This is a genomic window from Streptodolium elevatio (genome assembly GCF_040649515.1).
Lineage (GTDB): Bacteria > Actinomycetota > Actinomycetes > Streptomycetales > Streptomycetaceae > Yinghuangia > Yinghuangia elevatio.
On the sequence record NZ_JBEZFP010000002.1, the window covers coordinates 1 to 57671 of the forward strand.

General features: G+C 71.9%; 50 protein-coding genes and 2 pseudogenes (1 of these 52 running past the window's edge). 28 read left to right on the plus strand and 24 right to left on the minus strand.

Annotated elements, in window-relative coordinates:
• The first annotated feature begins 105 nt into the window (after positions 1-105).
• The 9 genes from AB0C36_RS01075 to AB0C36_RS01115 all read left to right on the plus strand — a co-directional run bounded on the left by AB0C36_RS01075 (position 106) and on the right by AB0C36_RS01115 (position 11548).
• Entirely contained in the window at positions 106-1068 is a 963-nt protein-coding gene (locus AB0C36_RS01075; protein WP_358347323.1) for a zinc-binding dehydrogenase, read from the plus strand.
• Between the two features lie 100 nt (positions 1069-1168).
• On the plus strand, positions 1169-2713 hold the full coding sequence (locus AB0C36_RS01080) for an ABC transporter substrate-binding protein (RefSeq protein ID WP_358347326.1): 1545 nt from the start codon (positions 1169-1171) through the stop codon (positions 2711-2713).
• A gap of 144 nt (positions 2714-2857) precedes the next feature.
• Positions 2858-4396, plus strand: coding sequence for a N,N-dimethylformamidase beta subunit family domain-containing protein (locus tag AB0C36_RS01085; RefSeq protein WP_358347329.1), 1539 nt, complete (start codon positions 2858-2860; stop codon positions 4394-4396).
• Positions 4397-4624: 228 nt separating this feature from the next.
• Entirely contained in the window at positions 4625-6016 is a 1392-nt protein-coding gene (locus tag AB0C36_RS01090; protein ID WP_358347332.1) for a PucR family transcriptional regulator, read from the plus strand.
• 242 nt (positions 6017-6258) lie between these two features.
• Complete coding sequence (locus AB0C36_RS01095) at positions 6259-7251, plus strand: ABC transporter ATP-binding protein (RefSeq protein ID WP_358347335.1); 993 nt, start codon at positions 6259-6261, stop codon at positions 7249-7251.
• Entirely contained in the window at positions 7248-8171 is a 924-nt protein-coding gene (locus AB0C36_RS01100; RefSeq protein ID WP_358347338.1) for an ABC transporter ATP-binding protein, read from the plus strand. Before AB0C36_RS01095 ends, AB0C36_RS01100 begins: the two co-directional genes overlap by 4 nt.
• A complete protein-coding gene (locus AB0C36_RS01105; RefSeq protein ID WP_358347341.1) occupies positions 8168-9058 on the plus strand; it encodes a branched-chain amino acid ABC transporter permease in 891 nt (296 codons plus the stop codon). The genes AB0C36_RS01100 and AB0C36_RS01105 overlap by 4 nt, the downstream gene beginning before the upstream one ends.
• Positions 9051-10262 carry a branched-chain amino acid ABC transporter permease gene (locus AB0C36_RS01110; protein WP_435838956.1) on the plus strand — a complete coding sequence of 404 codons (1212 nt, stop codon included), beginning with the start codon at positions 9051-9053 and terminating at the stop codon, positions 10260-10262. The genes AB0C36_RS01105 and AB0C36_RS01110 overlap by 8 nt, the downstream gene beginning before the upstream one ends.
• Complete coding sequence (locus tag AB0C36_RS01115; RefSeq protein ID WP_358347344.1) at positions 10259-11548, plus strand: ABC transporter substrate-binding protein; 1290 nt, start codon at positions 10259-10261, stop codon at positions 11546-11548. Before AB0C36_RS01110 ends, AB0C36_RS01115 begins: the two co-directional genes overlap by 4 nt.
• A gap of 157 nt (positions 11549-11705) precedes the next feature.
• Here the strand turns inward: AB0C36_RS01115 and AB0C36_RS01120 are convergent, their stop codons facing one another.
• On the minus strand, positions 11706-12467 hold the full coding sequence (locus AB0C36_RS01120; RefSeq protein WP_358347347.1) for a hypothetical protein: 762 nt from the start codon (positions 12465-12467) through the stop codon (positions 11706-11708).
• Positions 12468-12651: 184 nt separating this feature from the next.
• Complete coding sequence (locus AB0C36_RS01125) at positions 12652-14007, minus strand: pyridoxal phosphate-dependent decarboxylase family protein (protein WP_358347349.1); 1356 nt, start codon at positions 14005-14007, stop codon at positions 12652-12654.
• Between the two features lie 330 nt (positions 14008-14337).
• Between AB0C36_RS01125 and AB0C36_RS01130 the strand changes: the two genes are divergently transcribed.
• Positions 14338-15867, plus strand: coding sequence for a purine-cytosine permease family protein (locus AB0C36_RS01130; RefSeq protein ID WP_358347352.1), 1530 nt, complete (start codon positions 14338-14340; stop codon positions 15865-15867).
• Here AB0C36_RS01130 and AB0C36_RS01135 read toward each other — a convergent pair.
• Positions 15833-16474, minus strand: a complete 642-nt coding sequence (locus AB0C36_RS01135; RefSeq protein ID WP_358347355.1) for a TetR/AcrR family transcriptional regulator — start codon at positions 16472-16474, stop codon at positions 15833-15835. The genes AB0C36_RS01130 and AB0C36_RS01135 overlap by 35 nt on opposite strands.
• A gap of 148 nt (positions 16475-16622) precedes the next feature.
• On the opposite strand from AB0C36_RS01135, the gene AB0C36_RS01140 reads away from it, so the two are divergent.
• The 3 genes from AB0C36_RS01140 to AB0C36_RS01150 all read left to right on the plus strand — a co-directional run bounded on the left by AB0C36_RS01140 (position 16623) and on the right by AB0C36_RS01150 (position 19537).
• The gene (locus tag AB0C36_RS01140; RefSeq protein WP_358347358.1) at positions 16623-17102 is read left to right on the plus strand and encodes a MarR family winged helix-turn-helix transcriptional regulator; all 480 of its coding nucleotides are present in this window, start codon (positions 16623-16625) and stop codon (positions 17100-17102) included.
• A 66-nt stretch (positions 17103-17168) separates the two neighbouring features.
• Complete coding sequence (locus AB0C36_RS01145) at positions 17169-18494, plus strand: acyl-CoA dehydrogenase family protein (protein ID WP_358347360.1); 1326 nt, start codon at positions 17169-17171, stop codon at positions 18492-18494.
• Positions 18491-19537, plus strand: a complete 1047-nt coding sequence (locus tag AB0C36_RS01150; protein WP_358347363.1) for a phosphotransferase family protein — start codon at positions 18491-18493, stop codon at positions 19535-19537. Before AB0C36_RS01145 ends, AB0C36_RS01150 begins: the two co-directional genes overlap by 4 nt.
• Positions 19538-19845: 308 nt before the next feature.
• Here the strand turns inward: AB0C36_RS01150 and AB0C36_RS01155 are convergent, their stop codons facing one another.
• Entirely contained in the window at positions 19846-20685 is an 840-nt protein-coding gene (locus AB0C36_RS01155; protein WP_358347365.1) for an SDR family NAD(P)-dependent oxidoreductase, read from the minus strand.
• Positions 20682-21365 (minus strand): SDR family oxidoreductase, encoded by a 684-nt coding sequence (locus AB0C36_RS01160; protein ID WP_358347367.1) that lies wholly within the window; start codon positions 21363-21365, stop codon positions 20682-20684. The genes AB0C36_RS01155 and AB0C36_RS01160 overlap by 4 nt, the downstream gene beginning before the upstream one ends.
• A 458-nt stretch (positions 21366-21823) precedes the next feature.
• On the opposite strand from AB0C36_RS01160, the gene AB0C36_RS01165 reads away from it, so the two are divergent.
• The 5 genes from AB0C36_RS01165 to AB0C36_RS01185 all read left to right on the plus strand — a co-directional run bounded on the left by AB0C36_RS01165 (position 21824) and on the right by AB0C36_RS01185 (position 28908).
• On the plus strand, positions 21824-23620 hold the full coding sequence (locus AB0C36_RS01165) for a hypothetical protein (RefSeq protein WP_358347370.1): 1797 nt from the start codon (positions 21824-21826) through the stop codon (positions 23618-23620).
• A gap of 52 nt (positions 23621-23672) precedes the next feature.
• Entirely contained in the window at positions 23673-24044 is a 372-nt protein-coding gene (locus AB0C36_RS01170) for a nuclear transport factor 2 family protein (RefSeq protein ID WP_358347372.1), read from the plus strand.
• Positions 24045-24192: 148 nt separating this feature from the next.
• Positions 24193-25257: a sirohydrochlorin chelatase gene (locus AB0C36_RS01175; RefSeq protein WP_358347375.1), complete on the plus strand. Its 1065-nt coding sequence runs from the start codon at positions 24193-24195 to the stop codon at positions 25255-25257.
• A gap of 447 nt (positions 25258-25704) precedes the next feature.
• Positions 25705-26970 carry a CapA family protein gene (locus AB0C36_RS01180; protein ID WP_358347378.1) on the plus strand — a complete coding sequence of 422 codons (1266 nt, stop codon included), beginning with the start codon at positions 25705-25707 and terminating at the stop codon, positions 26968-26970.
• 156 nt (positions 26971-27126) lie between these two features.
• Positions 27127-28908, plus strand: a complete 1782-nt coding sequence (locus AB0C36_RS01185) for a bifunctional metallophosphatase/5'-nucleotidase (protein WP_358347381.1) — start codon at positions 27127-27129, stop codon at positions 28906-28908.
• 211 nt (positions 28909-29119) lie between these two features.
• Here the strand turns inward: AB0C36_RS01185 and AB0C36_RS01190 are convergent, their stop codons facing one another.
• The gene (locus tag AB0C36_RS01190; protein ID WP_358347383.1) at positions 29120-29281 is read right to left on the minus strand and encodes a hypothetical protein; all 162 of its coding nucleotides are present in this window, start codon (positions 29279-29281) and stop codon (positions 29120-29122) included.
• 273 nt (positions 29282-29554) lie between these two features.
• Between AB0C36_RS01190 and AB0C36_RS01195 the strand changes: the two genes are divergently transcribed.
• Positions 29555-31027, plus strand: coding sequence for a hypothetical protein (locus tag AB0C36_RS01195; RefSeq protein WP_358347386.1), 1473 nt, complete (start codon positions 29555-29557; stop codon positions 31025-31027).
• A 16-nt stretch (positions 31028-31043) separates the two neighbouring features.
• Here AB0C36_RS01195 and AB0C36_RS01200 read toward each other — a convergent pair whose 3' ends face one another.
• The 3 genes from AB0C36_RS01200 to AB0C36_RS01210 form a co-directional block, all read right to left on the minus strand.
• Positions 31044-31382, minus strand: a complete 339-nt coding sequence (locus AB0C36_RS01200) for a hypothetical protein (RefSeq protein WP_358347389.1) — start codon at positions 31380-31382, stop codon at positions 31044-31046.
• Positions 31379-31918 (minus strand): UGSC family (seleno)protein, encoded by a 540-nt coding sequence (locus AB0C36_RS01205; RefSeq protein WP_358347392.1) that lies wholly within the window; start codon positions 31916-31918, stop codon positions 31379-31381. Before AB0C36_RS01205 ends, AB0C36_RS01200 begins: the two co-directional genes overlap by 4 nt.
• 132 nt (positions 31919-32050) lie before the next feature.
• Positions 32051-33106, minus strand: a complete 1056-nt coding sequence (locus AB0C36_RS01210) for a hypothetical protein (RefSeq protein ID WP_358347395.1) — start codon at positions 33104-33106, stop codon at positions 32051-32053.
• A 110-nt stretch (positions 33107-33216) separates the two neighbouring features.
• On the opposite strand from AB0C36_RS01210, the gene AB0C36_RS01215 reads away from it, so the two are divergent.
• Positions 33217-34014, plus strand: coding sequence for an SDR family NAD(P)-dependent oxidoreductase (locus AB0C36_RS01215; protein WP_358347398.1), 798 nt, complete (start codon positions 33217-33219; stop codon positions 34012-34014).
• Positions 34015-34016: 2 nt separating this feature from the next.
• On the opposite strand, the gene AB0C36_RS01220 is transcribed toward AB0C36_RS01215, so the two are convergent.
• The 9 genes and pseudogenes from AB0C36_RS01220 to AB0C36_RS01260 form a co-directional block, all read right to left on the minus strand.
• Complete coding sequence (locus AB0C36_RS01220; protein WP_358347401.1) at positions 34017-36500, minus strand: FUSC family protein; 2484 nt, start codon at positions 36498-36500, stop codon at positions 34017-34019.
• Positions 36501-36881: 381 nt separating this feature from the next.
• Positions 36882-37241 carry an antibiotic biosynthesis monooxygenase family protein gene (locus AB0C36_RS01225; RefSeq protein WP_358347404.1) on the minus strand — a complete coding sequence of 120 codons (360 nt, stop codon included), beginning with the start codon at positions 37239-37241 and terminating at the stop codon, positions 36882-36884.
• Between the two features lie 103 nt (positions 37242-37344).
• Positions 37345-38283, minus strand: a complete 939-nt coding sequence (locus tag AB0C36_RS01230; protein WP_358347407.1) for an NADP-dependent oxidoreductase — start codon at positions 38281-38283, stop codon at positions 37345-37347.
• A gap of 137 nt (positions 38284-38420) precedes the next feature.
• Positions 38421-38663, minus strand: a complete 243-nt coding sequence (locus tag AB0C36_RS01235) for an acyl carrier protein (protein WP_358347409.1) — start codon at positions 38661-38663, stop codon at positions 38421-38423.
• A gap of 188 nt (positions 38664-38851) precedes the next feature.
• Positions 38852-40075: a beta-ketoacyl-[acyl-carrier-protein] synthase family protein gene (locus AB0C36_RS01240; protein WP_358347411.1), complete on the minus strand. Its 1224-nt coding sequence runs from the start codon at positions 40073-40075 to the stop codon at positions 38852-38854.
• A gap of 41 nt (positions 40076-40116) precedes the next feature.
• Positions 40117-41499, minus strand: a complete 1383-nt coding sequence (locus tag AB0C36_RS01245) for a serine hydrolase domain-containing protein (protein WP_358347414.1) — start codon at positions 41497-41499, stop codon at positions 40117-40119.
• 1077 nt (positions 41500-42576) lie between these two features.
• Positions 42577-45537: an AAA family ATPase gene (locus AB0C36_RS01250; protein ID WP_358347417.1), complete on the minus strand. Its 2961-nt coding sequence runs from the start codon at positions 45535-45537 to the stop codon at positions 42577-42579.
• A gap of 775 nt (positions 45538-46312) precedes the next feature.
• Positions 46313-47395: pseudogene (locus AB0C36_RS01255) on the minus strand (alkene reductase); the annotation flags it as partial.
• Positions 47396-47456: 61 nt separating this feature from the next.
• Positions 47457-47906, minus strand: coding sequence for a RidA family protein (locus AB0C36_RS01260; protein WP_358347422.1), 450 nt, complete (start codon positions 47904-47906; stop codon positions 47457-47459).
• Between the two features lie 122 nt (positions 47907-48028).
• Between AB0C36_RS01260 and AB0C36_RS01265 the strand changes: the two genes are divergently transcribed.
• Positions 48029-48436 (plus strand): MarR family winged helix-turn-helix transcriptional regulator, encoded by a 408-nt coding sequence (locus AB0C36_RS01265; RefSeq protein WP_358347424.1) that lies wholly within the window; start codon positions 48029-48031, stop codon positions 48434-48436.
• Positions 48437-48613: 177 nt separating this feature from the next.
• Here AB0C36_RS01265 and AB0C36_RS01270 read toward each other — a convergent pair whose 3' ends face one another.
• Together AB0C36_RS01270 and AB0C36_RS01275 are read right to left on the minus strand one after the other, a co-directional pair.
• On the minus strand, positions 48614-48802 hold the full coding sequence (locus AB0C36_RS01270) for a hypothetical protein (protein ID WP_358347427.1): 189 nt from the start codon (positions 48800-48802) through the stop codon (positions 48614-48616).
• A gap of 37 nt (positions 48803-48839) precedes the next feature.
• Positions 48840-49145 (minus strand): YciI family protein, encoded by a 306-nt coding sequence (locus tag AB0C36_RS01275; protein WP_358347429.1) that lies wholly within the window; start codon positions 49143-49145, stop codon positions 48840-48842.
• 105 nt (positions 49146-49250) lie between these two features.
• Between AB0C36_RS01275 and AB0C36_RS01280 the strand changes: the two genes are divergently transcribed.
• A complete protein-coding gene (locus tag AB0C36_RS01280) occupies positions 49251-49622 on the plus strand; it encodes a hypothetical protein (RefSeq protein WP_358347432.1) in 372 nt (123 codons plus the stop codon).
• 184 nt (positions 49623-49806) lie between these two features.
• Here AB0C36_RS01280 and AB0C36_RS01285 read toward each other — a convergent pair whose 3' ends face one another.
• Positions 49807-49998 (minus strand): hypothetical protein, encoded by a 192-nt coding sequence (locus tag AB0C36_RS01285; RefSeq protein WP_358347435.1) that lies wholly within the window; start codon positions 49996-49998, stop codon positions 49807-49809.
• Between the two features lie 56 nt (positions 49999-50054).
• Here AB0C36_RS01285 and AB0C36_RS01290 point away from each other — a divergent pair.
• A pseudogene (locus AB0C36_RS01290) lies at positions 50055-50258 on the plus strand (IS256 family transposase); the annotation flags it as partial.
• Positions 50259-50433: 175 nt separating this feature from the next.
• Positions 50434-51651: a hypothetical protein gene (locus AB0C36_RS01295; protein ID WP_358347438.1), complete on the plus strand. Its 1218-nt coding sequence runs from the start codon at positions 50434-50436 to the stop codon at positions 51649-51651.
• A 175-nt stretch (positions 51652-51826) separates the two neighbouring features.
• Here AB0C36_RS01295 and AB0C36_RS01300 read toward each other — a convergent pair whose 3' ends face one another.
• Positions 51827-52024, minus strand: coding sequence for a hypothetical protein (locus AB0C36_RS01300; protein WP_358347441.1), 198 nt, complete (start codon positions 52022-52024; stop codon positions 51827-51829).
• Between the two features lie 81 nt (positions 52025-52105).
• Here AB0C36_RS01300 and AB0C36_RS01305 point away from each other — a divergent pair, with 81 nt between their 5' ends.
• From AB0C36_RS01305 to AB0C36_RS01315, 3 genes are all read left to right on the plus strand, one after another.
• The gene (locus AB0C36_RS01305) at positions 52106-52546 is read left to right on the plus strand and encodes a hypothetical protein (RefSeq protein WP_358347444.1); all 441 of its coding nucleotides are present in this window, start codon (positions 52106-52108) and stop codon (positions 52544-52546) included.
• On the plus strand, positions 52537-53253 hold the full coding sequence (locus tag AB0C36_RS01310) for a site-specific integrase (RefSeq protein WP_358347447.1): 717 nt from the start codon (positions 52537-52539) through the stop codon (positions 53251-53253). Before AB0C36_RS01305 ends, AB0C36_RS01310 begins: the two co-directional genes overlap by 10 nt.
• Before the next feature lie 370 nt (positions 53254-53623).
• A complete protein-coding gene (locus AB0C36_RS01315; protein WP_358347450.1) occupies positions 53624-54352 on the plus strand; it encodes a SpdA protein in 729 nt (242 codons plus the stop codon).
• 221 nt (positions 54353-54573) lie between these two features.
• Here AB0C36_RS01315 and AB0C36_RS01320 read toward each other — a convergent pair whose 3' ends face one another.
• Both AB0C36_RS01320 and AB0C36_RS01325 read right to left on the minus strand, forming a co-directional pair.
• Positions 54574-55350 (minus strand): hypothetical protein, encoded by a 777-nt coding sequence (locus AB0C36_RS01320; protein WP_358347453.1) that lies wholly within the window; start codon positions 55348-55350, stop codon positions 54574-54576.
• 124 nt (positions 55351-55474) lie between these two features.
• On the minus strand, positions 55475-57265 hold the full coding sequence (locus tag AB0C36_RS01325; RefSeq protein ID WP_358347456.1) for an AAA family ATPase: 1791 nt from the start codon (positions 57263-57265) through the stop codon (positions 55475-55477).
• A gap of 75 nt (positions 57266-57340) precedes the next feature.
• Here AB0C36_RS01325 and AB0C36_RS01330 point away from each other — a divergent pair, with 75 nt between their 5' ends.
• A protein-coding gene (locus tag AB0C36_RS01330) for a hypothetical protein (protein WP_358347459.1) crosses the window boundary here: on the plus strand, positions 57341-57671 show its beginning. It continues 431 nt past the right edge of the window; the window shows 331 of its 762 coding nt (coding positions 1-331); it begins with the start codon at positions 57341-57343; the stop codon falls past the right edge of the window.

A 57671-nucleotide genomic window follows, 5' to 3' on the forward strand; every position in this document is an offset into this window, starting at 1 on the left:
GGCGGTCCCCGACACGTGTCGGGGACCGCCCGCCAGGAGCGTTTCCGACGGCTTCGGCGACGGCCGGAGCCGCACGTCCCACCGCCTCTCGATAGGGTCGCAGCCATGTTCGCCGTGAGCGCCGTACGCATCAGCCCCGAGGACCCGCTGTCCGGTCTCGAGCTCGGGGAGCGACCCGAGCCCGGCACCGAGGCGCCGCTGCCGCCCGGCTGGACGACCGTCACCGTCAAGGCCGCCTCGCTCAACCACCACGACCTGTGGAGCCTCAGGGGCGTCGGCATCACGGACAAGCAACTGCCGATGGTGCTGGGCTGCGACGGGGCCGGCGTCGACGAGGACGGCAATGAGGTCGTCATCCACTCGGTGATCGGCGGACTGGGCACCGACGAGCCGCGCTCGATCCTGACCGAGAAGTACGACGGCACGTTCGCGCAGAAGGTCGCCGTCCCGCGCTGGAACCTGCTGCCCAAGCCGGAGGAGCTGTCCTTCGAGGAGGCGTGCTGCCTGCCGACGGCCTGGCTCACCGCCTACCGCATGCTCTTCACCAATTCCGGTGTGCGCCCCGGCGGGACCGTGCTGGTGCAGGGCGCGGGCGGCGGCGTCGCCACGGCCCTGGTCGTGCTCGGCAAGGCGGCCGGGTACCGGATGTGGGTCACCAGCCGGGACGCGGCCAAGGGCGAGCGGGCCGTGGCGCTGGGCGCGGACCGCGCGTTCGCGTCCGGCGAGCGCCTGCCGGAGCGCGTGGACGCGGTGATGGAGACGGTCGGCGCCGCGACCTGGAGCCATTCGGTACGCAGCCTCAAGGCCGGCGGCAGCCTGGTCATCTCGGGGGCGACCAGCGGCTCCGACCCGTCCCGCGGGGAGCTGACCCGCATCTTCTTCCAGGAGATGCGCGTCGTCGGTTCGACCATGGGCGACAAGGACGAACTGGCCGGGCTGCTCAGCCTGTGCGCGAACTCCGGCGTGCGCCCGGTGATCGACACCGTGCTGCCGCTCGACCGGGCCCGCGAGGGATTCGCCCGCATGGCCGACGGCGAGCAGTTCGGGAAGATCGTCTTCACCGTCTGAGTGCGGCGGCGCCCTACCCTGGTGCGCCTACCCTGTCGTCGGCGGACACGCCCGCCCGGGTCCGGCCCGGCAGCCGGCAAGCAGTACGGAAGGACTCTGGATGGAACTGGGCCGACGCCGCTTCCTGGCCCTCGGCGCGGGGACCGGCCTCGCGGTCGCGGCGGGCGGGACGCTGTCCGGGTGCGGCGGCGACTCGCCCAAACTGCGGTCCGGAGGCACGCTCGTGGTCGCGCTGCCCGAGTACCCCGCGCTGCTCAACCCGGCCCAGGGCGTCTCGGAGGAGGCTCGCTGGATCGCCGACGCGGTCGTCGAGCCGCTGTACCGCTACCGCGAGGACACGACCCTCGAACCGGTGCTCGCGGCGGCCGACCCGCAGGTCTCGCCGGACGGCCTCGTGTGGACCGTCCGGCTGCGGCAGGGCGTGGTGTACGCGAACGGCGCGCCCTTCACGGCCGAGTCCGTCGCGGCCTGCCTGCGGCGTGTGTCCGCCCGCGAGACCGCCGGGGAATGGGCGCCCTACCTGGCCGGGCGCATCACGACCGCGACCGCGGCCGACCCGTCGACCGTACGCATAGAGCTGCCAAGGCCGTTCGGCATCCTCCGCCAGTTCCTCGCCTGCCTGCCGATCCCGCACGAGTCGTCGCTCGCCGACCCGCAGGCCCTGGTCGGCACCGGCCCCTTCCGCGCCGAGGCGATCACCCCCGGGCAGACGGTCAGGCTGGTCCGCAACGACCGCTACCGCGGCGCCGAAGCGCCGCTCGACGCCCTGGAGTTCCGCGTCGTCGCAGCTCCGGCGGCCCGGGTCGCCGACCTGAAGGCCAAGCGTGTCGGCATCGACCCGCGCCTTGCCGCCGACCAGCTCAAGCCGCTGCAGGGGGTCAAGGACATGCAGGCACACGCGGTCTCCTCGCCGCTGGACCTCGTGACCGCCTTCAACATGCGCCGAGCGCCGTTCGACGACATCGCCGTACGCCGCGCGCTGGCCGCCGCCACGCCCCGCAAGCTCGTGCGCGACCAGGACTTCAAGGCGTTCGCGGTGCTGGGCCAGGGCCCGATCGGCCCCACCACCGAAGGATGGGACCCGACGTACACGCCCTACCCGGAGGCCGTCGACGCCGACCGGGTACGCGTGCTGCTGGGCGAGTCGGGCCGCTCCGGCCCGGTCGACTTCACCGTGCTGCTGCGCGCCGGCGACGGGCTGCTCAAGCCCGCCGAGACCATGGCCAAGCAGTGGGGCACGTTCGGGCTGCGCGCCAAGGTCGAGGAAGTGGACCCGGCGGTGTGGCGGCAGCGGCGCGGCGCGGGGGAGTTCGACCTCGCTATGTCGCTGCGCCGGCCGGCGTACGCGGTGGGCCGCACCGCATTCGACGTACTGGCCCCCGCCGCGTCCGACCACCCGGACAACACCGGCTACCGCAACCCGGAGATCGACCGGCTGCTCGCGGAGGCGTGGTCAGTCGGCGAGGCGACGCGCCGCGCGAAGCTGTGCTCGCTCGCCAACGAGATCCTGGTGCGCGACGCGGTCATGGTGCCGGCGGTGTACCCGCGCTTCCTGACGGGGCAGGCGCGTTCGGTCGAGTCGATCGACGAGAAGCAGATGGCGCTCGGCAGGCTCGAACTGACCACCCTGCACCTGCGTTCCTGAACCGTCGCGGCGAACCGCCGGGCGGTGCCGGGGGCTTGGGCCGCCCGGCATGGGCGCGCCGGACCTGTCACTCCTCCGGGCCGTCGCCGCGCCGCCGGGTGTGGCACGCCGGTGGCAACCGTGCGGCCGGGATATCTTCTGATCATGTCTGGCCAGGACGTTCCGCCCGCTCGTCAACACGCCCGCCGCCGCCTCGTCTTGGGTGCGGCGGCCGCCGGTGCGGGATTCTTCCTGCTCGGGCGGGGGGCCGAGCGCGCGGGCGGAAATCCGGTCGGCCACGCCTCGGGGCCGTCGGGCCCCGGTCTCGCGCTGCCGTCCCGGCCCGGCCTCGTCGCGGCCGAGAACGCCCGTGCGGGCAGCGCCGGTTGGCGGCTCGGCGGGAAGACCGCGAGCGACGCCGCGGGGCAGATCAAGGGGTTCGCGACCGAGGCGGGCATTCCGGTGGGCGGCCGACTGCGGCTGAAAGTGTCGGTCGACCGCGACCAGCCGTTCTCGATCGAGGTCTACCGGCTGGGCCACTACGGCGGTACCGGCGGCAGGCTGGTGACCCGGGTCGAGGGTGTGCCGGGCCGCCGCCAGGAGCCGCCCCGGCTCGACAAGCGCACCGGCCTGGTGGTGTGCGACTGGGACGTCTCGTGGGAGACCGAGATCCCGGCGGACTGGCCCGGCGGCGCGTACGTCGCGGTGCTCACCAACGCCGACGGGTTCCGCAACCACGTGCAGTTCACCGTCACCGAACCGGACCGGGAGGGCGACTTCCTGGTGGTGATGCCGGTGACGACATATCAGGCGTACAACGAGTACCCGGTGGACGGCGAGACCGGCCGGAGCCTCTACTACGGGCAGGACCCCTCGACGCGGAAGGCCAAGGCGAAGCTCAAGGCCAAGATCGTCTCCTTCGACCGGCCCTACGCCGGGAGCGGGCTGCCGCAGCTCTTCGACCTGGACCACGGCTTCATCCGCTGGGCCGAGGAGCGCGGTTACGACCTGGTCTACGCGACCGGCCTCGACCTCCACGCGGGCCGCGTGGACCCGTTCCGCCACAAGGCACTGGTCTTTCCCGGCCACGACGAGTACTGGTCCCAGGAGATGCGGGACGTACTCGAGGCGGCCGCGGCGGGCGGTGTCGGCCTCGCGTTCCTCACCGCGAACAACGTCTATTGGCATGTCCGCGTGCACGCGTCGGCGTCCGGCGTGCCCGAGCGCCTTGTGCGCTGTCACAAGAATGCCAACTCGTCGTCCGATCGCGCCGCCCCCGGGCCGACCGTGCGCTGGCGCGACCTGCACCGCCCCGAGCAGGAGGTGCTGGGGGTCCAGTACGCCAGCGTCGTGAAGGGCGCGCACCCGCTCGTGGTCCGCGAATCCGGGCACTGGTTCTGGGAGGGGACCGGCGTGCGCGACGGCGACGCGCTGCCCGGACTGGTGTGGGGAGAGGCCGACCGCAGGTTCGGCGGAACGGCCTCGCCGCGCGGCGAGTCGGTATTCGTCGCCGAGTCGAACTACACGACGTCGCGCGGGAGTTCCGGGACCCAGCAGAGTGTGCTGCACCGCAACCCGTCGGGTGGCCTGGTGTTCACCGCGGGGACTTTCCGGTGGCCTCAGGCACTGGGCGACCCGCGCTTTCCGGACCCGCGGGCGAGCCGCGCGACGGAGAATCTCTTCCGTCGCCTCCTGGAGCGCTGACCCGGCCCGCGGGTCCCCGCGGTGCCCCGGGGGAACGGCGCGGAGCGTACCCGCAACCCGCACGGAATCCGTGTCGGCCGGGTTGCGGAACCGGGCAAAACGGAGCCGCCGAGTCCGGGCGTCGGCCGAATCGTTACATCATCAACACCTCCATGCCGGTACCTCCCGATGGCAGGCTAAGGGCGCTGCTCCCTGCACGGCGTCCCGTCCACGATCGGTGGAGGCACGATGCACGTTGCGCGACCCCCCGGAAGCACAGGCCCCGCGAACGCGACAGAAGGCGCGACCGAACCACCCCCGCCCACCGCGGAACCGCTCGACGCGGACTGGTCCGGTCCGCGCGCGACCGATCCCCCGGTGCCCGGCTCCGTGTTCGTGGCGGGCGCCCGGCTGGGCGTCCCCGACGAGGCGCTGCCGCGGCCGGGCGAGGAAGGCGCGCACACCCGCCTCCTGCGGCGCGGCGCACGGGCGCTGCTGGAACGCCTGCCGCAGCTGACCGACCGGTTGGCCGCAGCGCTGTACGAGCACGAGGCCTCGTACCGCGAAGGGGTGGTGCCGCAGGACGAGGTGTGGCAGGGCTGCCACGAGTCGCTGCGCAGCGCGCTCCTTGCGCTGACCGCGCCCGACGGCGAGGGCAAACCCAGCCCGCACACCTGGCGGCACGGCCGGCGCCGCGCCGAGCAGGGGCTGCCGCTGGACGCGCTGTTGCACGCGTACCGCATCGGCGGGGTGATCGTCTGGCAGGAACTCGTCGAGACCACCATCGAGCGCGAACCGCAGGACGTGCACGAGCTGGTGCACGCCGCGACCGCGGTGTGGACGGTCGTCGACAACCACTCGACCGTGGTCTCCGACGCCTACCGCAGCGTCGCCAACGAGCTGACCAGCCATCACCACGAGCGTACGCGCGCGCTGTTGGACGCCCTGCTCGACGGCCACGCGGAGGCCTCGGACGTCGAAGCGGCCTCGGCGGTGCTCGACCTGCCGGAGGACGGCCGCTACGCGGTGGTGATGCTGCGGCACGCACGACCGGGCACCGGGCAGCACGACGGACCGCGCCCGTCCGGTGCCGACGGGGCGCACCTGCTGTGGCGCTCACGCGCCGACGCGGAGTTCGCGGTCGCACTGCTCTACAAGGACGCGGCCGAGGACAAGGTGCTCGGAGGGCTCGCGAAGACTCTTCGCCCGGGCGGGAGTTCGCGGGCCGGCATCGGACTCGTCGTGGACGGCCTGGCGGAACTGGGACGGGCCCGGCGCATGGCCGAAATCGCGCTGCGCACCTGTGCGGCCGACGGCGAGATCGCGCGACTGGACGAGCGGCTGCCGGCCGCGATGGTGGCGTGCCAGTCGGACCTGTCGGGCGTGCTCGCCACGCGCACCTTCGGGGCGGTGTTCGCCCTGGACCCGGTCGACCGCGACCTGCTGCTCGGCACGCTCGCGGCGTGGTTCGACGCGGGCGGTTCGGCGGCCCGGGCGGGCGCCCGGCTGTTCTGCCACCGCAACACCGTGCTCAACCGCCTGCGCCGGCTGGAGCAACTCACCGGCCGGGACCTGGGGTTGCCCCGCGATCTTGTGGAGCTCGGGTTGGCCTTGGACGCGTACCGCATCGCCGGCCCGTGAACCCGCCGGTCAACGGCGTGGACCGGGGCTGTCGCCCGGCGCGGCGAAAGGAGGCTGATTGTGGGCACTCACAAGGTTCGGCGCGCTCCGCCCGAACGTGCTGTGCGGCTGCACAAGCCCGCGGCGGCGCGGTTGGTCCGGTGCCCTGTTCTGCCTTGTGTGTATGGACCTTGTATGCCGCCACGTGTTGTGGTGTCGGTCACTTCACGGCTCTGAGGGACAAGTCCGAGGAAGGAGGCAGGATGGCACGGGCGGAGCAGGACCCTCCGCAGGGGAGAAACCCCGCACCCAAGACGGGCGGGGCAGCCCCCCGATCTCCGCAGGAAGGCGCGCTTGTCGTCGACAGGCTGCACGTCGCGTACGGGCGCTCAGTGCAGGCGCTGCGCGGCGTGAGCGTCGTGGTGCCCGCGAGCGGCATCGTCACCGTGCTCGGTGCGAACGGCGCCGGCAAGAGCACGCTGCTGCGGGCGATATCGGGGACACTCTTCCTGCACTCAGGAGCGATCGAGGGGGGCTCGATCACCTACCGCGGGCTCAACCTGCGCGGAAAGGACTCCGCCGCCGCGGTACGTGCCGGGATCGTGCAAGTGCCGGAGGGCAGGCGGGTGTTCGCGGGGCTCTCGGTTGCGGAGAACCTGCAGGCCGGGCTGCTGGGGACCGGCGGCCGCAGGTCCGCACGGGCCCGCGAGGCGCGCGAACGCGTACTCGAACTGTTCCCGGTGCTGGGGGAACGCGAGAGCCAGCAGGCCGGGCTGCTGTCCGGTGGCGAGCAGCAGATGCTCGCGATCGGGCGCGCCCTGATGGCAGGTCCCAAACTGCTGCTGCTCGACGAGCCTTCGCTCGGCCTGGCGCCGCAGATGGTCGGCCGCATCGCGACCGTGGTCCGGGACATCGCCCGGCAGGGCACAGCCGTTCTGCTGGTCGAGCAGAACGCCGCCGTCGCGCTCGATCTCGCCGACACCGCCTACGTGTTGGACGTCGGCGAGGTGCGCCTGAGCGGCGACGCCAAACAACTCGCGGCCACCGACGAGGTGCGCAGGCTGTACCTCGGTGAGGCCGACCACGCCGACGCCGACGCCGACCACTCCGTGACGGCCGCGACGGCCGACACCGCCGCCGCGGACGGCACCGGCCCCGTCGGTCCCGGACCAGCCGCCACCGGCACCGCCGAGACCGCCGCCGCGGTCCCGGCGGCCACCGGGCAGCGCGCACCGCTGCGGAGGTGGCGGGGATGACGACTTCCGGAGTTTCCGCCGCCCAGGTGCAGGACCCCGCGGCGCACGCCGACGAGGCGGTCCCCGAACTGGTCGTGCGAGCCGTCACGGTGCGCTTCGCGGGCCTGGTCGCACTCGACGCGGTCAGCTTCACGGTGTCGCCCGGCAGCATCCACGCGGTCATCGGCCCCAACGGCGCCGGCAAGTCGACGTGCTTCAACGTGCTGTCCGGCGTCTACCGCGCCGACCGCGGCACGGTGCACCTCGGCGACCAGGAGTTGACCGGCCTGCGCCCGGACCGCGTCGCGCGGTTGGGCATGGCCCGCACGTTCCAGAACATCGTGCTCACCCAGGGCACCGTCGCCGACAACCTCATGCTCGGCCGACACGTGCTGACCCGGTCGGGCTTCGCCTCCACCGCGCTCAGCCTGCCCGGTGCCCGGCGCGAGCAGCGCCGGCACCGCGAACGCGCCCGCGAGATCGCCGAATTCCTGGACCTGGGACCGGTGTTCGACGCACCGGTCATGCTCCTGCCGTACGGCGTGCGCAAACGCGTCGAGATGGCCCGCGCCCTGTGCATGGAGCCCAAGGTGCTGCTGCTCGACGAACCGGTGGCCGGCATGAACGGCGGCGAACGCAAGCGCACCGCCGAGGCCATCGCCGCGGTACGCGACAGCCTCGGCATCTCGATCGTGATCGTCGAGCACGACATGGGCCTGATCATGCGGCTCGCCGACGAGGTGACCGTGCTCGACTTCGGACGCCGCATCGCGGGCGGGACGCCCGACCAGATCCGCCAGGACCCGGCCGTGATCCGCGCGTACCTCGGCACCGGGAACGAGGACGAGGACGGGGACGAGGCCCCGGGCCCCGTCGCGGGTGCGCCCGCACAGCCGGCACCACCCGTACAGGTACAGCGAGAGAACGAGGAGCGGCAATGACCAAGCTCTCCGAGATCGCCCTCAACGGGCTCGCTCTCGGATCGGTGTACGCCCTCATCGCCCTGGGCTTTGTGGTGATCTTCAAGGCCTCCGGGGTGATGAACTTCGCGCACGCGTCGCTGCTGCTGCTCGGCGGCTATGTCATCGCCAAGCTGCACGAGGACCTCGGGTTCGCCCTCGCGGTGCTGGTCGGCGTGGCGGTGACCGCGGTGGCGGCCGGACTGATCGAAGCCCTGTTCATCAGGGGGCTCGGCAAGGTCGAGCTGCACGTACTGACGATCCTCACCATCGGCATCGACATCCTGCTGACCACCGAACTGGTGCGCCGCATCGGGTCCGACAAGCTCTCGCTCGGCGACCCGTGGGGCGGCGACGCCGTGACGATCGGCGACGCGACCGTGGCCAAGGCCCGCATCGCCGCCATCATCACGGCGGTCGTGCTCATCGGGATCTTCTTCGCGGCCTTCCGGTTCACCTCGTGGGGCCTGTCGATGCGCGCCGCGTCCGAGGACCGCGAGGCGGCCGCGCTGATGGGCGTGCGCATGAAGCGCGTGCAGCTGATCGCCTGGTGCATCGCCGGCGCGCTGGCGGCCGTCGCCGCGGTCTTCCTGACCGCGTCGCCGACGCCCGGGCTCGACCGGACCACGGGGCTGGTGGCGCTGAAGGCGTTCCCCGCGGCGGTGCTCGGCGGCATGGACTCGGCGCTGGGCGCGCTGATCGGCGCCATGCTGATCGGTCTGAGCGAGGCCCTCGCGGCGGGCTACCAGAGCGACCTGGACGCCCTCGGGGGCGGCGTCTCCGGGGTCGCACCCTACGTCGTCATGATCCTCATCCTGCTGTGGCGGCCCACCGGGCTGCTCGGGTCGAAGGAACTGAGCCGTGTCTGACCTCCCCGCGGCGGACCCGGCCGCCAAGTCCCCCGACTCCGCGCGCATTCCGGTGACGCGTCCGCCGACCGGCGTGCTCCTGCGATACCTCCTGATCGTCGCGGTGCTGCTGGTGATGGCCGCGATGCCCTACTACCTGACCGACTTCTGGCTGCTCACCGGCCTGTTCGCGATGGCCGCGGCACTGGGGGCGATCGGGCTCAACATCCTCTCCGGGACCACCGGGCAACTCTCCCTCGGACACGCCTTCTTCCTCGCGGTCGGGGCGTACGGCTACATGTTCTTCTCCGGCGAGTCCGGCCGCAGCGGCACCCACGACATCAACGGGCTGGGCCTGCCGCCGACGGTAGCGCTCGTGCTCGCGGTGCTGTTCGCGGGTGTGGTGGGCGGCATCTTCAGCCCGATCTCCGGGCGGCTGCGCGGCATGTACCTGGGCATCGCGACGCTCGCGCTGGTCTTCATCGGCGAGCACGTCATGATCAATGCGCACAGCGTCACCGGCGGCTACAACGGCCGCGCGGCCGAGCCCATGGAGTTCTTCGGGTTCACGCTGTCCGAGCGCGACCCGGACGAACTGAAGGTGCTCGGCGTCGAGTTCGGAGCGTACGAACGCCTGTGGTACCTGGCCCTGGTGCTGCTCGTCGTCGGCATCCTGCTGGCCCGCAACCTGCTGCGCGGCCGCCCCGGGCGGGCGCTGGGCGCGGTACGCGACAGCGAGATCGCCGCCGCGGTCATGGGCGTGCCCGTCGCGCGCTACCGCTCGATGGCGTTCGTGGTCTCGTCGATGTACGCCGGTCTCGCCGGCGTGCTGCTCGCCCTCATCTTCGGCCGCGTGATCCCCGAGTACTTCGGGCTCGCCCTGTCGATCGACTACCTGGCGATGATCGTCATCGGCGGGCTCGGGTCGGTCGGCGGCGCGGTCGCGGGCGCGGTCTTCGTGACCGTCCTGCCCCAACTCTTCGCGCACTACGCCGCCTCGCTGCCCTTGGTGGTCGAGTCCGGCGGCGACGGCGTCGGCCCCACCGAGGCGGCGCGATACCTGTACGGCGCGGCGATCGTGCTGGTGCTGCTCTTCGCTCCCGGCGGGCTGGCCGGGCTGGCGAGGCGGCGCCCGCGTGCACCGAAACCCTCAGCGCGTGTCCCGGCCCGTTCATGGTCCCGGTTCCGTTCCCGTTCCCAGGAGCCCCAAGGAGCAGTCTCGTGAAGTCACGCAAGGGCACCAGAACCGCGGCAGCGGTCCTCGCCATCCTGGCGTTGACCGCCACCGCGTGCAGCAGCAAGGACGACGACGACGAGACGACGAACCCGCCAGCGGGGGCGTCCGGCTCGTCCGGCCAGGTCAAGACCGGTGCCGGCGTCACGGCCTCGGAGATCAAGGTCGGCGAACTCACCGACATGAGCGGGCCGTTCGCGCCGCTGGGCAAGAGTGTCACCAACGCCGAGGCGCTCTACTTCAAGCAGATCAACGGGCAGGGCGGCATCTGCGGCCGGCAGGTCAAGCTGGAGGTCAAGGACCACGCCTACGACCCGCAGAAGGCGCGGACCCAGTACACCGAGCTGTCCGGCAACGTCGTCGGCATCTCGCAGCTCATCGGTTCGGCGATCGTCACCCAGCTCCAGGACGACATCGACCGCGAGGGCATCCTGACGCTGCCGCAGGCGTGGCCGTCCACGCTGCTGGGCAAGAAGACCATCCAGGTCACCGCGACGACGTACGACGTCGAGATCATCAACGGCGTCTCGTACCTCAAGCGGACCGCGAACCTCGCGGCCGGCGACAAGGTCGGCCACATCTACGCGGACGACGAGTTCGGGGCGAACAGCTTCGCGGGCGCCAAGTACGCGGCGCAGGCCGCCGGCCTGTCGCTCGTCGAGCAGAAGATCAAGCCCACCGACTCCGACATGACCGCGGCCATCACCGCGCTGAAGTCGGCGGGGGTCAAGGCGATCATCGTGAGCGCGAGCCCGCGTCAGGTCGGCCCGATCATGGCCACCTCCGAGGCCGCGGGCCTCAAGGTGCCGGTGCTCGCCCACTCGGTCGGCTTCCACCCGCAGCTGCTCGCGATCCCGGCGGTCGCCGGGGCCATGGAGCAGCGCCTGCTGGTGACGAGCCCCGTGCCGTCGATCAACAGCGAGCTGCCGACGCTGACCAAGCTGGTCGCCGACTACACGGCGGAGTACCCGGGACAGCCGATCGACCAGGGTGTGCTGTCCGGCTTCTCCACGGCCGCCATCTTCGGTGAGGCGCTCAAGGGTGCCTGCCAGGCGGGCGACCTGACACCCGCGGGTGTCGTGGCCGCGCACCGCAAGAACGCCTCACTCGACCTCGGCTACGGCGCGAAGCTGGACTTCTCGTCGCCGGACAAGCCGCCGTCGTACCAGACGTACATCCTGAAGGTCGACAAGAGCAAGGCCAGTGGCCTGGCGACGGTCGAGCAGGCCTTCGAGGCGCCTGAGGCGAAGACGTACACGCTGCCCAAGGCGGGCTGAACCGCACCGCGGCGCGGGCGGGCGGACCGTTCCGCCCGGTCGTGACGCGGTGACTGTGGGCCGAACCCCCCGGGGTTCGGCCCACAGTTGCGTCCGGGATCGCCGTGCTCCGTCGGGATCGCCGTGTTCCCTCGGGCGCCCGAACTCCGGTCGCCCGTCAGGCGGGACGCAGGAGGACGACGCCGACCGGCCGGTGCGGTGCGGCGGTTCGCAGCTCGGTGGAGCGGATGTGGGCGAGCAGCCCGTGCGCGCCGACGTCCTCGAGGAGCCGTACGGTGTCGGGCCACAGCGCGGCCGGCAGCGATTCGACCGCGCCGCCGTTGAGCAGGACCAGGGTGTGCACTCCGCGGCACCCCGAACTGCCCCAGGTGGCACCGGCGGCGGCCGAGGGCCGGGCACCCGCGGCATGGCGCGTACCGCCGGGGTCGCTGACCGCGCGCACCGTCGTGTCGCGGCGGATGAGGACCGTGCCGGGGCCGAGGACCAGGTGGTCGAGGCGGCCTTCGGTGAGGCGTACGGCGACCACCGACGCGGTCGGTGTGCCGTGCAGCGCCAGGTCGCAGCGCCCGCCGTGCAGCGCCGCGGTCTCCGCGATGGCGTCGGACAGGCAGTCGGCGACCGGGCGTTCGGGCCGGTCGACGAGCCGGGTCAGCAGGTGCGCGCCCAACCGCCGGATGTACCAGCCCGTTCCGTGCCCGCAGCCCTCGACCGAGGTGCGGTGTACGAAAGCGGTCGTCGTCACCACCGCGGCCTCCGGTGTGGCCAGCGCGAACACCCGGTCGCGGCGCCGCGACCGGGCGTCCGCGGGCGACACGGCCGCCTCGTCGCGGAACGGGTCGCGTACGCCCGTCCCCTCCCCGCCCGCGTCGCCCGGACCGCTGGAGTTCGAGCCCGGGTCGGTCACCACCTCGACATGCACGGTGATCAGTCTCGGGGAGGCGGCCGCCCCGAGGCAGGCACACCGGACGGATTGGCTCGAACGTGTCACTCCGGCGTGACCTGATAGGACATCAGGACACCGGCCCGGGGGTCCGTTGCCGACCGTCTCGCCGCACGGCCGCGCCGCCCGTCGGGCCGCGCCGCCCGTCGGGCCTGGGCACCCGTCAGGCCGTCGTGTCCAGGATCTCGCGCACCATGGCCATCGTGGTGCCCGGGTGCAGGAACGCGAAGCGGGCCACCGTCTCGCCCTCCCAGCCCGTCGGCGTCACGAAGCCGACCTGGCCGGCGAGGAGGCGGTCGGACCATGCGGTGTAGTCCTGCGCGGTCCAGCCGGTCCGGCGGAAGACGACGGCGGACAACTCGGGGTCGCGGACCAGTTCGAGGTGCGGCGTGGCGCGGACGAGGGCCGCGGTGTCCCGGGCGAGGGTGAGGGCGGTCTCGACGGCCTCGGTGTACGCGCGGGTGCCGTGCACCGCGAGCGAGAACCACAGCGGCAGGCCGCGGGCCCGGCGGGTCAGGTGGTGTGCGTAGTCGGTCGGGTTCCAGACCTGGTTCTCGTCGGTGTGCAGGACGTCCAGGTAACTGGCGTCCTGGGTGTGCACGGCCTGGGCGAGGTGGGGGTTGCGGTAGAGCAGCGCCGCGCAGTCGAAGGGCGCGAACAGCCACTTGTGCGGGTCGATCACGAGCGAGTCGGCGTGCTCGACGCCGGCGTACCTGGCCCGGACCGAGGGCGCGAACAGCCCGGCTCCGCCGTAGGCGCCGTCGACGTGGAACCAGAGGTTGTACTCGCGCGCCACGTCGGCGATGCCGGCCAGGTCGTCGATGATCCCGGCGTTGGTGGTCCCGGCGGTGGCGACGACCGCGGCCACGTCGTGGGGGTGCGGGTCGGCGGCGAGCGCGGCGCCCAGGGCCTCGCCCGTGAGGCGGTGGTCGGTGGTGGGGACGACCAGGGCCTCCGCGCCGATGATGCGCAGCGTGTTGGTGACCGAGGAGTGCGCCTGGTCGGAGACGGCCACGCGGATGCGGTCGTACGCGCCGAGCCCGCGCGCGCTGCGTCCCGTGTCGCGGGCGACGACGAGCGCGGACAGGTTCGCGGCCGATCCGCCGGAGACGAAGCAGCCGCCCGCGGTGGCCGGCATCTCGGCGAGGTCGGCGAGAAGGCGCAGGACCTGGTTCTCGGCGGCTATCGCGCCGGACGCCTCCAGCCACGAGATGCCCTGGAGCGAAGCGCAGGACACGACCATGTCGAACAGCAGCGCGGCCTTGGTGGGCGCGGCCGGGATGAAGGAGAGGAAGCGGGGGCTGTCGCACGAGATGACGGTCGGGGCGAGCTGCTCGGCGTACAGGCGCATCACGTCGGCGGGGTCGTTGCCTTGCTCGCCCAGCAGGCCGGCGAGCACGCGGTCGAGCTTGTCCTTGTCCCCGGGGTGGTCCAGCGGGACCGGGTCGAGCTGGAGGCGCTCGCGCATGTAGGCGAAGACCAGGTCGGTCAGGGCGGGGTCGTAGCTGTGCATCGACATCGGCAGCCGGGCTTCCGTGGAGGGCGGACGTCTGCGGGTCGCGCAGCGTCGGCGGTGCTGGCCCCCGGGCACACGGACGCCCGCCCCGGGTGTGGGCGGGCGTGCGGAACCGCGTGTTCGGGTCGTGGGATCGGCTTGGGAGCGTAACCCGTGGCGCGGTCCGAAAGTCAACCGCGCGCGGCCGGAAATGCCCCCGGCCGACGGAGGGCCGCCCATAAATCAAGCCTGTACAGAAAACCTGTATGGCCATACAGTCCACAGTGACCACGCCCCCGCCCCGCATCGCGAGCCCCCGCGCCGCGACGGCCCGACCCCCGCGCGGAGGTCCCGATGGGACAAGAAGCAGCCGACCGCCACAGCACCCCCACGCCGGAGCGGCACGGGGTCGACACGATCCCGGAGGCCGAGCGCACGGCCCGCCCCCGGGACCTCGTGGCGATCCTGGTCGGCGCCAACCTGGGGTTCACCAACATCGTGTTCGGCTGGCTGGCCGTGTCCTACGGCCTCGGCCTGTGGGCCGCGCTGACCGCGAACATCGTCGGCACGCTGCTCGGCGCCGCCTTCGTGGCACCGCTCGCGCTGGTGGGGCTTCGCTCGGGGACGAACAACTCGGTCGGCTCGGGGGCGTACTTCGGAGTACGCGGCCGCCTCATCGCCTCGGTGATCGGCGTGCTGCTGTCCACCGGCTTCATGGCGGTCACCGTGTGGGCGGGCGGCGAGGCCATCGTGGCGTCGCTGGCGAGGCTGGTCGACCTGCCCGAGACGGACGGCGCGTACGCGGCGGGCTACGCCCTGCTGGCCGCCGCCGCGACACTCGCCGCGGTCTACGGCTTCCGCTGGATCGTGCTGCTCAACCGGCTCGCCGCACCGGTCATGACGGCCGTCATCGTGCTCGGGCTGGCCGCCTTCTGGACGAAGATCGACTTCTCCGCGCCGGGCGACCCGTCGGCGTACGCGCTCGGCTCGTTCTGGCCCACCTGGCTGCTCGCCATGGTCAGCACCGGCATCGCCGGCCCGGTCTCCTTCGTCACACTGACCGGCGACTGGACGCGCTACATCTCACCGCGCCGGCACAGCGGGCGCGCGGTCGTGCGCGCGACCGGGCTCGGCATGGTCGCGGGCCTCGTCGTCCCGCAGGTGTTCGGCGTGCTCACCGCCGTCGCCACCTTCGACCCCGACGCCGGCTACGTCGCGGGCCTCGTGCACGCCGCACCCGCGTGGTTCCTGGTGCCGATCCTGGTCTGCGGCCTCGTCGGCGCGCTCGGCCAGTCCGGCATCGTGCTCTACAGCATGGGCCTCGACCTCGACGCGATCCTGCCGCGCCTGAGCCGCGTCGCGTCCACCGTGCTTGTCGCCGCGACGTCTATCGGCCTGGTCTTCCTCGGCAAGTTCGTGTGGGACGCGGAGGAGTCGGTCACCACCTTCGTGCTGGTCCTGACCTCGCTCGCGACACCATGGGCGGCGATCACGCTGACCGGCATGGCCCGTACGCGCGCCCGGTTCAGCGAGCCGGACCTCCAGGTGTTCAACCGGCGCCGCCGCGGTGGCGCGTACTGGTACACGGCGGGCTGGAACCTGCCCGCGACGGTGTCGTGGGTGGTGGGCAGTGCCGTCGGGCTGCTGTCGAACTCGTCGTCGTCCTTCACCGGACCGATCGCCGACCTGTGCTCGGGCGTCGACGTCAGCTTCTTCACCTCGGGAGTCGCGGGGGTGGTGTGCTACCTGCTGCTCACCACCGCCGTGCGCCCCCGGACCCCGGCCGCGTCGTCGGAGCCGTCGGAGCCGTCGGAGCAGTCGGAGCCGTCGGCGACGATGCCGCCGACGGTCACGGCAGAAGCAGCCGGGCCAGGACGTCGATGAGCAGTTCGCGGGCCATCTCCGGCGGCACCGCCGGGTCTTCCAGGACGATCGGGAGCCCGATCCCGTCGACCACCGCGAGGGCCTGCCGCGCGACCCGCTCGGGATCCGCGTCGGCCCGGAAGCGCCCGCTCGCGACGCCGTCCGCGACCGTCCCGGCCAGCAGCGCGCGCCACTTCGCGTTGTCCGCCAGCACCTCGGCCCGCCACTCGGGGTCGCGCTGCGCCCAGCGCCACGCCTCGACCCACAGCTGCCAGGCGTAGGGGGCCGCCTCGTCGGCGAAGCCGACCACGAACGAGCACGCCTTCTGCATGCGCTCCCAAGGGTCGGCCAGGTCCGCCACCGCCGCGCGTACGCCGTCCAGGTCGCGCTTCGCGGCGTACCGGAACGCCGCCATCAGCAGGTCCTCGCGGTTGCCGAAGTAGTACTGCAGCGTGGAGATCGGTACGCCGGACACCTCGGAGACGTCCGCGAACCGTGTGGCGTCCGCGCCGCGTTCGCCGATCACGACGCACGCGTGTGCGAGCACGTCCTCGCGCTTGCGCCCGGACCGGCGGCCCCCTCGGCGCAGGGGAGCGGGCGGGAGGGCGGAGGCGGGGGAGTCGGACACGTCCATGTGTCTATCACGCGCGTGCCGACCGCTGTGACGTGCGGGGGCGGGCGCCGCGGGGACCTGGTGGGCGCACGCGGGGGTGTGCCCCGGCACGCGCCCGGGTGCATGCCCGCACCGCCCGCCGAGTGGCTCTAGGCTGCCCGCCATGACCGATGCCGAGAGCCGCCGCGCGATCAACGAGGCCATCAACTCGCTCAAGCGGTTCGTCAACAGCAGGCAGTTGGACGCGCTGCACGCGGCCCGTTCGGGGGTCGCGCTGAATCTCGTCGCGATCGGGATCCTGCACCGGGTGATCGACCACGGCCCGATCCGGCCGACCGAGCTCGCGGAGCTGGCCGACATCCAGCCCGCGGCGCTGAGCCGGCAGATCCGGATCCTCGAGGAGGGCGGCCACATCGTGCGGACCGGCGACGCCGAGGACGGCCGGGTCTCGCTCGTCGAGGCGACCGCCGAGGGCCGCGCGGCGTACGACAGCTTCGCGGCGGCCAACGACACCCTGCTCGCCGAGCAGCTGAAGGGCTGGACGGCCGAGGAACTGGGCGGTCTGGCGGCGCAGATGCAGCGCCTGGTGGCCGACCTGCGCGGCGTGCGGCGGCCGGGGGAGTCCGCCACCGGAACTAATTGACATGGTTAAGTAGTCGGGTTACGTTCCCGGGGTCGTACGCTCGCCAACCACTCCGGGGAGACAGTCGTGGCCTGGGACTTCAGCACCGACCCGGAGTTCGCACGCGAACTCGAGTGGATCCGCGCCATGGTCGTGGACGAGATCGAGCCCCTCGACCTCGTCCGCCACCGCATGAGCCCGGCCACCTGGCGGGCCGTCACCGACCCGCTCAAGCAGCGCGTCAAGGACCGCGGCCTGTGGGCCGCGCACCTGGACCCGGAACTCGGCGGCCAGGGCTTCGGGCAGGTCCGGCTCGCGCTGATGCACGAGGTGCTGGGCCGCACCGGCTCGGCACCGAACATCTTCGGCAACCAGGCGCCCGACTCGGGCAACAGCGAACTCCTCGCGGTGGGCGCGAACGACGAGCAGAAGAAGCGCTGGTTGTGGCCGCTGCTCGACGGGAAGCTCACCAGCTGCTTCTCACTCACCGAGCCGCACGCCGCCGGGTCGGACCCGACCGGCATCAAGACGCGCGCGGTGCGGGACGGCGACGCGTACGTCATCGACGGCCACAAGTGGTTCGCCTCCAACGCCTCCCGCGCGGACTTCGTCCTGGTCTTCGCGGTCACCGACCCCGACGCGGAACGGCACCGCCGCGCCTCGATGTTCGTCGTCGAGCGCGGCACGCCAGGCATGGAGATCGTGCGCGACGTGCACACCATGCACCACCCGTACGAGGGCGAGGCGACCCGCAACCTCGGCGGCCACGCCGAGATCCGCTTCACCGGCTGCCGGGTCCCGGCCGACCACATGATCGGCGACCCCGGCGACGCGTTCGTGCTCGCGCAGAAGCGCCTCAACGGCGGGCGCATCCACCATGCGATGCGCTGGATCGGGCAGTGCCGGCGGGCGTTCGACATGCTGTGCGAGCGCGCGGTCTCGCGCACCTCGCACGGGAAGCGGCTGGCCGACCAGCAGTTGATCCAGCAGATGGTCACCCGGTCGAACATCGAGATCGAGGCGTTCCGGCTGCTGACCCTCAAGGCCGCGTGGACCTGGGACAACGAGGGCCCCAAGGCCGCGCGCCAGGCGGTCTCCGAGGTGAAGTACTGGGGCGCGCAGATCCTGCACGACGTCGTCGACCGGGCGATCCAGGTGCACGGCGCGCTCGGCTACTCGACCGACCTGCCGTTGGAGGAGATGTACCGGCTCGCCCGCAACTTCCGCCTCTCCGACGGCGCCGACGAGGTGCACATCCAGCAGATCGCCAAGATGATCCTGCGCCGCTACGAGGCCGTCGAGGGCTGGCCCACCGAGCACATCCCCACCCGCCGCACGGAGGCGGAGCGCCGGTACGCCGACTGGCTCGACATCCCGGCGCCGCAGCCGCACCGCACCGGCGGCGCGTCGTGAGCGGTACGCACCCTTCCACCGACCCGCGCGACGACGACCCGGTCCCGCCGCGGCGCCTCGCCGAGTGGGCCGCGAAGGCCGGACTCGTCGACGCCGGAACCCCTTTGACGGTCACTCAGCTCAGCGGCGGGGCCTCGAACCTCACCTACCGCGTCACCGGGGGCGGCCACGACTGGGTGCTGCGGCGCCCACCGGCGCGCGGCGCACTTCCCACGGCGCACGACATGGCGCGCGAGTACCGCGTGCAGGCCGCGCTCGCCGGATCCGGCGTGCCGGTCGCCGCGATGGTCGCCCTCTGCGAGGAACCGGCGGTCCTGGGCGCGCCCTTCTATCTGATGGAGCGCCTCGACGGCGTCTTCCACACCGATGCCGCCGAGGTGGCGGCGCTGCCGGCGCCCGTGGCGCGCGAGGCGGGCGTCAACCTCGTCCGGGTGCTGGCGACCCTGCACCGCGTCGACCCGGCCGGGGTCGGGCTCGGCGCGATGATCCGGCCCGAGCCGTACCTGCACCGGCAGTTGCGGCGGTGGCGGGGGCAGTGGGACCGCGTCGGGTTCGAGGACGTGCCCGCACTCGACGGCCTCCTGCGGCGGCTGGCCGCCGAGGTACCGGAGTCGTCCGCGCTCGGGATCGTGCACGGCGACTACAACCTCGGCAACGTGATGTACCGCGCGGACGACTCCGCCGAGGTCCGCGCGGTGCTCGACTGGGAACTGTCCACGGTCGGCGACGCGGCCGCGGACCTCGGGCAGTTGCTCGCGTACTGGGGGCCCGCGGGACGGCTGCTGAACGCGTACCGCGGCGGGCATCTGCCGGACGCGAACGCGGCGCTGCCGGACCGGCAGGCGCTGGTGGAGGCGTACACCGAGGCCGTCGGAAGGCCGGTGCCCGATCTCGGGTACTACGAGCGCTTCGCGGTGGTGAAGCTCGCCGTCATCTGCGCGGGGGCGCTGGCCCGGGCGAAGGCGCCCGAACCGGAACGGGTGCGGCGCACCGTCGGTCTCGTCGCCGCGCTCGCGGGGATCGCGGAGGCGGTGGGCGCCTGACCGGACGCCGTTGCGTCCTGGCGGGGGTACTTCCGCAGGGTGCGCGGGCGGCGGGCGGGAGACTGCGGGGACGGCGGCCGTGGGCAGGACGAAGGAGGGGGCAGGCCCGCCCCGGCCGGGCCTGCCCCTGTGTCCCGTACGACCATGACGGGACGCTAAGCATCCTGTATGCAACGAGACGCGATACTCCACCGCTCGATCACAAATCCCGAGTGATTTTACCTTTCCAAGGACAACCCTCGGGTTATATGCCCGAGTTACGGTGATATCGAAGCACGCGGCAGGCCCCAACCGGACTTTCGCTATCCCTACAGCGCGGTCATGCGTCCGCCGCTGACCACGAGGGTCTGCCCGGTGACATAGCGCGACGCCGCGGAGCACAGGAACACCGCGCACGGCCCGATGTCCGTCTCGGTGTCGCCGATCCATCCCATCGGGATCAGCGCCGTCACCCGCGGCTCCATCGTCGGGTCCAGCCGCATCGCGTTGTCCAGCGCGGGCGTGACCGCGAGCGGAGCGAGCCCGTTCACCCGGATCTTGTCCGGACCCCACTCGCGCGCCAGCGACTTGACGAAGCCGCGCTGCGCGCCCTTGGCCGCCGCGTAGAACGACAGGTTCGCGCTGCCCTGCATGCCCGCGGGCGACGTCAGCAGCAGGTACGAGCCCGCCGTCGCCTTCAGGTACGGGTGCGCCGCGCGCGCCAGCGTGTACGACGCGACCGAGGCCACCGCCGCGTGCTCGTTCCACAGGTCCACCGGAGCGTGCTCCAGGTCGACCGGTTCGCTCGAACGCCGGCTCGTCGCGTTGTGCACCACCGCGTCCAGCCGCCCGAACTGCTCCACGGCCGCGGCCAGTGCGGCGTCCACCGCCTCGGCGGAGGTCACGTCGCACACCACGCCCGCGGCCGTACCGCCCGCCGCGACGATCGCGTCGGCCACCTCGGCGGCGGCCTCCTTGCGCCGCGCGGTGACCACGACCGAGGCCCCGGCCGCGCCGAGCGCGAGGGCGATGCCCTGGCCCACGCCCGCGGCGGCGCCGGTCACTAGCACGGTCTTGCCGGTGAGGGAGCCGGGCAGCGAGGTGTCGGGCGCGCCCTGGGCGGACGCGTCGCCCGATCCGTTGCGAGAACCGCTGTCGGAAACTGTCACGGCACCATCAGAGCTCCACCGTCGAGTGCGAACGTGCTACCGGTCAGATGCCGTGCGCCGGGCGCGCACAGGAGCAGGACGACGTCCGCGACCGCCTGCGGCGACATCGCGTCCTCGCCGAGCGCGGACTCGCTGCGGTCCACATCCGTGCCGCGCAGCCCCTCGGCCTCCGCGTCCAGGGCGAAGACCGTCGGGGCGAGCAGGTGGACGGTGACGCCGTCGCGCGCCCAGCGCCGCGCCGCCGACTTGCCGAGCGCCCGAAGCGACTCGGCGGCGGTGGCCAGCGGCACCAGGCCGGCGCCGCCCTCGATGGCCACACTCGGCGCCACCAGCACGAACCGGCCGCCGGTCGGGGTGAGGAGGGGGTGCGCGCCCTGCAGGGCCGTCAGGCCGTGCCGGATCGGCTCCTCGGCGAGCCGGTCCCAGTCCTGCGGCGAGAGGTCCACCACGGCGCCGGGGGTCGCCGACCCGGGGGTGTAGGGCGCGTGCACGACCAGGTCCACGCCCGCCGCCACGTCCAGGCCCGCGTCGCGTACGGCCGCCGCCAGGTCGCCGCCCGCCTCGGCGACGGCGACCTGCGCGCCCGCCGCCCGCAAGGTGTCGACGACCGCCGTGGCCACGTCCGACGGGCCCACCACGACCGCCGTGCGCGGACCGTGCCTTCCAGGTTCTCCGGCCACGCCGTACGCCCCTTTCCGGTGGACTTCCCGTCCACCCGCTGCCAACCCACGCGAATTCCCCGTTTTCGGGCCCCGCTCCCGACGCCGCGACGCTAGTTCGGTCTTCGTGCGATGACAAGGCGCCCCGGCCCTCGATGTGATGCCCCGTCAGAAACCCTGGGACCTCGGACAACGGCCGTCCGCCGGGCTGTCCGCCGAGCCGTCTGCCGGTCCGGCCGCCGGCCTGTCCGCCGGCCAGGGTGACCAGTGGTCGCGGCCGCCCGAGAGGCTGCCGGGGGTCTCGCCGGGGGCCTCTGGGGACCGCGTCCGAAGCCGTGTTCGACCCGGGGTCGAACCCCTGTCCGGTCGTGCGCCGAACGGTGAAAACCGGACGCCAGGACTCCAACGGCTGTCGGTGCGGATCCGTAGCCTTGAATCATCCCGGCGGACGACCGGGCGCACGGGCGGGGGAGGCCACGGTGGATGTCACGGCTTTTGTCGCATTGCTCGACGAACTCGATTCGGACGACGGCGCGTTGACCACACGGCTCGGCAACGAACTGCCCGCGCAGGTGCGTCGGCAACGCGACGTGCCCGCGCGACTGGTGCGCGCCCGCACGGTGGTCTACCACTTCCCGGGATCCATACCCACCATCCGTAACTGGCGGCTGACCGGCGCACACGTCGCCTGTCTCGTCGAAGGGGCGGGCCCGGCCCATGGAGTCCTGCGGCTGCTGCGTGGGCTCGCACCCCGGCACGCCTGGGCCTACCTGGACGGAACGCGCGGGCTCGCCGAGTCGATCCGTACCCGCCTCGGCGCCGACCCCGCCGCCTGGGCCCGACTACAGCGCGAACTCGCCGCCTATCCAGGGCTGTTGCCCGAACTGGTGGAAGACGCCGCCAAGGGCGCCAAGGCCGCCGGTGGTCGCGCGGTGCCGCGCGTACCGCCCGCGCCACGCGGAATACGCATCGAGATGCGCCAGTTGCTGATGCTGCTGGACGCCGGGACCCTCGCCGCCCTGATACCGCACCTGGACCGGCGCACGGTCGTCGACCTCGCCCGCTTCGGCGCGCCGCTGCCGCCCGAGACACTGGCCTGGGTGGTCGCCATGGCGTCGCCGCGTGAACGCCTGACGCTCGCGAAGGCGCGCTGGAGCCGCCCCGATCTGGCCGCCGCGCTGGTCGAGTTGGACGACACCGACATCAACGCCGCGGTGTACCTCAACGCGCACACCTCGGTCGCGGTCCGCGCGCGCATCATGGCCGCGGCCGACCGTGTGCCGCTGCACTCGTCGGTCCTCGCCCGCGTACGCGACAACACAAGCCGCTCGATGCGGTTGCCGGCCCTGTGGTCGGGCGATCCGCTGCTGGTGCGCGCGGCCCTGCTGCGCCGCGACCACACCTCCAGTTCCCCGCAGGAGTGCCTGCGCGCGTGGGAGCGCGAGGGCTACGACGCGCTGGCCGCGCTCTTCCGGCCGTACTCGTACGAACAGGGCGCCGCCCCCGCGCCGTTCCGGCTGCCGCGCTACCGCTCGATGCTGCTCGCCGCCGTGGAGGGCGTATGGCGGCGGCACGGTGTGCAGGAGGCCGCCCGCCTGGTGCACGAACTGCCCGTGACACCACGCGACAAGCAGCATTTCGCCGAGCTGTTCGTCCAGGAGGACGGCCCCGAGCGACTGCGCTCCGAGATCGCCGCGAAGACCGCTCCGCGCGTCCTCGTGAAACGGCTGCGCAGGCCCAGCCCCACGCAGTTGTGGCCGCTGATCGAGTCGCCGTGGATCGACTGGCCGACCGTGGAGCGGGCCGAGCACGCGCAGCCGCTGTCCGGCGCCGCCTGGGGGCTGCTCGCGAGCAGCCCGGGCTGCCCCGACCGCGTGGTGCCCGAAGTCGTCGACCTGTCGGGCGAGTCCGCGGTCGCCGGTGCGGGCCGCTGGCCGACCGGCCCCGACGTCATCGTGCCGCGCGAGTGGACCGGCAACGGCTACACGGTGGCCGAACCGGCGCGGCGCGGCAGCGCGATGCCGCCGGATCACCTGTTCCGCGCGGTCGCCCCGGCGGCGCGGGCGCTCAACACGTACGGCTGCCTCACCGAGCTGACCGCGGCCGCCCCCGGCTCGCTGCGCTACCACGACCATCTGCGCGAGCTGGTCGGCCGCCACCTGGGCTCGTCGACCGAGGCGCGCGTCGTCGCGATGCGCCTGCTCCCGGACTTCACCGGGACCACCGAGGAACTGCTCGCGACGGCGGCCGCCATGACCCTTGTCGATGTCAAGTAACACTCCTAGGGTGACGGATCGTCATATCCGTACGCACCCGTAGGGGCCCCGCATGTCCGATCGCGCCAAGAAGGTCGCCGCCGCCGAGAACCTCCTGGCAATGCTTTCCAGCCAGGATCTGGACGGCATCATGGCCGCCTACGCCGCCGAGCCCACGGTCCACGACCCGGTCGGCACGGAGCCCAAGGTCGGGCGCGAAGCGGTGCGGGCGTTCTACGAGTCGGTGGTCCCGCTCAAGCCGACCGCCACGCTGCTCGGCCCGGTGACCGTGTCCGGCGACTACGCGGCGTTCCAGTTCAAGCTGGAACTCACCATCGGGGACAACCTGGTGACGGTCTACGCCACCGAGATGCTGCGGTTCGACGAAGCACTGCTGGTCACCGAGATGACCGCGGTCCCGGACCTGGAGGCGGCCGCGGGCTGAGCCGCGGCCTGCGAAACGTTTCGGCGACGGGCGGTGACCGGAACGGTTGCCGCCCCTCGCCGCGTTTGGCCGGATTCGCTCCGCGGAGCGGATAACAATTGCGCTGGAGAGGTGATGTCGTACAACCGAATCAATAGCATCCCCCTGCATGAGCACTTCCCCTGATGCAGCCTCACCTCTGCCCACCCGCAACCAGGGTTTGCCCACCCGCGTTCCCACCGGCCGACCGGGCGGGCGCCACCGCAGACCAGAGGCACCGGAGATCCCGCAGGGCGCGCCGCCGCTCGTCCTCGCCGTCCCCGGCCCCGCCAACCCGGCGCTCGACGAGGTGGTACGCGAGGTCGCCCTGCTCGCCAGAGCTGGCCGCCCCGGACTGGACATCCGCCCCGCGCTGCTCGGCGAGGGCGCGACCGACCTGACGCCCGTGCTGGGACCCGTGGCCGGCCCCGCCGCCCCCGAGTCCGCCGACGCGTTCACCGCCGACTCCGCCGACGGTTACACGGCCGAGTTCACCGACGAGCCGGGTGGCTTCGACGTGGACGCGCCGGAGGCCGGGCGCACCCCGGAGACCGCCGACGAGGCCCGGGAAGCGGCCCAGGAGGCCGCTCAGGAGGCCGCTCGGGAGGCCGCCGACCGGGTCGCGGCCGACGTGCCGGCCTCCGCGGGCCCCGCCGTCGTCGTACCGCTGCTCATCGGGCCGCACCCGGAGATCGAGGCGCGGGTCCGGGCGACCGTCGAGGCGTCCGGGCGCCACCTGTTGGTGACCGAGCCGCTCGGCCCGCACCCGCTGCTGGCCGAGGCGCTGCACGAACGCCTGTCCGAGGCCGGGCTCGCGCGCGCCGACCGGGCACGCCTGTTCACGGTCGTCACCGCCGCCGACGGCATTGTGCTCGCCACCACCGGCGGCGCGGAGGCGCTGCAGTCCGCGGACATGACCGGCGTTCTGCTGGCGGCCCGGCTCGCGCTGCCGGTCGTCACCGCCGACCTGGAGGTCCCCGGGTCGGTGGCGCGGGCGGCCGCGGGCCTGCGGCAGATGGGCGCCGAGCGCCTGGCGCTCGCGCCGTACGTACTCGGCCCCGACCTCGAGCCCGGTCTCGTCGAGGCGGCCGCCGAGGAGGCCGGCTGCACCGCGGCCGAGTCGCTGGGCGCACACGGCGCGATAGCGCAACTGGTGCTCCGCGCCTACCTGGACGCGGCCGGGATCCGCGACTGAGCGGAGCCGAGAGACAGACCGTACGGAAAGGGCGGGACCCGGGGGAGTCCCGCCCTTTGGCATGTCCGCACGGCGCGACCGCTCGGGGTCCCATGCGCGGCCGGGGTTCGGGGACTCCACATGCGTCCGCCGCATTGCGGCCTCCGTTTGGGGGCGCCGTTCGACAGTTCCGCATGGGGCCTGAGCCGGGAGCTCCGCCGGGGGGACCGTCGGGATGTCCGCTGAGAGGTCCGCTGGAAGGTCCGCCTGGAGGTCCGCCGGGATGTCCGCTCCGGATCGTCTGAGCGGGTTGTTCGCGGCCGCATCACTCCCCGTCCGGCGTGCCGGGGCTCGCAAACGGCTTTTTCCCGTGGGATGTTGCGTTCAGAAAAGAACGGAAAAGCAGTGCATTGTCCGGAACATCGACGATTTCCGGACGCTTCCCGGCGGGCAGGAGAACGATCAGCCATGAGAATCGACCTCTTCCGATCGCGTGCCCGCGTCGCACTGGTCGCGGCGGGCTGCGCGGCCGCCCTGGCCGCGTGCTCCTCCGGAGATGCCGGCGACGTCCAGCGTGACGGTGCCTCGGCTCCCCGGGGGCCGCAGGCGCCCGGCGACGCCGCCCACCGCGCCGCACCCGCGCCCGCGCCCGGGGCGCCGGCCCCCGGGACGTCCCCCGCGGCGCCGGCGGGGACCCAGCGCTTCACGCTGGTGGCGACGGGCGACGTGCTGGCCTACCCGTCGATCATGCAGCAGGCGCAGGCCGACGCCGGCGGCAACGGCTACGACTTCCACAAGATCTACGCCGGCGTGCTCCCCATCGTGCGCGACGCCGACGTCTCGCTCTGCCACATGGAGACCGTGTACGGAAAGCCGGGCGGCCCGTTCACCGGCTACCCGCTGTTCAAGGCCCCGCCGCAGATCGCCCGCACACTCGCCGACACCGGCTACGACGGCTGCTCGACGGCGTCCAACCACACCCTCGACGACGGCTTCTCGGGCATCGAGCGCACGCTCGGCGAACTCGACACCGTCGGCGTCCGGCACGCGGGCTCGGCGCGCAGCGCCGAGGAGGCGGCCGCGCCGACGATCCTGGACGTCAAGGGCGTCAAGGTCGCCCACCTGTCGTGGACGTACGCGACCAACGGCATCCCGCTGCCCGCGGACAAGCCCTGGGCCGTCAACGTCGTCGACGTCTCGCGCATCGTCGAGGAGTCGCGCGCGGCCCGCCGCGCCGGTGCCGACATCGTGGTCCTCAGCATGCACTGGGGCACCGAGTGGCAGCGCAAGCCCGACTCCGACCAACTCGCCTGGGCCCGCGAGTTGACCGCCTCCAACGACGGCGGCCGCAAGGACGTCGACCTGATCCTCGGCACCCACAACCACGTCCCGCAGCCGTACGCCAAGGTCAACGGCACGTGGGTGGTCTACGGCATGGGCGACCAGATGGCCAACTTCCCCGGCCAGGACAAGATGGCCGGCAACTACAGTTCGATCGCCCGCTTCACCTTCGCGCGCGGCGCGGACGGCGGCTGGGCGGTCGAACAGGCCGAGTTCCTGCCGCAGTTCAGCGACCCGGGCCCGCCGTTCCGCATCGTCAACATCAACGCCGAGATCGCCGCGGGCTCGCCGCGCGCCGGGGCGTACCAGGCTCCGCTGGAGTCGATCCGGGCCGCCGTGCTGTCCGAGGGGGCGGCGGCCGACGGGCTGCGGGAGTCCGCCGACGGACGGTGATTTCGCCGGGCAGCCGGCGATTTCACGGGTGGTTACGTCGGATTTACCGCGGAAGTCTTGGAACGAACGCGCGTAGACCCTAGGGTCGTGCGCCGTATCTCCGCGCGTTTCGTACTTGTGCCCGAGACAGTTCCCAGGATTTTCCCAGGAGCGAAAATGACAGTTCTCCGGCGTCGGCACCGCGGGTGGCTCGCGGTGGCCACTGTGGCCGCAGCGAGCCTCATAGGCGGCCTGACCACTGCGGCACCGGCCTCGGCCGACCGCGGCGCGCCGTCCCGCACGATGGACCTCCAACTGCTCGCGATCAACGACCTGCACGGCAACCTCGAACCGCCGCAGGGCAGTTCGGGGAACATCACGGAGATCGGACCCGACGGCGCACCCAAGGCCACCCCCGCGGGCGGCGTCGAGTACCTCGCGACGCAGCTCAAGACGGCCCGCGCCAAGAACCCCAACTCGCTCACCGTCGCGGCCGGCGACATGATCGGCGCCAGCCCCCTGCTGTCCGGCCTGTTCCACGACGAGCCCACCATCGAGGCGCTCAACGGCCTGGGCCTGGACGTCAGCTCGGTCGGCAACCACGAGTTCGACGAGGGCCGCGCCGAGCTGCTGCGCATGCAGAACGGCGGCTGCCACCCGAAGGAGGGCTGCTACAAGCCCAGCGGCGCGGAGTTCGGCGGCGCCGACTTCGAGTACCTCGCCGCCAACGTCGTCGACCAGCGCACCGGCCTGCCGATCATGGCGCCGGTCGGCATCAAGTACGTCAACGGCGCCTGGGTCGGGTTCATCGGCATGACGCTGGAGGGCACGCCCGACATCGTCACCGCCGAGGGCGTGAAGGGCCTCAGGTTCAAGGACGAGGTCGAGACCGCCAACCGCTACACCAAGCTGCTCAAGCTGCTCGGCATCAAGTCCATCGTCGTGCTGCTGCACGAGGGCGGCCTGCCGTCGAGCAACGTCTACAACTACGACTGCAACGCGGGCGGCTCACTCGGACTCAGCGGCCCGGTCGTCGACATCGCCAAGAACCTCGACTCCGAGATCGACGCCGTCGTCACCGGCCACACGCACCAGTCGTACGTGTGCAGCATCCCCGACCCCAAGGGCCAGCCCCGCCTGGTCACCAGCGGCGCGTCCTTCGGCCGCCTCTACACCGAGATCAACCTGACGTACGACATGCGCACACGCGACATCGTGCGCACCAAGGTCGCCGCGGCGAACCACGTCGTACGTCGTGACGTCGCCAAGGACCCGGTGATGACCTCGGTCATCACCGAGTGGAACAAGCTCGCGGCCCCGGTCGCGAACCGCCAGGTCGGCTGGATCGCCGGCAAGATCGACGGACGCGGCTCCACCGCACCGGAGAGCCCGATGGGCGACCTGATCGCGGACGCGCAACTGGAGGCGACCGCCGCACCGGACAAGGGCGCCGCGCAGCTGGCGTTCATGAACCCGGGCGGCATCCGCAGCGACTTCGCGTACGAAGGCCCCGAGGGCAACGGCGTCGTCACGTACGCCGAGGCGTTCACCGTCCAGCCGTTCACCAACATGATGGTGACGCAGACCCTCACCGGGCAGGCGATCCTCGACGTGCTGGCCCAGCAGGTCACCGGCGCCAACGCGGCGAACCCGCGCTGGCTCCAGGTCTCGAAGGGCTTCACCTACACCGTCGACCGGTCGCAGACCGGCGCCGCGAAGATCGTCGCGGGCAGCGTCAAGCTCAACGGCGAGCCGATCGACCCGGCGAGGACCTACCGCGTCTCGGTCAACGAGTTCCTGGCCGGCGGCGGCGACGGCTTCCCGGCCCTCGCGACCGGCACGGACAAGCTGGTGGGCTCCTCCGACCTGGACGCCCTGCTCGCCTACCTGGGCGCGCACTCGTCCGCGACCGCCCCGCTCCCGGTCCCGGCCGCGGACCGGATCACCTTCACCGGCTGACCGCCTGACCGCGTGACCGGCTGACCGGTTGCCTGGTTGACCGCCTGACCGGGTTGCTCCTCGGGTCACTCGGCCCGCTCGGCCGGGCAGCACGGACGATCTGACGGGCAGACAGAACGAGGGCCCCGCACACCTTCTGGGTGTGCGGGGCCCTCGTCATCGGGTGACGGTGCCACGTGCGGTTGTGCCGCGTCTGGGGGTGGACCGGACCTCAGGCCACGCGGCGCAGGGCCGCCGTGACGCGCGATGTCGCGACCGACCGGGCATACCGACGGCGGCGCGCGATGATCGCGAGGAGCGGGCCGTGGGCGTAGGGCGATGCGGGGGCGGCGGTCGTCGGGGCGGCGGAGCGGGGCTGGGTCGCGGTCGTCATGGCACTTCTCGTTTCGGTCGGTGACCGTTCCTGGGGGGAGCGGCGCTGACGAGATCAAATTTATGCGTCGGGCCCGACACCGGGCGTCCCCCGCAGGTCGGCGATTGCCGGGCCTCCACTGGTGGGCCTCGGCGGCGATACGTACGACTTGAGGAGGAGGGCACCGCGTGATCCGTCTCAGGGTCACCCCGGAGCTTGAACCCTTGCATCCGTGCATGTATCTCTGGTGCGCGGCCGCGATCCCCACCGCGGCCCGCAGGGGAGGAGTCCGCCATGACCTTGGATCCGCGTACGCCGGTGCTCGTGGGAGCGGCCGCCGTCCAGCAGCGGGACGACCGGCCGGGGGGCGGGCTCGACGCCATCGGACTCATGACCGCGGCCACCGAGGCCGCCGCGGACGACGCCGGGCCGGGCGGCAAGCTGCTGGCGGCGCTGGACCGGGTGCTGATCCCGCGCGGCATGTGGGGGCCGGGGGACCCCGGACGCCGCATCGCCGGCCGGTTCGGCGCCGGGGGCGCGCGTACGCTCGTCGCCGAACTGGGTGTGCTCCAGCAGACGCTGCTCACCCACGCGCAGACCCTGATCGCGGCCGGCAACGCGGATGTGGTGCTGGTCACGGGCGCCGAAGCCGGGTATCGCGACCGCAAGTTGCGCGGCACGGGGCTCCCGTCGATCACCGAGCCGCTGCCGAACACGCCGCCCGACCAGGTGCTCAGCCCGGTGGGCGACATCCTGCACCGCATCGAGATCGAGCGCGGACTGCCCGTCCCGGTGCGGCAGTACGCGATTCTGGAGTCGGCCCTGCGGCACGCCGAGGGGCTGTCCCTGGAAGACCACGCGGCGCGCGTCGCCGAGTTGTGGTCGCGGTTCGCGGACCGCGCGGTCGACAACCCCGACGCATGGCACCGCGCGCCGGTCGGCGCCGACGTGATCGCCGCCTCGTCGGCGGCGAATCCGATGATGGCCCGCCCGTACACGCGTACGCACTGCTCGCGCGCGGGCGTCGACCAGGGGGCCGGGCTGATCCTGTGCTCGGCGGAGGCCGCGGAGCGGTACGGAGTGCCGCGCGACCGCTGGGTGTTCCCCTGGGCCGCGGCGGAGTCGAACCAGATGGTGCCGATCGTCGCCCGGGCGCAGCTGCACCGGTCGCCGGGGTTCGCGGCGGTGGGGGCCTGGCTCACCGCGTACACGGGTGTCGCGGCGTCGGATGCCACGTATGTGGACCTCTACAGCTGCTTCCCGGCCGCTGTGCGCATCCAGGCCGCCGAACTCGGGCTGGAGGACCGGCAGGACCTGACGGTGACCGGCGGCATGTCGTTCGCGGGCGGACCGCTCAACAGCTATGTGCTCCAGTCGACGGTCGCGATGGCGAAGGTGCTGCGCGGCGACCCCGCGGCCACCGGACTTGTGACGTGCGTGTCGGGGATGGTCACCAAGCAGGCGGGCGCGGTGTGGTCGGCGACGCCGCCCGCCACACCGTTCCACGGGGAGGACCTGTCGGCGCGTACCGCCGAGGCCGCGACGACGTGCGAGGTCGTCGGGGACTACCGGGGATTGGGCGCGGTGGACGGCTACACGGTCGTGGAAGGACCGGAGGGTCCGACGCAGGCCGTCGCGGTCGTCGCGGTGCCGGGCGGCGCGCGCACGGTCGCGACGTCGACGGACCCCGATGTCGTCGCGGCGTTCTGCGAGGGCGAGTGGGTCGGCAGGCATGTGCACGTGACGGAGGCCGAGTTGGCGCTGTGAGGCGCGGGGCGCGCGGTCAGTGGCCTTCGGGGTAGTGGACGTCGATCTGCCATGCGGCGCGCTGTACGGCGGTCAGGCGCTGTTCGGCCATGCGCCGCGTGATGTCCTGCGGTACGAGGCAGTCCGCGCACGCCTCGGGCCCCGCCACGACGGTCAGTGACACGGCGAAGTCGCCGGTGCGCGCGATGTCGAGGCGGTAGTCGTCGGCCGCAAGGCCGTTCGCGAGCGGGGCGAGGGCGGCGGTGAGGGCCTCGTCCGTGGGGGCCCCGTCGGTGGGAGCCGGGTCGGTCGGGGGCCCGTCGGTGGGGGCGTTGGTGCGGGCGTTGGTGTTGGATGCGTTGGGCGAGGCGGTCACGCGCGTACCTCCGGCTTCGCGGTGAAGAGTTCGAGCGTGCGCTCGACGGCATCGGCGGCCATGGCGTCGAGCTGCGCGTCGGAGGAGCCGCCGAGAGGGCCGGGCACGGTGAGGACGCGGGCCTGCGGGAGCCCGTACAACGCGGTGACCTGCTCGGCCAGTTCGGTGAACCCGGCGGTGGCCAGGAGGACGGTCGGCAGGCCGAGCTGCTCCAGTTCGACGGTGTCGTGCGCGCTCCAGGAGGTGCACGAACCGCAGTCGGCCGATCCGGTGATGACCAGGTCGGCTTCGGCGCGCAGGCGTTCGACGACCTCGGGTTCGGCGGGCAGGGCGGCGCTGACCTTGGCGATCTCCAGGGTCACGGTGGCGCCGGTGCGCTCGGCGACCAGGCGGGCGATCGCGCCCTGGATGTACCCGGCGTGCGGCTTGAGGTTGTCGAGGACGGCGATGCGCTTACCGGACAGGAGTTCGGGGCTCGGCGCCAGCTCCTTGGCGGGCGTGCCGACGCGGCCCTCGGGGGACAGGATCTCGATCATCTGGGGTCCTTCTGCGGTCCGGCCGGCATGCGGCGGCGGGGGTGCGGCGGTGGAGGTATGACGGCGGGGGTGCGGCGGCAGGGGGCGACGGCAGGGTGCGGGTGGGGGTGCGCGGGTGGGGGCGGGGTGGCGTCAGGCGAACGGGACGGTGACGCTGCGGGTGCGGCCCCAACTCGGCACGACGAACGACTGCTTGCCCGGACCGCCGGACACCAGCACACGGATGTTCTCCGGGTGGTCGGTCATGGGCATGAGGTCGTCGTCGCGGAGTGCCTTCATCCACGGGCGCCACAGGTTGGCGGTGAAGTGCGCGCGGAAGTCCCCGGCGGGACGGCGGGCCTTCTCGTACAGGTACGACTGCACGTCCTGCCGCGCCCACCCCGCGCCCGCGATCGTCGCGGCGTGCTCGGGGCCCAGGACGACGAAGTACTCCGCGTCGGACACCACCGCGTTGTTGGTGCCGAACGTCGCCATCACGGTCGCGGCCTTGTCCAGGATCCCGGCGGGCTCGCGGCTCTCCATGTCGTGGAAGTTGTGCGGATTCTCCATGCCCGCGACCGTCACCGCGCTGGCGGTGTCGAGGCCGAGGGTGCGCGGGTACGCGGGCCACGGGCTCGCCGCGGTGTTCTCCGCGAAGCAGAAGGTGTACTTCGACGGTTGGCCGTGTGTGGAGGCGTCGCCGAGGCCGGCGCCGTCGTGGCCCTTCGCGGTGCCGCCCGCCACGTGCATCATCACGAAGCGCACCGCGCGACCGAGGGTGGCGTTGGCGCGGTTGCCCGGGCCGAGCGTCCCCGTTCCGGCGTTGAAGCCGCAGCGTTCGACGGCCTCGCCGTGCACGAGGACCATCGCCGAGACCGGGTGCGTGGTCGAGTTGACGCCACGCAGGTTGAACTCGGGGGCGACGAGGCCGCGTACGGCGGCGACGAGGACGGGCAGCAGGTTGGGGGTGCACCCGGCCATCACGGCGTTGACCGCGAGGACGCGCGGCGTGGCCTCGCCGAGTCGGGGCGCGAGCGTGCCGATGATTTCGTCGGGGTCCCCGTCGTAGGCCGCGAGCATCGCGTCGACGCGCTGCGGAGTGGGGGCCACGACGGGAAGGCCGTCGCCCCAGCCCCGGGATTCGAGGAAGGCGTACAGGGCTTCGGGGGACTCGTCGGCGATGGTGAGGGCGGTGTCGAGGGTTGTCACACGCAAGAAGTTAGCCTGACGAGTCGTCAGGTTCAATGGTGGTGTTCGATAATCCGAATCACATAATTGATTTGTCGAACACAACGGAAACAACTGCGCAAGGAGTCCCTGTGGCTGTGGACATCGATCTGGGCGGGCGAACGGCGCTGGTCACCGGCGGCGGCGCGGGCATCGGGCGGGCGGTGTGCGTCTGGCTGGCCCGGGCCGGGGCCGACGTGGTGGTCGCCGACCTGCGCGGGGAGGCCGCCGAGGAGACCGCCGCGCTAGTGGCGGCGGAGGGCGTACGGTCCCTCGCGTGCGCGTTCGACGCGACCGATCCCGCACAGGTGGCGCGCGTCGTCGACGCGGCCGTTGCGGAGTTCGGCGGGATGGACATCGCCGTCAACAACGTGGGGATGACGGCCGGTCACGGTGCGTCGGCATTCGTCGACTGGACGCCGCAGGGGTTGCGTGACGTGGTCGGCGTGAACCTGATGGCGACGGCGTACTCGTGCCAGGCGGAGGCGCGGGCGATGATCGCGGGCGGCCGGGGCGGCTGCATCGTGAACGTGAGTTCGGGGGAGACCACGCGGCCCGCGCCCGGACTCGCCCCGTACGGTGCGGCCAAAGCCGCGGTGAACCACCTGACGCAGACCCTTGCCGTGGAGTTGGCGGCGCACCGCATCCGGGTCAACGCGGTGGCGCCGGGGACGACGCTGACCGAGCAGGTCGCGGCGTCGCTGACCCCCGAGTTCCAGGCGGCGCTGCTGGGGGCCATCCCGCTGGGGGCGTTGTCCGAGCCGGACGACATGGCCCGGCTGGTGCTGTTCGTGGTGTCCGACCTCGCGGCGCACACGACCGGGCAGTTCCTGCTGTCGGACAACGGGGCGTTCTTGTCGCGGAGCCGACCGGCGTACGACGTGAAGTGACGTCACTTGTCGGACGGCGGCAGCGGGTTCGGCTCTGTGTTCGGCTCTGTGTTCGGCTCCGGGTTCGGCTCTGTGACCGGCTTTCCGTCCGGCTTCCTGTCCGGGGCCGTGTCCGGCTCCGCGTCCGGGACTGGGTCCGGAGCCGTGCGCCGCGGGCGGATCCGTGCCAGGTCCCGGGCGACGGCGTTCAGCCATGTCTCCAGGTCGATCATCAGCGGCAGGGCGGCGCTGTCGCGTCCGGCGGTCTCGTCACCCCCGGGCGCGAGCAGTGCCGCCGGGACGACCTGCTCATATCCCGGCTGCGGCGCCGCGTTCACCCGGCCGTCCAGCACCTCGGCGGCGAGAACCCCGCATGCCTGCGCCAGTTCACGGCCGCGTGCGGTGAACGCCGAAATCGCGTCCGGCGCCCTGGGGCGCGGGGACTGACGGTGGCCGTCCAGGAGTTCCTGGGCACCCAACAGCGCGTGGTGCGCCGCGATGAGGACGGCCTGCAAGTCGATCGGCCGCCGGACGCGCGGGCCCTGGGCCTCACCCTGCAACTGCGCGAACGACGACTGCGCGAGCCGCAGGGCGTGCCGGGTGTCTGCGACGGACGGCGGCGTGGCTGGGACGGCATGCGGAGTGTCTGCCGCGGATGCCGCAGTGTCTGCCGCGGACGGCGAGGCGCCTGCGACGGGTGGCGGGCCGGGCGGGTCGACGTCGTGCAGCATCGCGGACGTCGTCGCCTCGACGGTGTGGCCCAGACTGCGCAGCAGACGCGCCATGGCCCGCAGCACTTCTGAACTCGCGCCGCGCGGCCACGCCAACACCCCGCACACCAGGCCGATCAGGCAGCCGGTGGCCACGTCCAGAATGCGCGCCTGGGCCAGCTCCCAGTTCGCGGGCGCCAGTTGCGCGAACGCGGACGCGACCACCAGCGTGAACAACCCCTGAGCCCAGGCCACGCCGAGCATCGGCCCGACCGAGAAGGCGATCAGCATCGCGGGGGCGAGCACCGCGGCGTACGCGCCCGTGTGCTGCCCGAATCCGATCAGCAGACCTGCCGCGGCCAGAGCGCCCGCGAACGTGCCGACCAGGGCCAGGCGGACATTGCGCCAGGTCCCCATGGCGCTGGTGCGGGTCAGGGTCAGCACCGCGAGCAGCACCCAGAACCCGTGGGCCAGATCTAGGGCCCCCGCGGTCAGGCGGGCGAGCGACAGGCCGACGGTGATCCGGACGGCGTTCTGGAAGTACACCGAGCGCGGTGTGAGGTTCCCGCGTACGCGCCGCCAGTACAGGGACGGCGTGGACCGGCGTGCGTACCAGAACACCGACTCCGGATGCAGCGGACGGGCCCGGCGGCCGTCGACCGCGACGCGTACCGACGACTTCACGATCTGCGCGGACACCGAGGTGGCCAGGACGGCTGCCTGGTGGCGCAGCACCCCCGGCGGCGGACGCGTGGCGGCCGGGCGGCGGGCCTGCGCCAGACGCTCGTCCTGGAAAGCCTCGATCGCCTCGTCCATGCGGGTGGGCGGAGGCGCCGGACCGCCGCGCAGCGCGCGTTCGGTGTGCCGGCAGCTCTCGGCCACGCGCGTGAGCAGCGAACGCGAGGCCTGATCGCGTACGGCCGGCGCCCGGACGTCCAAAGCCTGCAACTGCGCGAGCAGTTCACGGGTCGCGCTGCCCGCCTGGGCGAGGGCGCGATTGGTGCGGCCCGCCCCGGCGGGACGCTCGGCGGGCGGCAGCAGCGCCGGGCGCAGGGCTTCTCCCGCGTCTGAGAGGCGGTCCAACGGGGTGTCCGGTGCGGTTTCCAGTGCGGTTTCCAGTGCGGTGTCCGGTGAGATGTCCGGTGAGGTGTGCGAGGGATTGGCAGGTGCGTTGGTCGGCCCCTGCCTCGGCTCGGCGGCCAACTTCGCGGCGGCCAGGCCCGCGGTGCGGATCGCATCGGCGAGGAGGCGGCGGTACGGCTTCTCCGGGCCGGGCACCGGCAGCACCCACGCCTCGGCGGCGGCGAGCAGGAGCATGCCGATCGCCGCCCCCGCCAGCCGTCCGGGCAGGTGGTCCGGGGCGTACGGCGGGAACGACGGCAAGATGTACATCAGTTGGAGCCCCGGCGCGGCACCGGCCGGGCGAGGTCCCGCGACGGGGGCGAACGCGAGGCAGAACCCCACGACCACCATGCCTGCGACCGCCGCCGCGGTGTGCACGGCGAGCGCCGTACCCATCGCGACCAGGCCGAGGGCGACGGGGAGGGCGGCCAGGACGACCGTCGCCCGCTGGCGTCCCGAACCGGGGATCCGCGAGAGCGCGCCCATGGCCACAGCGCCGAACAACGCGTAGATGGCCGTTTCGGGGCGGCCGAACGCGTACCGGCACGCGTAGAACCCGAGCGAGGCGGCCAGCGTGACCCGAAGCGCGCGACGCACAATCTGCCGGCGGTCCGGGAGGTCCGGGAGGTCCGGGAGGTCCGGGCGGTCGTCGGCGGGTCTGCCGGTTGTCGCCATTGCTTGTCCCGTCACCAGGTACGCGGCCTGTCGGGCCGGGGCTCTCTCCGGCTCCCCGACTGCCATTGTCGGCCGTGGCACCCCGACACGCAGCCGGGAGGTGGGGCCAGTGGCACCTGGAACGGGTGGCAGTTGGTGGGTGGTGTTCCGTGGGGGCGGCGCTACGCATGGGTGGCGCTACGCATGGGCGGCGCTATGCATGGGTGGCGCTGCGAACGGGAGGTGTTACGTATGGGTGGCGCTATGCATAGGTGGCGCTCGTCGGCCGCTTGAGGTGACCGCGCGGGCCATGAGACACCATCATGAGCTGCGTCTCCGTCCGCCCGTCAGCTCCCGTACGGGCGGACGGAGACGCGCCTTCCATGACCGCGCCCCGGAGGGTCACGCTTCCGCGGCCGGGCCGGGGCCTGTCTCGCGGACGACGCGGTACGTCGGCGCGCCCGTCATACGGGGTTCGGCCTTGCCGGTGAGGCTGTCGAGCGCCGCCTGTATGGCGGCCATGCGTCCGTCGGTGTCGGAGGTCGCCACGAAGTCCCGGTAGGCGGCTTCGCTCTCCCAGGCGACGATGTTGTAGACGCGGGTGCCGTCGGTGCTGACATGGAACCTGGCCGAGCGGTAGCCGGGGTAGAAGCGGACCCAGCGCTCCTGGATCGCGGCGAAGGCGTCGACCAGTTCGGCCTGCGTCGCGGGGCCGTCCACGGTGTAGTCGATGATCGAGTAGAAGCCGTTGTCGGTGCTCATGGCGGTCTCCTGGTTGCGATGGCGGTTGTGGTCGGGGTCGCGACTGCGGTTGGGAGTTGGGGGTGCGGTTGGCGATGGGGACGGCGAACGGGGTGCGCCCGGGTCAGGGGACGAGCAGGACGACCTTGCCGCGCCCGTGGCCGACCGCCACCTCGCGCTGGGCGTCCGCGGCACGGGCGAGGGGGTAGGTGCGGCGTACGTGGACCTTGAGCGCGCCGCGCGCGTACAGCTCGGCGGCATGCGCGAGCCGTGAGACGTGGCGCAGCGACGGGTCCGTGGTGCGGATCCCGCCCGCGGTCGCCCGGTGGTGGTCGACCAGGGTGATGACGCGGGCGGCGTCCACGAGTTCGAGGGCGGCGTCGAGGGACGCCCCGCCCGCGCCGTCGAGCAGCGCGTCGATCCCGTCGGGGGCGGCGGCACGCAGACGGTCGGCCGTGCCGGGCCCGTACGCCACCGGAATCGCGCCGAGTTCGCGCAGGTACGCATGGTTCTCCGGGCGGGCCGTGCCGATGACCGTCGCACCCAGCTCGCGCGCCAACTGCACGGCGATCGTGCCCACGTTGCCCGCGGCGGCGTTGACGAGGACCGTCTCGCCCGCCTTGACCCCGAGCATCTCCAAGGCGATGGACGAGGTCTGCGCACCGGAGTTCAGTCCGCCCGCGACCTCCCACGGCATGTCGGCCGGCTTGACGGTCACGTGTTCGACCGGCACGACGATGTGCTCGGCGTAGCTGTTCAGGATCGAGAAACCGGCGACTTCGGTGCCGACCGTGATCTCCGCGCCCAGCGCGTTCGCCGTCACGCCCGGGCCGACCGCGTCCACGACACCGGCGAACTCGTTGCCGGGGATGCGGGGCAGCGGGGCTACTTCGGTCAGGTACGCGGGCACCCAGCCTTCGACCACCGCGACGTCGAACGGCTGTACGCCGGCTGCCTTCACCCGTACGCGTACCTCGCCGGCGCCGGGCTCGGGGGTGGCCACGTCGGCCAGGTGCAGGACCTCGGGCCCGCCGGGGGTGTGGAAGAGGGCTGCCTTGCTCATCGTGGGCTCCTCGGGCGTCGTGACTCGGCGGCCTGGCGGCTCTGGGGTTCAGCCGCTCGTTGTTGCCGGTCACGAAGCTATGCGGGCCCGATGAGGGGCGAATCCGTAGAACTACGGGAGTTCCGCGGGGGTCGGGCTCAGCTCTTGGCGGCGGCGACCATCCGGTCCAACTTGTCGCTCAACTCGGCGAGTGTCTGGCTCCGGTCGACGCCCGAGATCTGCACGCCCAGTTGCTCGGTCAGGCTCACGCTCAGCTCGACGAGCGCCAGGGAGTCGAGGAACAGGTCGTCGAGGGCGGTGTCCGGGGCGACCGCTTCCGCGGGGCGGCCGAGGGTCGTGGTGAGCACCGTGGCGATCGTGTCGTACGTGGAGCCGGGCATGGCTTCCTCCGAGAGGTGGTGGGGGTGGTGAGAGAAGGTGGCGTGGGGGCGGGGATGCGGTGGTGCGGTGATGCGGTGATGCGGTGGTGGGGCGGTTGGGCCTGGGCGTACGGCCTGGGTCCACGGCCTGCGTGTGGGACCGGGGGCCGACGCCGAGGCCGAGGCCGAGGCTAGGGCCGGGGGCAGGGCTACGGTGTGGTGAAGACGAGGACGGCGTTCTGGCCGCCGAACCCGAAGGAGGTTGTCGCCACCGCGTCCATGCGCAGGCCCCGGGGGACCTTGGTGACAACGTCCAAGTCGATGTCCGGGTCTTGGCGTTCGAGGTTGGCAGTGGGCGGGACAACCTGGTGCCGAAGGCTCAGGACGGAGGCGGCGGCCTCGACGGCTCCGGCGGCGCCGATGGTGTGGCCCAGCGCGCCCTTGTTGGCGGTGACGACGGGCGGGCGCTCGAACACCGCCTTCAGCGCCCGGAATTCGGCCGCGTCGTTGAGCCGGGTTCCGGTGCCGTGCGCGTTGACGTGTGCGATGTCCGGGGCGGACAGACCGGCATCCGCGATGGCCGCGTGCAGCGCCTGTGCCGCGCCCGCGCCTTCGGGATGGGGAGCGGTGGGGTGGTGGGCGTCGCAGGAGGCGCCGTACCCGGCCAGGACCGCCAACGGCACCGCGCCGCGTGCCCGGGCGTGGTCGGCGTGCTCCAGGACCAGCATGCCCGCGCCCTCGGCGAGCACGAAGCCGTCACGGTCGGCGTCGAACGGCCGGGAGGCGCCCGCCGGGTCGTAGGTGCGCCGGGAGAGCGCGCGCATCTGGCCGAACGCGGCGCACGGGACGGGCGAGCACATCGACTCGGCGCCGCCCGCGACGATCACGTCGCACATGCCGGTGCGCAGCATCGCCAGTGCCGTCCCGATGGCGGTCGCGCCCGACGCACACGCGGTGCTGGTGACGAGGTTCGGCCCGCGGGCGCCGAGGTCCAGACCGATCTCGGCGGCGGACATGTTCGGGATCGTGCGCGGCAGGAACCTCGGTGATACGAGGTGGTGTTGACCGCGCTCCATCTTCGCGCAGACGTCCCCGACCGGGGACAGGGAGGCGGTCGCCGTACCCGCGACGACCCCGACCCGCTCGTTCTGGCACGTGCTCGGGTCCAGGCCGGCGTACGCCACGGCTTCGCGGGCCGCGACCACGGCCATTGCGGCGAACCGCTCCAACCGGGCGGCGAGTACACCCCCGAGCAGCCGCGCCGCGTCGAAGTCCGGCACCCGGCACGAGAAGTCGGTGGGGAGCCCGGCCAGTTCGGGGTCGCGCCGGGCGGTGGGGGTCCCGGCGAGCAGGCCGTTCCAGGTGGCGTCCACACCGATCCCGGCCGGGGTGACCAGTCCGATGCCGGTGACCACGACGTCGCGTACCTTCACAGCAGGCTCCAATCAGATGCGTTCGCAAAGACGTTCGCGGGTCAGGAGACTTTGCGGAGGGTGCGTTCGCGGGCGTAGATGTAGCGGCTGCCGTCGGGGAGGACGTGCAGCGTCACCGGGATGGGGTACGCCCCGTCGCACTCGAAGCCCGCGAGCAACGTGTCGGTGACCGGGACGAGCCGCGTCTCGCGGGGCATCAGGGTGCCGCGGGCCCCGCCGCCCGCGAAGCGGGGCCGGAGCCAGATGCCGGAGCCGTCGCGTTCCAGTCGCGCTTCGGCGGGCGAGCAGCGGTACGTGCCGAGGAAGGGCTCGATGTCGACGTCCGCCGGTGTGTTTGGAGCCTCGAACCGGCGTACGGTCACGCCCGCGAGCGCAGCCAGGTCGTCGCGTACGTCCGACCGCAGCGCCATGTTGTCACCGCCGTTCGAGCACAAGGCGATCGCGAGCGACGGGTTCTCAACGGCGTACAGGTACGTGAGCAGCCCGGGCAACTCGCCGCCGTGCCCATAGGTCGAGGAGTGCTTGCCCGGGTAGAGGCGCCAGCCGAGTCCGCGGTAACCGCCGCCCCAGGCACAGGGCATCGGTGCCTGCGGTTCGCGCATCGCCTTGACGGCGGCGGGCGGCAGGTTGCTTTCGGCGTCGGACATGTGTGCCATCGCGAACCGCACCATGTCGCCTGCGGTGGCGCAGAATCCGCTGCCGGGGCCCATGACCCTCGGGGTGTCCCAGCGCAGTGGCGCGGGGGTGGGAACGGGGGCGGACACGCGCCCGGGGTCGAGGGAGGAGAGGGCGGGGGCGGAGGGGGCGCGGTGGCCGGGTACGCGGCGGGCGTGGTCGGCCAAGTCGGGGCGCGTCACGGTGTCGTGCAGGCCGAGGGGGTCGAGCAGGAGGTCGCGCACGGCCGACTCCCAGACCTTGCCGGTCAGGCGTTCGACGAGGCGTCCGGCGATCAGGAAGCCCGCATGGGAGTACGCGCCGAGCGCGCCCAGCGGGTGGAGTTGGCCGAGGTCGGTGCAGGAAGCGAGGTAGCGCTCCAGGCAGTCGTCGTCCGAACCGACGTCGGGGAATACGCCGTTCTCCAGGCCGCTGGTGTGGCTGAGGAGGTGTCGTACGGTCAAATACCGCGTCGTGGCGGGGTCGGCGACCCGGAAGCCCGACAGGACTTCGCACACACGCGTGTCCAGCTCGACCGCGCCCTGCGCCACCAACTGCATGACCGCGGTGGCGGTGTAGACCTTGGTGATCGAACCGATCTGGAACATCGCGTCGTTGCCCATCGGGGCGCCGGTGGCCTTGTCGAGCACCCCGACCGCAACCTCGTGGACCTCCCCGCCCACACCGATCGCCAGTGTGGCTCCCGGGACATCGTGGAGGCGGCACAACTCCTGCAACCGCTCGCTCCAACGGGAGTAGTCGAAGTCCATCAGGGAGGTGCTTCCTTTCGGTGGCGCTGTCGGCCGTGCTTGCGTCGATGCCTGCGACGGTGCTTTGGGTGGTGTCCTGGTGATGCCGGGCGTGTGGTGCCTGGGTGGTGACGGCGTCGGTGGCGGTGACGCGCATCAAAGCTACAGAGCGGATGCAGTCATGTACGAATCGTGACGTCGGGTGGCGTGGCGGGCCCGCCCGCCACCACGATTCGCCGCCCCAAGGCACTCCACGCCGGACCACGCGACCGCACCGACGTCCCCGACCCCACCGACGTCCCCCGCGCGGTCTGCCCTTTGCGCACACCCACCGCAACCGACGCCCCAAGCCCCCAGCACCCACCCCCGGCAACGCGCCCGCTGTCACCGCGGTCCGCCGTCACCCACGCCCCAAGCCCCGGCGCCTACTCCCGCCAGCGCCCACCGTCACCGAGGCCCGCTGTCCCACCACGCCCCATGCCACCAGGTCTGCTCTCGGCTACGCCCACGGCCACTGAGGCCCGCTGTCACCCACGCCCCACCCCCCCGGCGCCTACTCCCGGCAACGCCCCCCGTCACCGTGGTCCGCTATCACCGACGCCCGATGCTGCCTACACTGCGGTCACCGCGCCGTCTGTGGCTCGCGTCCGCCGACGCTCCTTGCGCCCGCCGTCCGCTGCCGCCGACGCTCCTTGCGCCCGCCGTCCGCTGCCGCCGACGTCGCCTGTTGCCGGCGCCTCATGTTGCCGCCGTCGCCGACGCGTGATCTCGCGCGTATGAGGAGATGGTGTCCGACCCGGTCCCCACCCCCGGCGGTCCCTCTCCACCGGTTCCTCCCCCGCCCGTCCCTTCCATATCTCGGGAACGTCCGCCGCTGCCGCCAGGTGCCGACCAAGCCCCCCGACCACCCGAAACAACGAAGCCCCACCGCGTTCGAGATCCCGTTCGACACCGCGTCCCACCGCGACAACATCACGTTGCAACCCAGCAGCCCGGCGGTCTCTGACCCCGCAACCCGACGTTCCCGACAACGGGCGGCGACCCCTGGTCTCCGGACCAGCCACCCACTCCGTACCAATACTGCGGCAGCTGGCAGCCCTACACCTCAGCCCGCAGCCGCATCAATTCGCGGCGCGAGCCGATCCCGAGCTTCGGGTACGCCTTGTACAGGTGGTACTCGACCGTCCTGCGGCTCAGGAACAACTGGGCCGCGATGTCCTGATTGCTCGCGCCGCCCGCCGCCAGACGTACGACCTGGAGCTCCTGCGGCGTGAGAGCGTCGAGGGCGGCAGCCGCGACAGCCGTCGGCTCGGCCGCGACGGCGGCCTGCGTACCCCGCTCGCCGGCCGCCCGTAGTTCGCCGCGCGCCCGTTCCGCCCACGGGGCCGCGCCCAGCCGTGCGAAGCGCGCCTCGGCGGAGCGCAGGACCGTGCGCGCATCCGTGCGGCGCCGTGCCCGCCGCAACCATTCCCCGTACAACAGTTCGGTGCGAGCGAACTCGAACGGCCTGGTGGCCACCGCATGTTCCTCGATTGCCGCAGCGAACAGCCGTTCGACATCGTTCTCCCCGGCCTCAATCGACACGAGCGCCCGGCAGCGCAGCGCGACCGCCCGAGGCCACGCGACAGGCGAAGCTTCTGCCCACGCGAGAAACCTGGGCAGGTGCTTCGCGGCACGGTCCGGGTGGCCCGCGCGTACCGCCGCCTCGACCAGGTCCGGGACGGCCAATGCGGTCAACGCAACGTGGCCCGCCGGGTCCTCGGCGATGGCCGCGAGCCGGGTCAACGCCTCCTCGTAGCGTCCGAGTCCGAGGTCCAGAAGTGCGAAGGCCGCATCATCGGCAATTTGCCCATGCGCGTCGGCGATCGCCCGGCAGCGCGCTTCGTCGCCCGCAACCGCAGCGACGCGCAGGCTGATCCGCTGCAAGTCGTCGACGGCGTGCGCCTGCCGGGTCTCGCGCGCGAAGCCGAGCGCCTCGACCACCGTCGCCTCGGCGTCACGGTGCCGACCGGCCGCGAACTGCCCACGCGCCAGCCCGGCGAGGACGTCGGGCAGAGCGCTCACGGTGCCCCACGCCCGGCAGCGCGCCGCCTCGGCCTCGGCGAACTCGGCCACCGCAACGTCGTCGCCGAGGATCCGTGCCACGTGTGCCGCAAACATGCGGTCGATCAACGACTGGGAGGGGTGGGCGCGTTCGCGCTCGACGAGAGCCGTCATCGGGGGAACGCCGACCTCCGGATCGCCCACGGGCTCGGACGCGGCCAACTCGGCCATCCCCCGGATCGCCGCAGTGATCGGCGCTCGCGGGGCACTGCGCCCTGCCAACTCCGCGACTTGGCCGAGCGTTTGGCCATCACCCGAGAACCACGCGTACCCTGCCGCGATCGTGAGGAGCGTGCCGGCCGTTCCGGATTCGGCGTCGCTGTTGCCGCCGTGTCCTGCCCCGTCCGCGCCGCCGACGATCCGCTCGGCCGCGGTGGCCAACACCCGTGCCGCGCGGCGCGGTCGGCCCCGGAAGTTCTCCGCTGTCGCATCGATCATCGCCAAGGCGCCGCGCGTGACCGGGTCGTCGGTCAACTCCGCGGCGAGGCGCGAGAACTCGACCGCCTGGTCAGTCTGCCCGCCGACGATCGCGGCCTGCGCCGCTCGCATCAACAGCCTTGCCTGCTCGGCACGTTCCGGCGCCAGGCGGGCGGCTTGCCGGTACGCGTCAGCCGTCACGCCGCCGCGCGCCCACGCCTGATCGGCGGCCCGCTCCATCGCCGCGGCCAGGTCGGCGTCGGGACCGGTGGCAGCGAGAGCCAGATGCCACACGGCCGCCGGGACCGGATCGGCGGCTGGGGCGGCATCCCGCCTGCTACCTACTCGACCGGGCGTACCGCGCCCCGTCACGAGCCGCCCCGCTCCCAACTTCCCATCGGGCCCACCGTCGACCACCTCACCTACGACATCAACGACTTCACCCTCGCCAGGGCCATCGGACCCGCCGTCAGAAGCGCTGTCATAGTTGTCGGTCAGAGCGTCGGCGAGGGCACGGTGCGCGTTGACCCGCTCGGTGAGCGTCGCGTCCTGGTACGCCGTCGACCGGATGAGCGGGTGCCGGAACGCGTACGTCTCACCGGTCACCACCAAAACGTCCGCCTCCACCGCGGTGTCCAGGTCGCCGAGTTGGCAGCCTAGGCTGCGTGCCGCGGTGAGCAAGGTGCCGATCTCGTTGCTCCCATGCGCCGCTGCCACGGTGACGAGCCGCCTGGCACCCGGGGCGAGTTCCACCAGGCGCCCGCGGAACGTCCGCGCGGCGGCGTCCCGGGCACCGAGCGCGGCAGGCAGCGGCGCTGCGCCGGCCCGCTGCGCGGCATTCAGCGCCGCCGCCAACTCATGGATAGCGAGCGGGTTTCCGGATGACTCGGCGAGGATGCGCGCACGTACCGTCGCCGCAACATCGGGGGAGTGCACGGCCAGAGCGGCGGCCGCGGACTCCGCGTCCAGCGGGGGAGGAGTCAGCGTCGGGATCCCGGTAAGGCTGCCCGCCGCTCCGGCGGCCGTCTCGGCTTCGTCGTCCCGGACCGCGAAGAGCATGGCCACGCGCTCGGCCGCCAGCCTGCGCGCCGCAAACCCCAGTGCCGCCGCCGACGGTACGTCCAGCCACTGCACGTCGTCGACGACGCACAACACCGGTTCGGATTCGGCGAGTTCGCCGAGCAAGGTGAGCAGCCCGAGACCGACCAGCAGTCGGGCGTCGTCGGTCGGCTGCGCGAGGCCGAACGCCCCACGCAGCGCCGCCGCCTGAGGCTCCGGCAGCTCCGCGATCCGGTCGAGCGCCGGAGCAAGGAGCTGATGCAGTGCGGCGAACGGCAACCCGGCCTCGGACTCGATCCCCGTCGTGCGCAGTACGCGGAAATCGCGGGCATCCTGGGCGTACGCCACCGCCTCGCCGAGCAGCGCCGTCTTACCGATCCCCGGCGGACCGGTGAGGGACAGCGCCGAGCCCCGCCCACCGCGTGCATCGTCGATCACACGCGCAAGCGCGGCCACCTCGCCACCACGTCCGAAAAGCATCCCTCGAGCCTAGTCGTGCCCTGCCAACCCCTATGTCGACGCGGACAACGGCCTGATTTCAGCCCCGCACGTGAATCCCTACAGTTCCGAATCCCCACAGTCCCGCTGTCCCGCACCGCACACAGTCCGGCACCCCGGAACTCCCGCCCCCGCGTATTCGCAGACCCCGCGCGTACGTCGCCATCCCGTCCGCATCCCGCCCCCACCACGGCCACGATTCCGAGACGCCCCCTGCGCGAGCCGCACAACCACAATCCCGCCGCGCACACGCGACCGCCGCCTGAACCAACACCGCCTCGCCACGCCCGCAGCCCTGAGCCCGACCGCCCATTGGGCCGTCTCACCGCCACGTGCGCCCCCACCGCACCGCCGACCCGGGCCGAACCGCGCCCCAGCGCCACCCATACGGCTCCGCCCAGCCGCCCCGCAGCTGGTCCGCCATCCCCATGCAGCGCCGCCCACATGCCGCCCGCCCAGGCTGCGCCGCCCGCACGCCCGCACGCACGCCCAGAGGCCCAGGGCCGCACGCCCGCCCTGAGGCCAGACCCACCCTTGCCGACGGCGCACCCAACTGATCCGCCCAAGAGCCCCCTCCGAATCAACTCCCAGCGGTCAACACCCGATCACCGTCCGATAGCCCATCCCTCACCCCCGCCTCGAATGCCGTCTGCTCCCCGGCCAGTTGCCCACTCTCTGCCCCAACCCCCACCCCAGGCCCCGAACCCGACCCGGGCCCAGACCGCGTCCCTATCCCCGCCCCCATCTCTCCAACGGCCGCCGGGTAGTCGACGTACCCCTCCGCCCCACCGCCGTACACGTTCTCCGTCGCGGGCGCCGCCAACGGCACACCGCCTCGCAGGCGCGCGGGCAAGTCGGGATTGGTGATGAACAGCCGTCCGAACGCCACGAGATCGGCGCTGCCGTCAGCCACCAACCGCGCCCCGACGTCCGGGCTGCTCGGCGCGGGGCCGTTGTGATTGGCGATCAGCGTCCCGGACCACCGTCGCCGCATCTCCGAAACCGCCTCGAACTCGCCGCGCTTCAGCACATGCAGGTACGCAAGTCCCAGTGGTGCCACGGCCTCCACCAACGCGCCGTACGTCGCCGCAGGATCCGCCTCGGCAATCTGGTTCTCGTCGTTCCCCGGCGAGACGCGCAACCCGACACGCTCCGCGCCCACGGCCGCCGCGACCGCCTCGGTCACCTCGACCGCGAAGCGCAACCGGCCGTTCAGCGATCCGCCGTACGCGTCCGTCCGCCGGTTGGTGTTCTCCGCAAGGAACTGCTGCACCAAGTAGCCGTTGGCGCCGTGGATTTCCACCCCGTCGAACCCGGCCGCCACGGCGACCTCCGCCGCGCGCGCGAAGTCCCGTACCGTCTCCGCAATTTCCTCCGCCGTGAGCGGACGCGGCGTCACATGGGCGACCCACCCGTCCCGCGTGAAAATCTGCGGCCCGTCGATCCGTACCGCCGATGGCGCCACGGGCAACGCGCCTTCCGGCAGGACAAGCGGATGCGTCATGCGCCCCACATGCCACAGCTGTGCGTAGATCGTGCCGCCCTCCTCGTGCACGGCCTCGGTCACGGCCCGCCACGCGGCACCCTGTTCCTCGCTGTGGATCCCGGGGATCCCGGGGCCGCCCTTCGCGAGCGGATTGACGTACGCCCCCTCGGTTATCAACAGCCCTGCGCCCGCCCGCTGCCGGTAGTACTCGGGCGTCAGCGGGCTCGGCACCCCGCTCACATCGTGCGCCCGCCCCCGTGTCATGGGCGCCATCGCGACGCGATTCGCCAACTCGCGCCCACCCACCGAAACCGACGCCAACAACCGCTCGTACGCACCCACTGCTGTCTCCATCTCCGGTTCCCTGATCGTCTTTCCCGCTCGTCCCGAGCCTCTGCTCCGCTGATCCGCCGCTTCAGTCCTGCCGGCGGTCCAAGGCGACGACCTCCACCTCGATGAGCCAGTCGGGCTGGGCCAGGGCCACGACCTCGATCAGCGTGTCCGCCGGATAGGGCTTCACCAGGAACTCCTCGCGCAGCTCGATGAGTTGATCCAGATGGCTGGCCATGTCACGGACGAAGATCCCGACCTTCACCACGTCCGCGAACGTCAGTCCCGCCGCCTCGAGCACCCGCTGCAGGTTCCGGAACGCCTGCCGCCCCTGCGCCAGAAACCCGCCTTCCACCGTCCTGCCGTCCTCGGTGAAGCCGGCCTGGCCGGACACGTACACAAGGCCCCCCGCCCGCACCGCCTGCGAAATCTTGTACGACTCGTACCAGTCCGGCTCCGTGGCGATCCGCTCGATCCGCCCGTCCTCCGAGACCCACTCGCGCCCGGTCTTCGCCGCCGCCGTCACCGCAGTCATGGCACACACGTCCTCTCGTCAGATCCATGCTCATACATTTATTGCTTGCACATGCATATGTTGTGCATGCATGTAAGCTCGTGTCAACAGGCAATCCGAACCGACCGCAGAGGAGGGCACCCATGGACCCGGCCCGATGGGACGAACTCACAACCCTCCACGCCCGCGTCGAACACGACCTCGAACGAGCCCTCAAGCGCACCCACAACCTCGGGCTCTCCGAGTACCGCGCGCTCTGCCACCTCTCCACCGCCCACGACGGCGAACTCCGCATGCAGGACCTCGCGGCCCGCATCGGCCTCAACCAGAGCTCCGTGAGCCGCCTCGCCGCCCGCCTCGAAGCCGACGGCCTCACCCGCCGCGACCTCTGCCCCGCCGACCGCCGCGGCGTCTACACCGTCATCACCGACGAAGGCCGGCGTACGCAGTCCGCCGCCGCCCCGACCTACACCGAGGTCCTGACCGCGTCCCTGGCAACCCAGGCCACGACCCCCGCCTTGGCCCCCCTGGTCACGGCCCTCCTGGCCTGACCCCGGCCCGGTACGGAGTCCCTCCTCACGCGCCTGCGGGCCCACGCGCCTGCGGGCCCACGCGCCTGCGGGCCCACGCGCCTGCGGGCCCACCCGCCTGCGGGCCCCACCCGCCCTGCGCGCCTGAGCCCCCGCCTGCGTGCCACCCACCCGCCTCCCCGCCCCGCGGGGCTCCCCCTACCGCTTCAAGGCCCGATACCGCTTGAGCAGCGCAGTGACCCGCGCGTAGTTCGCCGCACCGTTCAGCTCGACGAGCAGATCATCAGGACACAGCTCGTACAGCTCACCCCACCACCGCTGCCGCTTGTTGTCCCAGATCCGATATCCGCCCGGCACCCCACGCGCCACGTACCGCCGCCGACTCACAACTCCCGCCCCTGACAACGACTTTTGATGACCTCACTCAGGGGCGAACGGCAGCGAACGACGGCCCAACTCGGCACGGCTGAACGTCGATCCGCTCCCACACACCACCCGTCACATACGGCTCCACCTTCAGCCAGGCGTCGAGCTCGTCCCGCGACGGGAAGTCCAGTACGAGCATGGACCCGATCATCCGGTCGGCGCCGTCCAGAATCGCCGTACCGAAGAGCATGCTCCCCGCGGCGACCATCGCGTCCCCCAGCCGGACATGGTCGTCCCGTACGCGCATTCTCCGTTCCAAAGCCTGCTCGTCGGTGCCGTCGTACGCCACCAAAAGAAACTGCACGCACCCTCCCAAGCCGTCCGCCTAGCATGTCGATCTCTTCGAACCGACAGGGGCAAGCATGCCGGACGCAACACAACGCAGCGCCCTGCAATTGCCGGACGGCTCGTGGTGGGACTGGGAGGTACTCACCTGGGCCCCGCCCAGTTCCGCCTTGCGGCCGGGTACGACCTGACGTACCACCACGGTCTGGAACTGGTCTTCCACGAACCGACGTTCGTCAGCTGCCCGTCCGCCTTCTCCGACGCCACCTTCCGCGCCCCGTCCCCCGACGAGCTTCTGCAACTGTCCCGTCAACTGGGGGAGGAGCCGCCCGTCGTGGTCGCATTCGAGGCCGACGCCGGCGGCTCCGAGCCCACGTCGTGCCTCATCGCGGCGGAACGACTCGACGTCGTGCACGAAACGGTCCTGAGGTACTGGCGCGACGACGCCGCCCCCGACCAGCGCTTCGCCCCCTGGGCAAAACCGCCCACTCCCTGACCCCCGCACCTCACCCCACCAACTCGAAGCCGCTCTCAGAGCCAAGGAACCGACCGACGATTACCAGTCACGCCATTCGTCAGTCAGCTCGTACCGCTCCCGCCTCTGACGAGCCATCAGCCCCGCGACATCCACACCGACGTCCTCAAGGGATTCGATGGTGATCAACCCCGGGGTCGGCCGATCACGCGAGCGCAGCCTCGACTTCGCCGAGCAGTTCTGCCAGCACCACGGCTACGGACGCCCCGTCCGGAACGTTCAGAACCCGTGGGATCCGCGCACCGGACACGACATCCGCGAACTCCGCCACGGCCTCGCCGGTGTCCCAGACGATCAACTGCCCCATCGCCACGGCCCCACGCGCGTCCTCTCCCATGCCGGGACCCAGGGTGACGCCTCGCTTTGAGCGTGGACGAGACCGGTTGGGCCCCCGCAACGGAATCCGCCAACTGCGGCCCCCGCGCGGCCCGCGGGCACTTACCCATCGATCAGGCCGCCCTCAAATGCGTCTACATGGCCATCATGTCCCTCGACCCCACCGGCACCAGTCGCAAACGCTGGACCATGCACTGGAAAGCCGCATCCAACGCCTTCGACATCGCCTTCGACGGACGCCTGTCCGCCACACGCAACTGACCCCCACACCAACCCCGTTACACCGTTCGATTTACAGACCCTCATTGGCGGGCGTGTGCCGCCCCGAGTGTGGTGTTCGGGCGCTGCGGAACGTCGGGTTGTGACGCGCGGCGCCGCCGGGGCGTCGGTAGGGGTGACGGGGCGGGGACGCTGCCCCGGGACCGAGGGGATTTCCGTGCACGTTTTCGTCAAGGGCGTGGCAGCGCTGGTTGTGGCGTCCGCGCTGACGGGCGGTTCGGCCGCCACCGCGCAGGCCGTGGAGGCCGGGCAGCATGCGTCGGCACGGCTGGGCGGCGCGTCGGCTGGGAGCTGGTCGGAGAGTGTCTTGCCGATGGGTGACGCGCAGGCGACGGTGATCGCGCGTCCCGACGCGTTCACCACTTGGGTGGCGGGTTCGCGGGCGGGCGTTCTGGATGGCCCCAAGCCGCGGCTGGTGTTCTCGCCGGTACTGGTGGGACGGGATGCGCGTGACGGCGGGATTTGGCGCGAGATCGCGCTGCCGCAACTACCGGCGGGCAGCGATGTGCAGGTGCACGGCGCGGATGCTTCGTCCGCACGCAGCGGCATGCTTGTCGGGGACTTCGACCCGTTGCTCGAGGGCATGTTGACCGAGCGGTGGGACGGCGCCTCGTGGCGAGTGATCCCGGCTCCGGTGCCGGAGAGCACTCTCGGCGCGGGCCTGCTGGACGTGGACGAGATCAGCCCCCGGGACGCCTGGGCTGTCGGTTACGCGGAAATCCTCGACGGCGTGGTGATCGACCCGGTGACCGGGCGGCCGCAGCAGCTCTCCCACACCGAGCCGGTGGTGCGGCACTGGGACGGCACCGCCTGGCAGGTCGTGGCCACGCCGCCCATCGCCGACGGCGGGATCCTGCTGTCGGTGACCGCCCTGGCCCCGGACGACGTTTGGGCGGTGGGCCGCTCGATGGAGATGAAGCCGGTCATCATGCACTACGACGGGACGGCGTGGACCAGCGTGCCGGTGTCCGTGCCGAACGGGGAACTGCGCGATGTCGTCGCGCGCGGCCCGCACGAGGTGTGGGCGGTCGGCGGTACGCGGGACACCGACGGCACCTTGGACGGACTCGTCCTGCGCTTCGACGGCCACACGTGGCAGCGGGTCACCCTGCCGGACGGTGTGGAGATGCTCGACCAGGCAACCGCCGTCCGCGGCGGGTTCGCGGCCGTAGGAAACCGTGAAGGAGACGACACCGCGTTCGCGGTGGCGCTGGAAAATGGCCGACTGCGGTCGCTCAACCTCGCCGTGCCGGCCGGGACCACCGCCAGCGGCATCAACGGCGCGGGCCCGGAACTGCTCGTGACCGCCTACCGCACCGACACCACCTCACCCGGCTACCGGCCGATCCCCCTGCTGCTGACCGGCTGCCGGTAACCCCTCCGGTACCCCAGCCTGCGGTACCCCAGCCTGCGGTCCCGGCGGTCCGGCCGGGACCGCAGGCACGCAACGGCCCGACGAACAACCGCCCTTCGTCAGCGGACCACCGGATACCGTCGCGTTTTCAAGATTCTGTAGGTACCTTCCCGCCGGTGACCCCTCAGCAGCTGCGCTATCTCCGGCGGGTCAGGCTGTCGAGGTATTCCAGGTAGTCGCGTGCCTGTGCGGAACCGGAGAACCTGGTGCGCACTTCCATGGCCAGCTCTCGGCTGATCATGAGCAACGACGGGAGTGACCGGCGCACGTTCTTCAAAGCCCACTCGCCGTACATCACGGCCTGGTCGAGGTCGCCGCCTCGCGCGGCCGTCACGCCGAGAGTGATCCGCGCTTCCGGGTTCCGCATGGGTGAGCGCTCGCTACCGTCGAATTCGGTTCCGACGCGGATGACTTCGTGAACCAGGTTTTGGCGGGGAAGGCCGTCGAGCCTGCCTCGCGCACCTGGTACGACTTCGCGCAGCAGTACGCGGCGCTGAAGTGGCCGTTCGCTTCGGCGAATTCGCGGAACAGCAACAGCGAGACGCTCACCGCAGTCACGCGGACGATGGCCACAGATCGCCCCGGCCGCCCGGATCCGGAGACGTTGCCGTGCGCACTTCGTGGCCGGGCGTTCGTCCCGGAGGAGCGGCGCGCAGAGATGCCCGCGCCTATCGCGAACGCACTCACGTGGGTTGCGGACGTATCTCGGCCGCTGGCCGACCTGTCCGAAGCTGCGGTCATGCGCAGCGTGCTTGACGGTCTGGCGCTCAAGCTGGACGGCACGCGGGCTGCTGCCGAGACGGTACGCCGCAAGCGGTCCGTGTTCTACGGGCCCTCGGATACGCCTTGGAGCTGAAGGAGTTCCGCGAACACCCGAGCGACGCGGTGAAGTGGACGGCGCCGAAGGTGGTCAAGCAGATAGACCGCCGCGCCGTCGTGAACCCCTCAGGCATTCCCGGGAGTTGTTGGCCGCAGTCTCGTACGTGGGTGGCTACAGACGGGCCCGTCGCCGACGCCTGGTCGCGTTGTTCGGGTCTATGTACTACGGCGGCACGCGGCCGGGCGGAAGCGACGGATCTCAAGGTCGCCGATTGCGACTTGCCCGAAGAGGGGTGGGGACCGCTGACTCTGCACGAGACCCGACCGGCCGCCGGGAAGCAATGGACGGACTCCGGCGAGACGCACGACGACCGCGCACACAAGGGCCGCGCAGGCAAGGAGACACGGCCGGTCCCGATCCCGCCCGTGTTGGTACGACCGCTGCGCGAGCACTTGGAGCAGTTCCCGAACGCGAAGGACGGACGCGTCTTCGGGAACGAGCGCAGGGGAGTGGTCGGCGCGTCCACCTACTCACGAACGTGGGAGGAGGCGCGGAACCTCGCACTGACGCCTGCTCAGGTGGGTTCGCCGTTGGCAGCCACCCCGTACGACTTGCGGCACGCTGCCCTCTCGTCGTGGCTGAACGCCGGGATGGACCCCACGGAGGTAGCGCGCCGTGCGGGCAACAGCGTGGAAGTCCTGATGCGCCGATACGCAAGTGCCTTGACGGACGAGAGGAGTTGAACAACCGACGGATCGAGAAGCTGCTAGAAGGCGAGGACTGACGCCGTGTGGCCGTGCCCCACCCACGATGCGCCCACAAGCGCGGGGTGACCTGCGGGAACGCTCGAGCGGCTTGGCCGCGATATGGCCGCGCCGCAGGTCACAAGGCTGCGTTTCGTGGCATACGGCTGCACACCTAGGGGATTGGTCTAAACCACAAAGAAGCCCCGCGCTCTGCGTTTTCGCAGGTCACGGGGCTTTTGATCTATCGAGCTTGGGTGCCCCTGGCAGGGACCGAAACAAATGGTCATACCTCTGACCTGCGGGTTTCACGCGGCCGCCTCGTGATCGAGGGGCGTTTCCAGCCGGCGATGCCCGGACGGCCGGAGTGATGCGCGCGCCCGGCGCACGAGACGCGCCCTTCGGCCAAGAAGGAACCCTGCGCGCCGTCACCTGGATCATGGGCGCCGTCGTAGGTCTCACCTTCCTCTTCGGCTTCGGCAACGTCTGGACCCTGGCTCTGCGACTCGGCGTACCTCCGTGGGTGGCACCCCTGGTTGCCCCAGCAGTCGACCTCTCGGTCCTCGGCTTGCTCCTCGCCGTACGCCACCTCGCCCTGCACGGAGCAGACCCCAACCAACTGCGCCCTGCGAGGCGCCTGCTCGTCTTCTCCAGCGTGATGACGCTCGCGCTGAACGTGGCGGACCCATTGATCGCTCGGCAGTACGGCCGAGCCGCATTCGACGCGGTCGGGCCGCTCCTATTGATCGGCTGGGCCGAAGTAGGCCCCGGACTCCTGCAAGCTCTCAGCGGTGTTGCGGGTGTTGACGGCAATCTCGAAGGCCAGTACGTGACGCAGGAGGAGCCGACCACGGACCTGAAGATCGAGGCCGCTCGTCCACAGGCTGTGGATCTTTCTGTCGGTGTCGAACAGGACCACCCGGAAGGCAGGCTGCTGAGGCGCGCTCGCGAGGAAGACGCACGTCACTGGGCTGAACACCGGCGGCCGATCTCCGCAGAGAGCCTGCGCAAGCAGCTTCATATCGGCGCCGCCCGCTCACGTCTGTTGGTCGCAATGATCCGGGCCGAAGCGTCCGATTCCACGGTCCGGAGCCTGTGATGACGCGCCGCTGCGCTCGCTTCTCTCATCTGCTCATCGCGGAAGTCGACGAAGGGGAGGGCGTGTTCACCGGCATCACCACGGGGGAGTGGGCGCAGGCTGACCGATTGCGCGCAGTGTCGGGGGCTCCCGCCGCCAGTAGGCGTGGCCTGCCGCGGTTCGGCACGGGCAGGGAAGCGAACGTGGTCTGGGAGGCCGGGCGTTGGCGCGTGGCCTCGCGCCTACAGCGCGGTGCCGCGCGCCGTGTAGCGCTGGGCGGCGTGTTCCAGGAACGTGCGACAGACCGAGGCCAGAGAGTCGAGCTCGGCGTCGTCGATCACGAAGGCGACAAGCCTGTCCTCGCCAGTCGCGATGATTTCGTTGGGTGCCGCGGCACGCAGGGGGGTCCAGCGGCGGCCGTGGGCGAAGCCGGAAGCGACCCGCCATGACGCTCGTGCCTGCCGAGGGTCCAGCCCGACGACCGGGGCCGCGTCGGAGATGATCTCCGTGACATGCGGCCGCGCCAGCGCACGAAGCCCAAGCATGTCGGCCAGGTGCTGGACCTCCTCGCGTCGCTCTGTGCCAGACTTCGCCGAGCCTTCGGGGGTGTGGCCGGTGTCGTCCTCGTGCTGGGCACGATTGCGAAAGTCTTCGGCCCATAAGCGGAGCGCACGGTGTTGGCGCACCTTGCGGGTTGGTCCGTCCAGCAGCCACACGGCTGTGGCGAAGTCCTCCACGGCGGCACGCAGCAATGTCCAGGGGGTGAACGGATCGACGCGTCGCACGTCGGCGACCAATGTCCTCAGGACTTCAACGTGGAGCAACCCCGCTGGCAACAAGCACCGGACCCAGCCGGCGGTACCCCACGACTTCAGGGGCCCGTCGTCCGCGGCCAGACTGCTGCCCGCTTCGGGCGGAGGCAACGGGATGATTACGTCACCGGTTCGGTGCGCCGCTGCGGCTTGGAAGAGTGGGGCCAGATAGGCGAATTCCTCGGAACCGCTCGCCGATGCGTTCATCGCACAACGTTACGAGGCCGCCGGTGGGCTGGGCGCTCCCTGCGGGGCGTGACACGGCGCGATCATCCGATCGGCGGCGTCCGGGGCCGCTTTTGGGCGGGTCCCGGATGGACCTCGACCAAGATCAGTGTCGAGCCTCCACAGAGTCAGGGGCGGGGCCGTCGACGACATAAGCGATTGGGAGGCCGTTGGCGCGGCGGATGAAGGCGGCTGTCTGGTGGAGTCTCTCCCCCAGATCCCAGCGGTTCAGGTCGGCGAGGGAGAGTCGCTCGCACGCTGCGTGGGCCAGGGCGACCTTGTCCAGCTTGCCGCCTTTGATCAGGGCGAGGGGGTCGCCCCACTGGTCGTCGGTGTCGGCGAGCCGGGCGTCGGCTCGGACGGCCTTGAGCGCGTCGACGCGCAGGGGTATCGGGAGGTAGTTCTCGATCGTGCGGCACTTGGTGACCCACGCGAACCCGGGGGCCTCGGCTGCGGCGAACTCGTCGGCGAGGCGCTGCTTTGTGGCGTTGATCCTGCCGCGGGCCGTGGTCTTGTCGCTGTCGATCAGGATGGCCATGTGCCGGTTCAGCCGCCGCAGAGAGATGAAGTCGTCGAAGGCCGGGTCGTCGGCGCTGAGGTGGTTGAGGAGCCGGCCTCCGTAGAACATGATCGAGTAGTGGATGCCCTCGATGAGTTCGGGCGCCGTGAGGGTGAGCCAGCGCCTCAGGTAGAGGCGGTCGGTGGGGCCTTCCACCCAGATGATTGCGTTGGTCTGGAGTAGGTCGGACGGGCGGTACCCCAGGTCGGTGCACACAGCGGACAGCTCGTGCGTGGTCAAAGCCTGGTGGACTTCGGTGTGGTCGCCGACGAGTCGGACGTGGAAGACGCTGGCGCACTCGTAGTCGAGCAGGTGCGCGGAGTGGGTCGCTATGAGGTACTGGTTGTCGGTCTGCTCGCTGAGGTAGCGGACGAGTTTGCGCTGCAGCAGCGGGTGCAGATGGACCTCGGGCTCCTCTATACACACCACCGTCCGGCGCAGCAGTGTGGCCGCGGCGGCGAGGATGATGACTTGGTGGTAGCCGGTGCCCCAGTTCTCCAGGGGAAGCACGCGGTCGCCCCGGCGTACGTGGATCGTCCTGGCATCGTGCGGGATCTCCAAGGTGGCCGCCGCGTCCTCGAACACCGAGCATACGAACTCGTTGATCGCCTCGAAGCGCTCCTGATCGTCCTGGCGGCCGATCACGGGCCGCTCAAGCTTCTGCAGTTCGGCTATCAAGCCAGGGCCGTTGTGGATGGCTTCGGACTCCTCGTCGTCCAGAGGACGCATCCTCCGGAAGGCATCCACCGCGGCGAACCGCGGGAGTCGCTGCAACGGGGACAGCTTGTCGAGCAGCTTCCGGACCGCCTGCTCGTGCTGGACGTTCTGGTTCGGGTGCAGGGCGCCGAGCATGCGCATCAGTTCCCGGTTGCCGTTGACCGCCTCCAGAGCCTGGGCGACCTGCGATCCGTCGACGCGCCAGCCGGAGGGCTTCGCGCCCGGGGACGACGGGGCCTGGTACCGCACCCACATCAGATCGTCGGTGCCCAGGTTGAAAGGGCCGGAGGTGAGGAAGCGCAGGGCGGTGTGTACTTCGGTGGTGTCCGGGCCCCTCTGGGGCATCAGCTCGGCGATGTCCTCAGCTGTCAGGCGGCGCGCCAGGGCGATCGTCGCCGCCGGGGCGCCCGTGCTCCAACGCGGGGCGTCGAGGTCCTCGAAGCTGATGTGTTTGTGGTGGAGATGCGATGCGGCCAGGCGCAGCAAGTTGGATTTGCCGGCATTGTTCTGACCGGCGAGCAGGTTGACTTTCGTCAGCGGGGCGATGGCCTGCATGCCGCCGCCGAAACTGCGATACCCCTGGACCGCCAGGCCCGGCAGCAGCACGTCACGCGAGTCCATCGCCCCACGATAGCCGCGGCGGCTGACATGCCCGTCCGCACCGGAGCGGCATCGGGAGCGGTATGTTAGCCCGCTGTGCAGCAGTCGTCGCAGCTGGCCCCGCATGGCGTGGAGAGCATCCGGATCGTCTCCGCGTACGAGGGCGGGTTCGCTCAGGTGGCGCACTTGTCATGGGCAGGCCCGGGCAATCCAGGCGACGCCAGCCTCTACATTCGGCCCTTCGTCGGGACCAACTGGACCGCGAAGGCATCTGCGAACACGGCAATCGCCCCCAACGCCTCCGCCGACGTCACCGCGCAACTGCTGCACCGCAAGGCGAAGTTCGGTGAGCCCAAGCTGTCGCTGCACCACACCGGGCAGACGCACGCCTACGTCGGCCCGAAGACCAAGCACCGTACGCAGCCGG

What these genes read in the sequence shown, in the direction of transcription:
- AB0C36_RS01075 (WP_358347323.1), top strand. Translation starts at nt 106, where the DNA reads ATGTTCGCCGTGAGCGCCGTACGCATCAGCCCCGAGGACCCGCTGTCC.
- AB0C36_RS01080 (WP_358347326.1), top strand. Translation starts at nt 1,169, where the DNA reads ATGGAACTGGGCCGACGCCGCTTCCTGGCCCTCGGCGCGGGGACCGGC.
- AB0C36_RS01085 (WP_358347329.1), top strand. Translation starts at nt 2,858, where the DNA reads ATGTCTGGCCAGGACGTTCCGCCCGCTCGTCAACACGCCCGCCGCCGC.
- AB0C36_RS01090 (WP_358347332.1), top strand. Translation starts at nt 4,625, where the DNA reads ATGCACGTTGCGCGACCCCCCGGAAGCACAGGCCCCGCGAACGCGACA.
- AB0C36_RS01095 (WP_358347335.1), top strand. Translation starts at nt 6,259, where the DNA reads ATGGCACGGGCGGAGCAGGACCCTCCGCAGGGGAGAAACCCCGCACCC.
- AB0C36_RS01100 (WP_358347338.1), top strand. Translation starts at nt 7,248, where the DNA reads ATGACGACTTCCGGAGTTTCCGCCGCCCAGGTGCAGGACCCCGCGGCG.
- AB0C36_RS01105 (WP_358347341.1), top strand. Translation starts at nt 8,168, where the DNA reads ATGACCAAGCTCTCCGAGATCGCCCTCAACGGGCTCGCTCTCGGATCG.
- AB0C36_RS01125 (WP_358347349.1), bottom strand. Translation starts at nt 14,007, where the DNA reads ATGTCGATGCACAGCTACGACCCCGCCCTGACCGACCTGGTCTTCGCC.
- AB0C36_RS01130 (WP_358347352.1), top strand. Translation starts at nt 14,338, where the DNA reads ATGGGACAAGAAGCAGCCGACCGCCACAGCACCCCCACGCCGGAGCGG.
- AB0C36_RS01140 (WP_358347358.1), top strand. Translation starts at nt 16,623, where the DNA reads ATGACCGATGCCGAGAGCCGCCGCGCGATCAACGAGGCCATCAACTCG.
- AB0C36_RS01170 (WP_358347372.1), top strand. Translation starts at nt 23,673, where the DNA reads ATGTCCGATCGCGCCAAGAAGGTCGCCGCCGCCGAGAACCTCCTGGCA.
- AB0C36_RS01175 (WP_358347375.1), top strand. Translation starts at nt 24,193, where the DNA reads ATGAGCACTTCCCCTGATGCAGCCTCACCTCTGCCCACCCGCAACCAG.
- AB0C36_RS01180 (WP_358347378.1), top strand. Translation starts at nt 25,705, where the DNA reads ATGAGAATCGACCTCTTCCGATCGCGTGCCCGCGTCGCACTGGTCGCG.
- AB0C36_RS01185 (WP_358347381.1), top strand. Translation starts at nt 27,127, where the DNA reads ATGACAGTTCTCCGGCGTCGGCACCGCGGGTGGCTCGCGGTGGCCACT.
- AB0C36_RS01190 (WP_358347383.1), bottom strand. Translation starts at nt 29,281, where the DNA reads ATGACGACCGCGACCCAGCCCCGCTCCGCCGCCCCGACGACCGCCGCC.
- AB0C36_RS01195 (WP_358347386.1), top strand. Translation starts at nt 29,555, where the DNA reads ATGACCTTGGATCCGCGTACGCCGGTGCTCGTGGGAGCGGCCGCCGTC.
- AB0C36_RS01205 (WP_358347392.1), bottom strand. Translation starts at nt 31,918, where the DNA reads ATGATCGAGATCCTGTCCCCCGAGGGCCGCGTCGGCACGCCCGCCAAG.
- AB0C36_RS01220 (WP_358347401.1), bottom strand. Translation starts at nt 36,500, where the DNA reads ATGGCGACAACCGGCAGACCCGCCGACGACCGCCCGGACCTCCCGGAC.
- AB0C36_RS01225 (WP_358347404.1), bottom strand. Translation starts at nt 37,241, where the DNA reads ATGAGCACCGACAACGGCTTCTACTCGATCATCGACTACACCGTGGAC.
- AB0C36_RS01230 (WP_358347407.1), bottom strand. Translation starts at nt 38,283, where the DNA reads ATGAGCAAGGCAGCCCTCTTCCACACCCCCGGCGGGCCCGAGGTCCTG.
- AB0C36_RS01235 (WP_358347409.1), bottom strand. Translation starts at nt 38,663, where the DNA reads ATGCCCGGCTCCACGTACGACACGATCGCCACGGTGCTCACCACGACC.
- AB0C36_RS01245 (WP_358347414.1), bottom strand. Translation starts at nt 41,499, where the DNA reads ATGGACTTCGACTACTCCCGTTGGAGCGAGCGGTTGCAGGAGTTGTGC.
- AB0C36_RS01250 (WP_358347417.1), bottom strand. Translation starts at nt 45,537, where the DNA reads ATGCTTTTCGGACGTGGTGGCGAGGTGGCCGCGCTTGCGCGTGTGATC.
- AB0C36_RS01260 (WP_358347422.1), bottom strand. Translation starts at nt 47,906, where the DNA reads ATGACTGCGGTGACGGCGGCGGCGAAGACCGGGCGCGAGTGGGTCTCG.
- AB0C36_RS01265 (WP_358347424.1), top strand. Translation starts at nt 48,029, where the DNA reads ATGGACCCGGCCCGATGGGACGAACTCACAACCCTCCACGCCCGCGTC.
- AB0C36_RS01285 (WP_358347435.1), bottom strand. Translation starts at nt 49,998, where the DNA reads ATGGGAGAGGACGCGCGTGGGGCCGTGGCGATGGGGCAGTTGATCGTC.
- AB0C36_RS01315 (WP_358347450.1), top strand. Translation starts at nt 53,624, where the DNA reads ATGCGCGCGCCCGGCGCACGAGACGCGCCCTTCGGCCAAGAAGGAACC.
- AB0C36_RS01320 (WP_358347453.1), bottom strand. Translation starts at nt 55,350, where the DNA reads ATGAACGCATCGGCGAGCGGTTCCGAGGAATTCGCCTATCTGGCCCCA.
- AB0C36_RS01325 (WP_358347456.1), bottom strand. Translation starts at nt 57,265, where the DNA reads ATGGACTCGCGTGACGTGCTGCTGCCGGGCCTGGCGGTCCAGGGGTAT.